Annotated in this window: 41 protein-coding genes and 1 pseudogene (1 of these 42 running past the window's edge); 19 read left to right on the top strand and 23 right to left on the bottom strand. The window is 67.3% G+C overall.

The features are described from left to right. Nucleotides 1-535, bottom strand: partial view of a TetR/AcrR family transcriptional regulator gene (locus tag FB157_RS25995; protein ID WP_145883066.1) — the 5' portion only. Its footprint begins 122 nt before the window's first position; only the first 535 of its 657 coding nucleotides appear in the window; the start codon lies at nucleotides 533-535; its stop codon lies beyond the left edge, outside the window. A gap of 94 nt (nucleotides 536-629) precedes the next feature. Then, nucleotides 630-1568: a diiron oxygenase gene (locus FB157_RS25990; protein WP_145883065.1), complete on the bottom strand. Its 939-nt coding sequence runs from the start codon at nucleotides 1566-1568 to the stop codon at nucleotides 630-632. Nucleotides 1569-1690: 122 nt separating this feature from the next. On the opposite strand from FB157_RS25990, the gene FB157_RS25985 reads away from it, so the two are divergent. Both FB157_RS25985 and FB157_RS25980 read left to right on the top strand, forming a co-directional pair. Continuing rightward, nucleotides 1691-2800 carry a ferritin-like domain-containing protein gene (locus FB157_RS25985; protein ID WP_145883064.1) on the top strand — a complete coding sequence of 370 codons (1110 nt, stop codon included), beginning with the start codon at nucleotides 1691-1693 and terminating at the stop codon, nucleotides 2798-2800. Nucleotides 2801-2836: 36 nt separating this feature from the next. After that, the gene (locus tag FB157_RS25980) at nucleotides 2837-3664 is read left to right on the top strand and encodes a hypothetical protein (RefSeq protein WP_315903843.1); all 828 of its coding nucleotides are present in this window, start codon (nucleotides 2837-2839) and stop codon (nucleotides 3662-3664) included. On the opposite strand, the gene FB157_RS25975 is transcribed toward FB157_RS25980, so the two are convergent. From FB157_RS25975 to FB157_RS25950, 6 genes are all read right to left on the bottom strand, one after another. Beyond that, complete coding sequence (locus FB157_RS25975; protein WP_145883062.1) at nucleotides 3648-4133, bottom strand: DUF3291 domain-containing protein; 486 nt, start codon at nucleotides 4131-4133, stop codon at nucleotides 3648-3650. The genes FB157_RS25980 and FB157_RS25975 overlap by 17 nt on opposite strands. Before the next feature lie 45 nt (nucleotides 4134-4178). Next, complete coding sequence (locus FB157_RS25970) at nucleotides 4179-5636, bottom strand: penicillin-binding protein 2 (protein WP_186581694.1); 1458 nt, start codon at nucleotides 5634-5636, stop codon at nucleotides 4179-4181. 23 nt (nucleotides 5637-5659) lie between these two features. Beyond that, nucleotides 5660-7021, bottom strand: coding sequence for an FtsW/RodA/SpoVE family cell cycle protein (locus tag FB157_RS25965; protein WP_145883060.1), 1362 nt, complete (start codon nucleotides 7019-7021; stop codon nucleotides 5660-5662). A gap of 106 nt (nucleotides 7022-7127) precedes the next feature. Then, entirely contained in the window at nucleotides 7128-8363 is a 1236-nt protein-coding gene (locus tag FB157_RS25960) for a HAMP domain-containing sensor histidine kinase (RefSeq protein WP_145883059.1), read from the bottom strand. Continuing rightward, complete coding sequence (locus FB157_RS25955; RefSeq protein WP_186581681.1) at nucleotides 8360-9094, bottom strand: hypothetical protein; 735 nt, start codon at nucleotides 9092-9094, stop codon at nucleotides 8360-8362. The genes FB157_RS25960 and FB157_RS25955 overlap by 4 nt, the downstream gene beginning before the upstream one ends. A 93-nt stretch (nucleotides 9095-9187) precedes the next feature. Beyond that, nucleotides 9188-9694, bottom strand: a complete 507-nt coding sequence (locus FB157_RS25950) for a dual specificity protein phosphatase family protein (RefSeq protein WP_186581680.1) — start codon at nucleotides 9692-9694, stop codon at nucleotides 9188-9190. 101 nt (nucleotides 9695-9795) lie between these two features. On the opposite strand from FB157_RS25950, the gene FB157_RS25945 reads away from it, so the two are divergent. Beyond that, nucleotides 9796-10599, top strand: coding sequence for a nuclease-related domain-containing protein (locus tag FB157_RS25945; RefSeq protein WP_145883057.1), 804 nt, complete (start codon nucleotides 9796-9798; stop codon nucleotides 10597-10599). A gap of 61 nt (nucleotides 10600-10660) precedes the next feature. Here FB157_RS25945 and ligD read toward each other — a convergent pair whose 3' ends face one another. Beyond that, nucleotides 10661-11542 carry a non-homologous end-joining DNA ligase gene (ligD, locus tag FB157_RS25940; RefSeq protein ID WP_145883056.1) on the bottom strand — a complete coding sequence of 294 codons (882 nt, stop codon included), beginning with the start codon at nucleotides 11540-11542 and terminating at the stop codon, nucleotides 10661-10663. Between the two features lie 62 nt (nucleotides 11543-11604). On the opposite strand from ligD, the gene FB157_RS25935 reads away from it, so the two are divergent. Together FB157_RS25935 and FB157_RS25930 are read left to right on the top strand one after the other, a co-directional pair. Then, a complete protein-coding gene (locus FB157_RS25935; RefSeq protein ID WP_186581679.1) occupies nucleotides 11605-12681 on the top strand; it encodes a Ku protein in 1077 nt (358 codons plus the stop codon). Between the two features lie 170 nt (nucleotides 12682-12851). Further along, the gene (locus FB157_RS25930) at nucleotides 12852-13919 is read left to right on the top strand and encodes a hypothetical protein (protein WP_261386557.1); all 1068 of its coding nucleotides are present in this window, start codon (nucleotides 12852-12854) and stop codon (nucleotides 13917-13919) included. 97 nt (nucleotides 13920-14016) lie between these two features. Here the strand turns inward: FB157_RS25930 and FB157_RS25925 are convergent, their stop codons facing one another. Together FB157_RS25925 and FB157_RS25920 are read right to left on the bottom strand one after the other, a co-directional pair. Then, nucleotides 14017-15999, bottom strand: a complete 1983-nt coding sequence (locus tag FB157_RS25925) for a serine/threonine-protein kinase (protein ID WP_261386533.1) — start codon at nucleotides 15997-15999, stop codon at nucleotides 14017-14019. Nucleotides 16000-16235: 236 nt separating this feature from the next. Then, the gene (locus FB157_RS25920) at nucleotides 16236-16664 is read right to left on the bottom strand and encodes a hypothetical protein (protein ID WP_145883052.1); all 429 of its coding nucleotides are present in this window, start codon (nucleotides 16662-16664) and stop codon (nucleotides 16236-16238) included. A gap of 478 nt (nucleotides 16665-17142) precedes the next feature. On the opposite strand from FB157_RS25920, the pseudogene FB157_RS25915 reads away from it, so the two are divergent. From FB157_RS25915 to FB157_RS25905, 3 genes and pseudogenes are all read left to right on the top strand, one after another. After that, nucleotides 17143-17331, top strand: a pseudogene (locus FB157_RS25915) (LysR family transcriptional regulator); the annotation flags it as partial. A 31-nt stretch (nucleotides 17332-17362) separates the two neighbouring features. Continuing rightward, complete coding sequence (locus tag FB157_RS25910; protein WP_145883051.1) at nucleotides 17363-17809, top strand: cupin domain-containing protein; 447 nt, start codon at nucleotides 17363-17365, stop codon at nucleotides 17807-17809. A gap of 413 nt (nucleotides 17810-18222) precedes the next feature. Further along, nucleotides 18223-19554 (top strand): cytochrome P450, encoded by a 1332-nt coding sequence (locus FB157_RS25905; RefSeq protein WP_145883050.1) that lies wholly within the window; start codon nucleotides 18223-18225, stop codon nucleotides 19552-19554. Between the two features lie 44 nt (nucleotides 19555-19598). Here FB157_RS25905 and FB157_RS25900 read toward each other — a convergent pair whose 3' ends face one another. Next, nucleotides 19599-20153, bottom strand: a complete 555-nt coding sequence (locus tag FB157_RS25900) for a GNAT family N-acetyltransferase (RefSeq protein ID WP_145883049.1) — start codon at nucleotides 20151-20153, stop codon at nucleotides 19599-19601. Between the two features lie 80 nt (nucleotides 20154-20233). After that, nucleotides 20234-20554 (bottom strand): GYD domain-containing protein, encoded by a 321-nt coding sequence (locus tag FB157_RS25895; RefSeq protein WP_145883197.1) that lies wholly within the window; start codon nucleotides 20552-20554, stop codon nucleotides 20234-20236. Between the two features lie 346 nt (nucleotides 20555-20900). Here FB157_RS25895 and FB157_RS25890 point away from each other — a divergent pair, with 346 nt between their 5' ends. Then, a complete protein-coding gene (locus FB157_RS25890) occupies nucleotides 20901-21821 on the top strand; it encodes an MBL fold metallo-hydrolase (RefSeq protein ID WP_222440960.1) in 921 nt (306 codons plus the stop codon). Nucleotides 21822-21903: 82 nt separating this feature from the next. On the opposite strand, the gene FB157_RS25885 is transcribed toward FB157_RS25890, so the two are convergent. The 4 genes from FB157_RS25885 to FB157_RS25875 all read right to left on the bottom strand — a co-directional run bounded on the left by FB157_RS25885 (nucleotide 21904) and on the right by FB157_RS25875 (nucleotide 24652). Then, complete coding sequence (locus tag FB157_RS25885; protein WP_145883048.1) at nucleotides 21904-22665, bottom strand: DUF3592 domain-containing protein; 762 nt, start codon at nucleotides 22663-22665, stop codon at nucleotides 21904-21906. 253 nt (nucleotides 22666-22918) lie between these two features. Beyond that, nucleotides 22919-23092, bottom strand: coding sequence for a hypothetical protein (locus FB157_RS47450; protein WP_186581678.1), 174 nt, complete (start codon nucleotides 23090-23092; stop codon nucleotides 22919-22921). A 431-nt stretch (nucleotides 23093-23523) separates the two neighbouring features. Continuing rightward, nucleotides 23524-24063: a hypothetical protein gene (locus tag FB157_RS25880; RefSeq protein ID WP_145883047.1), complete on the bottom strand. Its 540-nt coding sequence runs from the start codon at nucleotides 24061-24063 to the stop codon at nucleotides 23524-23526. Between the two features lie 31 nt (nucleotides 24064-24094). Continuing rightward, nucleotides 24095-24652, bottom strand: coding sequence for a hypothetical protein (locus FB157_RS25875; protein WP_145883046.1), 558 nt, complete (start codon nucleotides 24650-24652; stop codon nucleotides 24095-24097). Between the two features lie 267 nt (nucleotides 24653-24919). Between FB157_RS25875 and FB157_RS25870 the strand changes: the two genes are divergently transcribed. From FB157_RS25870 to FB157_RS25835, 9 genes are all read left to right on the top strand, one after another. Next, on the top strand, nucleotides 24920-26653 hold the full coding sequence (locus FB157_RS25870) for a SpoIIE family protein phosphatase (RefSeq protein ID WP_145883045.1): 1734 nt from the start codon (nucleotides 24920-24922) through the stop codon (nucleotides 26651-26653). Between the two features lie 176 nt (nucleotides 26654-26829). Further along, on the top strand, nucleotides 26830-27240 hold the full coding sequence (locus FB157_RS49470) for a hypothetical protein (protein WP_315903840.1): 411 nt from the start codon (nucleotides 26830-26832) through the stop codon (nucleotides 27238-27240). Nucleotides 27241-27475: 235 nt separating this feature from the next. After that, on the top strand, nucleotides 27476-27754 hold the full coding sequence (locus FB157_RS49465) for a hypothetical protein (protein WP_315903839.1): 279 nt from the start codon (nucleotides 27476-27478) through the stop codon (nucleotides 27752-27754). A 344-nt stretch (nucleotides 27755-28098) separates the two neighbouring features. Continuing rightward, entirely contained in the window at nucleotides 28099-29205 is a 1107-nt protein-coding gene (locus tag FB157_RS25860) for an HIRAN domain-containing protein (RefSeq protein WP_145883044.1), read from the top strand. A gap of 1662 nt (nucleotides 29206-30867) precedes the next feature. Then, the gene (locus tag FB157_RS25855; RefSeq protein WP_145883195.1) at nucleotides 30868-35580 is read left to right on the top strand and encodes a DEAD/DEAH box helicase; all 4713 of its coding nucleotides are present in this window, start codon (nucleotides 30868-30870) and stop codon (nucleotides 35578-35580) included. Beyond that, nucleotides 35577-37094: a nuclease-related domain-containing DEAD/DEAH box helicase gene (locus FB157_RS25850; RefSeq protein WP_145883043.1), complete on the top strand. Its 1518-nt coding sequence runs from the start codon at nucleotides 35577-35579 to the stop codon at nucleotides 37092-37094. Before FB157_RS25855 ends, FB157_RS25850 begins: the two co-directional genes overlap by 4 nt. Then, nucleotides 37091-40270, top strand: coding sequence for a helicase-related protein (locus FB157_RS25845; RefSeq protein ID WP_145883042.1), 3180 nt, complete (start codon nucleotides 37091-37093; stop codon nucleotides 40268-40270). Before FB157_RS25850 ends, FB157_RS25845 begins: the two co-directional genes overlap by 4 nt. After that, nucleotides 40251-42053 carry a DUF1998 domain-containing protein gene (gene drmB, locus FB157_RS25840; RefSeq protein ID WP_145883041.1) on the top strand — a complete coding sequence of 601 codons (1803 nt, stop codon included), beginning with the start codon at nucleotides 40251-40253 and terminating at the stop codon, nucleotides 42051-42053. Before FB157_RS25845 ends, drmB begins: the two co-directional genes overlap by 20 nt. 505 nt (nucleotides 42054-42558) lie before the next feature. After that, entirely contained in the window at nucleotides 42559-43986 is a 1428-nt protein-coding gene (locus tag FB157_RS25835) for a CBS domain-containing protein (RefSeq protein ID WP_315903838.1), read from the top strand. Between the two features lie 83 nt (nucleotides 43987-44069). Here the strand turns inward: FB157_RS25835 and FB157_RS25830 are convergent, their stop codons facing one another. Next, nucleotides 44070-45053 carry an HNH endonuclease signature motif containing protein gene (locus FB157_RS25830; RefSeq protein ID WP_145883039.1) on the bottom strand — a complete coding sequence of 328 codons (984 nt, stop codon included), beginning with the start codon at nucleotides 45051-45053 and terminating at the stop codon, nucleotides 44070-44072. A 651-nt stretch (nucleotides 45054-45704) separates the two neighbouring features. On the opposite strand from FB157_RS25830, the gene FB157_RS25825 reads away from it, so the two are divergent. After that, nucleotides 45705-47024 (top strand): ATP-binding protein, encoded by a 1320-nt coding sequence (locus FB157_RS25825; protein WP_145883038.1) that lies wholly within the window; start codon nucleotides 45705-45707, stop codon nucleotides 47022-47024. A gap of 14 nt (nucleotides 47025-47038) precedes the next feature. On the opposite strand, the gene dcm is transcribed toward FB157_RS25825, so the two are convergent. From dcm to FB157_RS25800, 5 genes are all read right to left on the bottom strand, one after another. Next, entirely contained in the window at nucleotides 47039-49012 is a 1974-nt protein-coding gene (gene dcm, locus FB157_RS25820) for a DNA cytosine methyltransferase (RefSeq protein ID WP_145883037.1), read from the bottom strand. A 617-nt stretch (nucleotides 49013-49629) separates the two neighbouring features. Continuing rightward, complete coding sequence (locus tag FB157_RS25815) at nucleotides 49630-51630, bottom strand: AIPR family protein (RefSeq protein WP_145883036.1); 2001 nt, start codon at nucleotides 51628-51630, stop codon at nucleotides 49630-49632. Continuing rightward, nucleotides 51623-52681 carry a PD-(D/E)XK motif protein gene (locus FB157_RS25810; protein ID WP_145883035.1) on the bottom strand — a complete coding sequence of 353 codons (1059 nt, stop codon included), beginning with the start codon at nucleotides 52679-52681 and terminating at the stop codon, nucleotides 51623-51625. Before FB157_RS25810 ends, FB157_RS25815 begins: the two co-directional genes overlap by 8 nt. Next, on the bottom strand, nucleotides 52624-55410 hold the full coding sequence (locus tag FB157_RS25805; RefSeq protein WP_261386532.1) for a Z1 domain-containing protein: 2787 nt from the start codon (nucleotides 55408-55410) through the stop codon (nucleotides 52624-52626). Before FB157_RS25805 ends, FB157_RS25810 begins: the two co-directional genes overlap by 58 nt. Before the next feature lie 68 nt (nucleotides 55411-55478). Next, complete coding sequence (locus FB157_RS25800) at nucleotides 55479-56951, bottom strand: ATP-binding protein (protein WP_145883034.1); 1473 nt, start codon at nucleotides 56949-56951, stop codon at nucleotides 55479-55481. Between the last annotated feature and the right edge of the window lie 720 nt (nucleotides 56952-57671).

The raw sequence follows: 57671 nt of genomic DNA, 5'->3' as shown, positions 1-57671 counted from the left end.
GGGGCTGCTTGCCCTCGTCCAGCCAGATCAGGGAGGCCGCCTCCACCGCCGTGATCCACATCCGCACGGTCATGCGCAGCCGCGGGCCCGGTGCGGAGACGCCGAGGTGGCGGAAGATGTGCCCCGCGGCGGCCCGGCGCACCCCGTCCACCGTGGCGGTCGTCCGGGACGTCTCCACCACGCTGCCGCCCTGGAGCAGTGCGCTGAAGCCGGTGTCGTGCTCGTCCACGAAGGTCAGATAGCGGTCGAGGGCCCGGGACAGCCGGGGCAGCAGGGCGCCGTGCAGCGGCTCGTCGAAGCAGAGCTGCAGCTCCTCGGCCGCCGATCTGAGCGCGGCCTCGTACAACTGCTGCTTCCCTCCGGGGAAGTACCGGTACACGAGCGGACGGGAGACCCCGGCCGCCTCCGCCACGTCGTCGAGCGAGACGTCCTCCGGGGCGCGGTGCGCGAAGAGCGAGAGGGCGGCGGCGAGGAGCTGGCTGCGCCGCTCCTCGACGCTGAGGCGGCGATAGGCGGGGGAGGCGGCCGGGGTCATGGTCAGCAGCCTAATCGCCGCGGGGTCCGGGGCGTGGGCCGCTGCGGGCCCGCGGGGAACTGCGCGAGCGACCCACGACCACCCGCGGCCCGCGTCAGGCCAGCAACCCCGACGACCTCCACAGACGCCGCCCGACCCCCTGCAGCACCCCGATGTCGTCCAGGAAGTCCGTCAGCCGCTTCGCACCCGTCTGCATGACCTCCCGCCGATGCCCGCTCGCCTTCACCTGGGCCATCGCCTCCCGCCTGTCCAGGCCGACGTTCGTGTAGACCTCGGGATTGATGAAGGCGATCGAGAAGACCCGCGCGAACTCGCCGGACGTGACCCGGGTGAACTCCTGGGACCACCTGGGAGCCGTCAGCATCTGGCGGCGCAGCTCCTCGCGGGCGTAGCGGACGTGCCGGGCCTCCTCGACCACGTGGATCCGCGTGACCCCCCGGATCAGCGGCTGCACCCGCTCGTCCGGGAACGTCAGCCGCTGCATCCAGTCCAGCACCTCCTCGCCGAGCAGCGTGGCCGTGAAGGAACCGGGGGTCGTGGAGATGGTCTTGAACACGCGGCCGAGGTTCTGGTGCGCCCGGCTCACCGGGTACCAGGGGGCGTCGCCCCGCGCGATCAGCCGCGCGAACATCTTCGAGTGCCGGCACTCGTCCTCGATCTCGGTGAGGGCGTACCGGACGTGTGCGCTCGTCGCCGCCTTGTCGTAGATGTGCCGGACGAGCAGCTGCATGAGGATCAGCTCGAACCAGATGCCGAGCGAGGCCAGCGCCGCCGCCTCGTGCTGGGACAGCAGGATCCGCTGCTCCTCGCTCATCCGCTGCCACATCGGCGTGCCGTACAACGAGACCAGCTCCGGCGGCCAGAACCACTTGCCCTCCTCGAAGGGCGCGTCCCAGTCCAGCTCCTTGTCCGGGTCGAAGGAGTGCTTGGCGGAAGAGACGAGCAGCCGTTCGGCCACCTGTTCGCGGTCCTTCAGCAGCCCGAGCGCGTCGCGCAGCCCGTCGAGCGCGTCCGCTTCCGTCAGGGTCGTCATGACTCTTTCACCTCGTTACCCGGGGTACGTCGTCCGCCTCTTATGAGACTGCTTGTCAGCAAGGCCGTCAATCCCCTGCACATGACTTGTTGACTCGACGTCTACGTGTGAGCCTGCGAGGTATGCCGACGCATGACCTGTACACGAACGACCCCGGAGACCCCATCTGGCAGGTACCCGCCAGTGGCGCGGCCCGGTTCAGCTGGGAGTACGACGAGGGCCGGGACCGGCTGCTCGCCCTGTACCAGAAGGGCAAGGACAAGCAGTGGGACGGAAGCACGCGCATCGACTGGGACCTGGAGGTCGATCCGTTCGACCCGCTCGGCACCCCCGAGGAGTCGATGTCGCTGTACGGCACCCCGTACTGGGCCAAGCTCTCCGACCGGGACAAGGGTGAGCTGCGGCAGCACTACGCGTCCTGGCAGTTCAGCCAGTTCCTGCACGGCGAGCAGGGCGCGATGATCTGCGCGGCGCGGATCGTGGAGTCGGTGCCGGACATGGACGCCAAGTTCTACTCGGCGACCCAGACGATGGACGAGGCCCGGCACGCCGAGATCTACGCCCGTTTCCTGCACGAGAAGATCGGGATGGTCTACCCGATCAACGACAACCTCCAGTCGCTGCTCGGCGACACCCTGCGCGACAGCCGCTGGGACATGCCCTACCTCGGGATGCAGGTCCTCATCGAGGGGCTCGCCCTCGCCGCCTTCGGCATGATCCGGGACACGACCGACAAGCCCCTGCCCAAGCAGATCCTCGCCTACATCATGCAGGACGAGGCCCGGCACGTGGCCTTCGGACGCATGGCCCTGCGCGACTACTACAAGCAGCTCACGGACGCCGAGCTGCGCGAGCGCGAGGAGTTCGTCATCGAGGGCTGCTATCTGATGCGCGACCGGCTGCGCGGCGTCGAGGTGCTGGAGAACTTCGGCATCTCCAGGGCCGAGGCCGAGCGGATCAGCGCGGACTCCGAGTTCCTGCAGCTCTTCCGGCGCCTGCTGTTCAGCCGCATCGTGCCCTGCGTCAAGGACATCGGCCTGTGGGGCAAGCGACTCCAGCAGGCCTATGCCGACATGGGGGTGTTCGAGATGGGCGACTCCAACCTGGACCTGCTGATGGCCCAGGACGAGGAGATCGCCGAGCAGTTGGACGCGGAACGCTTCGCCGCGGAGGAGCGGGAGCGGGTCGCCGAGGTGCGGGACGCGATCGAGTCGGGGGCGGGCGAGGCCTGACCCGCTCGCCGGGTGCAGTAGCGTTCTGGCGTGTCCATGCCTCCGCCGCAGCAGCCCCAGTACCCGTACCAGCCCCAGCAGCCGCAGTACCCGTACGGGCAGCAGCCGCCGCAGGCCCCGCCGCCTCCGGGGCCGTACGGCTCCCCGTACCCCCAGCAACAGCCGTACCCTCCGCAGCCCTACCCGGCGCAGCCGTACCCCGCCTGGGGCGCGCCGCCCATGGGGCCGCCGCCGAAGAAGCGCGGGGTCGGCCTGGCGCTCGGGATCGTGGGCGGGGTCATCGGCGTGTCCGTGCTCGGTGCCGCCGGCGGGTTCGGGGCGCTGCTCGGCACCGACTTCCCCGCGGCCGAGAACAAGCTCACCCTGCCCCACGAGCTGGTGGACGGGAAGTACGTACTCGCCGACGACCTCTCCGACAGCGAGGGGCGGAAGGTCGAGGACGGGGCCGACGGCGCCTGGGACGCCAAGGACGTCCACGCCCTGGTCGGCCGCTACAGCCCGGGCGGCGACGACTCCAAGGGCATGCTGCTGGTGTCGAGCATGTACGGACGGTTCAAGAACGAGGACGACGTCCGCAGCAACATGCTCGAGGGGGCCACCGAGGCCGGCGGCGTGACGGTGGTCCAACCCGAGAAGGACGTCACCCCGTCCGGCTCCGACGTCTCCGTCAGCTGTGAGGTGCTCACCCAGAAACAGGCGCTGGTGACCATCACCTACCCGGTCTGCGCCTGGGCGGACGGCAACACGGCGGCCGTGATCGGCGAGGTCGACCTGCAGCGCAAGAACTCCGCCGACGTGGATCTCGACGCCGCCGCCCGGAACACCCTCAAGGTCCGCGACGAGATGATCAAGCCGATCGGCTGACCGCCTCCGCCTCCTGCGCGGGGAACGACGTCCGCAGGGTGAAGGCGTACGGCGTCGGGCCGTGCTCCCTCAGGTGCACCAGCCGTTCCTCCGCCTCGGCCACGGTCGGGCGGTGGCCGGCGGGTACCCACCACAGGGTGGCCATCGCCTCGGAGACACGCTCGAACCATTCGCGGCGCCGGGCCAGCAACTCCCGGTGCTGCCCCTGGTACATGAACGCGGTCAGCGTGTCGGTGTCCCGCCACACCGACATGTTGACGATCAGCCACTCGTCGCCGAAGACAGCGATGTCGGTGGCGTTGCCGGAGTCGCTCTCCAGCCGCCAGACGAACCCGTTCGCGGCGTCCGCCGTGGCGTTCACCGGGTCGAGCGCGTCGACGAAGTCCTTCAACTCGGGGGAGTCCAGCGGGAACCTGAGGCGGGCGATGTTGACCTGGGCGAGTTCGTGGGAGACCGGCTCATACGTCATGACCGAACGGTAGGTCGGGTGCCGTGGGCCGCGGTACCCCCCGTCTCACAGGCCGAGAACCGCCCGCATCACCTCCCGGGCGATCGGCGCCGCGTCCCCGCCGCCGCTGATCTCGCCCCGGTCCGCCGAGGCGTCCTCGACCACCACCGCGACCGCGACCCTCGGCTCCAGGTCGTCGTCGGCCTGCGCCCAGGAGACGAACCAGGCGTACGGCACACCGGAGTTGCCGACACCGTGCTGGGCGGTACCGGTCTTGCCGCCGACCACGGCTCCGCGGATGGCCGCGTTGGTGCCGGTGCCGTCCGTGACCACGTCGGTCATCAGCTCCCGCAGCTGGAGGGCCGTGGACGCGCGCATCACCTGCCGGTCGGGTCCCATGCCGCCGCCGGTGAGCGTCTCACCTCCGTGGCGCGTGGTGCGCTCCACCAGGTACGGGGTCCGCAGCCGGCCGCCGTTGGCGACCGTCGCCGCGACCATCGCCATCTGCAGCGGAGTCGCCCGGGTGTTGTACTGCCCGATCGAGGACAGCGCGAGCTGCGCCTTGTCCACATGGGTGTCGAAGGTGCTGGGGGCGGCCTCGAACGGGACCCGCAGCCGGGTGTCGTTGAAGCCGAACGCCTGGGCCGTGGCCGACATGTCCGCCGCCCCGACGTCCACGGCCAGCTTGGCGAACACCGTGTTGCACGACCACTCGAAGGCTTCCCGCAGCGAGGCGTCCGCACAGCCGTCGCCCTCGTTGGTCAGCCGGGTCCTGGTCCCGGGCAGCCGGTAGGGGTCGGGGGAGTCGGTGGACGCGTCCAGGTCCGTGACCACACCCGCGTCCAGTGCCGCCGCGGCGGTGACCACCTTGAACGTCGATCCCGGCGGATAGGTCTGCCGCACCGCCCGGTTGAGCATCGGCTTCTCCGGGTCGTGGTTGAGCCGCGCCCAGGCCGCGGCCGTCGCCTCGCTGTTGCCGGACAGCTCGGCGGGGTCGTACGACGGGGTCGACACCAGCGCCAGCACGCGGCCCGTGGCCGGCTCGATCGCGGCCACCGCGCCCCGCCGCCCGTGCAGCCCCTGGTACGCCGCCCGCTGCGCGTTCCGGTCGATGGTGGTGACGACGTCCCCGCCCGGACCGGACCCGCGCGTCAGGTCGTTCCACAGCGGGAACGGCGACAGCAGCGGATCCGTGCCGGAGAGCACCCCGTCCTCCGTGTCCTCCAGGAACGTGCTGCCGTACATCTGCGAGGCGAAGCCGGTGACCGGCGCGTACAACGGGCCGTCCCGGTAGGCGCGTTCGTAGCGCAGCTGCTCACCGGTGTCGTTGGAGCCGGTGACCGGCTCGCCGCCGACCAGGATGTCCCCGCGCGGCTGCTGGTAACGGGCGATCGTGGCACGGCGGTTGGCCGGATTGGCGTCGTAGGAGCCCGCCTGGACCACCTGCACCCGGGCGGCGTTGACGAGCAGGGCCGCCAGCAGCAGGGCGCAGAACGCCCAGGCGTGCCGGATGTAGCGGGCCATCGGCCGGCCGCCGCCGTACTCGGTCACGGGGCCTCCCGCCCGTCGTACTGGCTGCGGGCCGAGTCGCTCACCCGGATCAGCAGGGCCACGATCGCCCAGTTGGTGACGACCGAGGAGCCGCCCTGGGCGAGGAACGGCATCGCCATGCCGGTCAGCGGGATCAGACCGGTGACGCCGCCCGCGATCACGAACACCTGGAGCGCGACGATCGAGGCGAGGCCGACCGCGAGGAGCCGGCCGAACGGCTCGCGCAGGGCGAGTCCCGCCCGGTAGCCGCGCTCCACGAGCAGGGCGTAGAGCAGGAAGATCGCCGCGAGGCCCGTGAGGCCCAGTTCCTCGCCCGCCGTCGCCAGGATGAAGTCCGACTTGGTGGCGAAGCCGATGAGGATGGAGTGGCCGAACCCGAGCCCGGTGCCGAGGACCCCGCCCGCCGCGAAGGCGAACAGGGACTGCGCCAGCTGGTTGGGTCCCTGCCCGGCGTCGATGGTGGCGAACGGGTGCAGCCAGTCCTCGATCCGGCCGTTCACGTGCGGCTCGAAGTGGCCGACGGCGAAGGCGCCGAGAACGGCGAGCACCAGGCCGACCGCGATCCAGCCGGTGCGGCCGGTGGCGGTGTACAGCAGGACCACGAACAGCCCGAAGAACAGCAGCGAGGTCCCGAGGTCGCGCTCCAGCACCAGCACTCCGACGCTCAGCAGCCAGATCGTCACGATCGGCCCGAGCACCCGCCCGGTCGGGAACTGCAGCCGCCACAGCCGGCGGCCCGTGTAGGCGAGCGCGTTGCGGTTGGCGGCCAGGTAGGCGGCGAAGAACACCGCGAGCAGCACCTTCGCGAACTCGCCCGGCTGGATGGAGAATCCGGCGATCCGGATCCAGATGCGGGCGCCGTTGACGGCCGGGAAGAGGATCGGCAGCAGGAGGAGCGCCAGGGCCGCGACCACGCAGACGTAGGAGTAGCGCTGGAGCACCCGGTGGTCGCGCAGCACCAGGACGACCACGATGAACAGGCCCACCCCGAGCGTGGACCACACCAGTTGGGTGGGGGCGGCGCGGTCGCCCGGCGTCTCCAGGTCGAGCCGGTAGATCAGCACCAGACCGAGGCCGTTGAGCAGCACCCCGATGGGCAGCAGGAGGGGGTCGGCGTACGGCGCCCGGATCCGGACCGCGAGATGTGCGAACAGGGCCAGCACACCGAGTCCGGCGCCGTAACCGGCGGCGCCCGGCGGGACGGTGCCGGCCCGGGCCAGGCCCACGGCGCAGTAGCCGTACACGGACAGCAGGACGGCCAGCACGATCAGGGCCAGTTCGATGCCACGGCGACGGGGGAGGCGTACGGCGGGGGAGGGCGTCCTGGGCGCCGCCACGGCTGTTCCGGCCTTGGTCATGTCCGGAACCTATCCAAACGGGGCGTGTTGTGCGTGGTTTGCCCGGGTTGTCGGCATCAGCGTGGCGCGGACCGGGAGGGTGAACCGTCCGAGCTCCCGTCCGGCGCTACTGGAGGTACAGCGTGGCCACGGCGCCCCCGCCCAGCGCGTTGCCGAAGAACAGCCGCGCCCCCAGGACCTCCGCCTGCCCCACCGCGATGGTCAGCCCGAGCCCGTGCCCCTTGGCCCCGCCCTCCGTGCGGAACCGCTGCGGCCCATGGGCCACCAGGTACTCCGGATACCCGCCCCCGTGATCCCGCACGGTCACCACGGGCCCGTCCACGGTCAGAACCACCGGAGCCGCCCCGTGCTTGTGCGCGTTCGCCACCAGATTCCCCAGCACCCGCTCCAGCCGCCGCCGGTCGGTCTCCACCCGGGCGTCCCGCACGATCCGCACCTCGGTGTCCGTCCCGGAGGCCCGCACCACCCGCGCGGCGAGCGCGCCCAGCTCCTCGGTGTCCACCTCCAGCCTCTCCCGCCCGGTGTCCAGCCGGGAGATCTCCAGCAGGTCCTCGGTGAGCGTGCGCAGCGCCGCCACCCGGTCCCGGACCAGCTCGGTCGGCCGGCCCGGCGGCAGCAGCTCGGCCGCCGCGTGCAGCCCGGTCAGCGGGGTGCGCAGCTCATGGGCCACGTCCGCGGTGAACCGCTGCTCGCTCAGCAGCTTGCTCTGCAGCGAGGAGGCCATGGAGTCCAGCGCGGCCGCCACCGCGGCCACCTCGTCCTGGGGGCGCGTCGCGTCCTTCGTCCGGGGGTCGTTCACACGGGCGTCCAGATCGCCCGCGCTGATCCGCCGGGCCACCTGCGCTGTGCCGTGCAGCCGCCGCGTCACCCGGGTCACCGCGAACGCGCCCACCAGCAGCGTCGCCCCGATCGCCAGCGCCGACGACCACAGGATGGACCGGTCGAGCCCGGCGATCGTACGGGCCTGCTGCGAGTAGTCGACCTCCACCGCGAGCGCCCGGTGGCCGTTCGCCGGCCCCGCCGCCCACATGATCGGCCGTCCCTGGTGCGAGGAGACCATCGTGCCGCGCTCCCCGGCCAGGGCGAGCACCCGCAGTCGTCCCGGCAGCCCCTCGGGGTCCACCCCGGCACCCGGCAGCAGCGCGTCCCCGGCCTCGTACGCCTCGGTGGCGTCCTGCAGCCGGGACAGCGCGAGGTCGCGGGCCTGGCCGACGGTCTGGTCGGTCACCGACACATGCACCAGGACGCCGAGCAGCGCGGCCAGCGCGCAGCACATCACCGCGATGAACGCGGCCGACTTCACCGCGAGCGTCCCGGCCCACCGGGGCAGCGCGGGCCTCATCCCGTGCTCACCGGCGGGGTGGTGCCGGCCGACGGGGAGGGGGCGTGGCTGTGCCGGCCCTTGCCGGTGCGCAGGAACTCGTCCCGGGAGAACACCATGGCCCGCTGCTCCGGGTCCCAGGCCCAGGTGGTGCGGTACTCGTACCCGGAGATCCCGGCCGGGGAGCGGACGATCACCGCCCGGCCGGCCAGCTCGACGCCGAGGATCGCGTCGTTGTCGGCCAGCACCTGCACCAGCTTGTGCTTCTCCACCGTGTAGACCCGCACCGCCGTCTGGTTCGTCGGATACAGCCGGAAGCCCAGCGTCAGATCGGCCCGCCCGTCCCCGGTGAGATCCCGGTAGTACGCCTTGAGCAACGGGCACCGCGCCCGGTCCCCGCCCGCGCCGCACTCCTTCATCCGCTCGACGGTCGCGTGGTACGCCCCCTTCGACCCGTAGTCGTCCGGATGCGCGGCCATCTCGGCCCGTACGACGTGCACCGGATCGACCTTGCGGATGTCGTCGCCCGGTACCTGGACGCCCTTGACGGTCTCGGTGCTCCCCTCGTCGTAGGGGTAGGCCGGGCTGGAAGCCGGCCGGAGGTCCGGCCAGAGCTTCGCCGGGCTCACCGCGGTCGGGGTCGCCCCCGCGCCCTCCAGGTCGCCCCGGTCGCCACAGGCCGCCGCCGTCGCCGACAGCAGGGCGACGACGGCCGCGGTGAGGGCGGTGCGCGCGATGCGACGGGCTGACACGGGGCTCCTGAGGATTCGGGGGCGGGAGTGGCCCCGTACACCTTATTCGTAGGGAAGTCCTTTTTGTGCACTCGGGGCGGTGCTGGGGAGAGGCTACTCGGCCAGTTCTTCCAGCAGCCGGGCGGTGGCCAGTCCCGCGCGCAGGTACTCCACGAACAGGTCGTTGTGCAGCGCCCACGGGGAGCGCCGGGCGCGGATCAGCTCGATCGCCTCCTCGGTGCTGCGGCCCCGCCGGACCAGGGTGTGCGCCACGACCAGGCCCGAGCGGTTGTAGCCGTGGTAGCAGCGGACGAGCACCGAGTGGCCGGTGTCCAGCGCCTCGTGCGCCGCGCGCGCGAGCCGTATCACCCCGGCGAGCTGTGTACCGTCCAGCGGTCCGTCCGGTATCGGCCACACGTGATGCTCGGTCCCGGGGCCGGGGCCGTACCCCGGCAGCCTCAGGAGCGACTGCACCACGTCGAACTGATCGCGCACGACGGCGGACTCCAGCCGACCGGAACGGCCCCGGAACTCGTGCCCGCCCATCCACAGGCGGGGCTCTATCTCGTCCCAGGGGCTCTCCGGAGCCGGTACGCCGGGCTGCTTTCCGTGGGTCCGCAACGGCGCCTCCCCAACTCCCCCTCGCAGGGCCGCTCTCCAAGGTAACCGGGTTCTTGCGTGGGAGCACCCCGCCTGTTCCCATGGTCGAGGGGTGATGGCGCATGAGCGGACTGCGCGTGGTGCCGACCTGGCGGCACGGTCACGAACGCCTGTACGTCTGCGGCCCGGACGGAGGGAACATCGCCTGGTACGACCGTGAGACCGGCCGGGTGAACCTGATCGCCGAGGACCGCGAGGCCGATGTCCTGGAGGCCCTCGAGCCCTTCCTGACCGGCCCGGTGACCGTGGGACCGCCCCCGGTGCCGACACCCGCGGAACTGGCCCGGCTGACCCTGCACCCGGACGACGACCTCGCGCCCAACCGCCCCGGCGAGGCCCTGCTCGTCGCCCTCGAACGGGACCCCGCCCCCGCCCACCGCCTCCGCCCGGACCCGCGCAGGCGCGCCCTGACCGCCGAGCAGGCCGCCGGCGACGCCCTGGACCGGCTGGAAGGGGCGGGCTGGCACACCCTGCACTCCATCCCGCTCCCGGGCGGCGACCGCATCCACCACCTCCTCATAGGCCCCGGCGGCCTCTGCGTCGTGCACGCCCTGTACGCCCGTAAACAGCGGGTCCGGGTGACCGACCCGACGGTCACCCTGGGCCGCCACGACCCGGAGCCCCTGCTCCGCCGCCTCCGCGCCACCACCGACCGCGCCTCCTACGCCCTCACCGCCGAGGTCCACCCCGTCCTGGCCCTGGTCGACCCCGCCGACCTGCGCGTCACGGCCCCGCCCCGGGGCGTCCGCATCCTCCGGCACACCGACCTGCCGACCCTGGCCCGCCTGGGCGCAGTGCTGAAGCCGGCGGACGTGGAGGCGCTGCACGCGATGGCACGGGACCGCGGGACGTGGGGGAAGCTGTGAGGCGGCCCGTACCGGTCGGCCCGTCCTGCGTTCGAGGACACGGCCCGTCCGGCACCGCTCCTCAGGGCAGCGCCACCGCCCGCCCGGAGTCCAGCAGCGGCGCCAGCAGATCCCCGTGGTCCTGCAGGCGCGGCGCCATGTCCCCGGCCACGAACTCCAGCTGCCCCGGCACCCGGCACCCCGCGACCTCCTCCCACGTCACCGGCGCCGACACCAGCGGAACCCGCCGCGCCCGCAGCGTGTAGGGCGCCGCCGTGGTCTTGCGCCCCGCGTTCTGACTCCAGTCCACGAACACCTTCCCCGGCCGCAGACTCCGCGTCATCCGGTGCACCACCAGCCGCGGCATGGCCCGCTCCGCCTCCACCGCCAGCGCCTTCGCGTACTCGCTCGCCCGCTCGGAAGAGCCCCCGCGCACCCCCGCCAGCACATGCAGCCCCTTCGACCCCGCCGTCTTGGCGTACGCCTCGATGCCGTCCGCCGCCAGCCGCTCCCGCAGCCACAGCGCGACCTCGCAGCAGTGCACGATCGTCGCGGGCGCCCCGGGATCCAGGTCGAACACCAGCCGGTCGGCCTCGTCCGGTGACTGGACCAGCCACTGGTGCGTGTGGAACTCGGCGACCAGGTTCGCCGCCCACACCAGACTCGCCAGGTCCTGTACGACCACCATCCGGGCCGGCCCCTCCGACCGCGGTACCTCGGCGGTCGTGACCCACCCGGGCGTACCCGGCGGCACGTTCTTGGTGAAGAACACCTGCCCGTCCGGCCCGTCCGGATAGCGCAGGAAGGACACCGCGCGGTCGCGCAGATGCGGCAGCAGCACCTCGGCGCCGGTCGCGTAGTAGTGCACCAGCTCCCCCTTGGTGAAGCCGGTCTCCGGATACAGCACCTTCTCCAGGTTGCTGAGCGCGACCCGTCGCCCCTCCACGTCCGTGATAGGCGTCATAGGATGACCATTCCAGGCATACAGTCACACAACACCAGAAAACGGAAGGAACGGTGCTGCACGTGCGATCCATTTGGAACGGCGCCATCTCCTTCGGTCTCGTCAGCATCCCGATCAAGCTGGTGAACGCCACCGAGAGCCACTCGATCTCCTTCCGCCAGATCCACACCGAGGACAACGGCCGCATCCGCTACCGCAAGGTGTGCGAGCTGGAGGACCGCGAGGTCAGCCAGGCCGAGATCGGCAAGGGGTACGAGGACGCGGACGGATCGATCATCCCGATCAGCGACGAGGACCTCTCCCACCTCCCGATCCCGACCGCCCGCACGATCGAGATCGTCGCCTTCGTGCCGGCCGACCGGATCGACCCGCTCCAGATGGACGCGGCCTACTACCTCGCCGCCGGCGGAGCCCCCGCCGCCAAGCCGTACACCCTCCTGCGCGAGGCCCTCAAACGCAGCAACAAGGTCGCCATCACCAAGTACGCGCTGCGCGGCCGCGAACGCCTGGGCATGCTGCGCGTGGTCGGCGACGCCATCGCCATGCACGGCCTCCTCTGGCCGGACGAGGTACGCGCCCCCGAAGGGGTCGCCCCGGACGCGGACGTCACCGTCCGCGACAAGGAGCTGGACCTCGCGGACGCCCTGATGGACACTCTCGGCGAGGTCGAGCTCGAGGACCTGCACGACGAGTACCGCGAGGCGCTGGAGGAGGTCATCGCGGCGAAGGCGGCCGGCGAGAGTCCGCCCGAGGCTCCCGAGCCCGCCGGCGGCGGAAAGGTGCTCGACCTGATGGCTGCCCTGGAGAAGAGCGTGCGCGCGGCCCGGGAGTCCCGGGGCGAGGCACCGGCAGCTGAGGGCGAGGTCAGGTCCCTCGCGCGCGGCCGTGCCACCCCGAAGGAGACGGGCGGCAAGAAGTCGACGGCCACGGCGGCGAAGAAGACGGCCACGAAGAAGACGACGCCGGCCAGGAAGTCGACGGCCAGGACGACAGCCGCGAAGACCACCGCCGCCAAGTCGAACGCGGCGAAGACGACGTCCAAGTCCACGGCGAAGACCGCGAAGACGGCGTCCACCGCCAGGACGACCGCGAAGAAGACCCCGGCCAAGAAGACGGCGTCCCGCAAGCGCTCGGCCTGACCGGGCCGCCCCGCGCAACCTGACGGGCCACCCGCACTCCCGCGGAACCGGGGCGCCCGGCCGTCCCGAAGGTCACCGGCCGGGACAGCGGCACGGCCGACGGCCGAAGATGACCCCTGATTCCCTCCCCCCAGGTGGGACGACTCGGGCACGATGAGGGGGTGACATACATGGTGACCGTGGCCATGGCCCCTCCCAAGGGCGCTGCGGAACTCGACGCGCTCCAGCGAGAGGGCGTCGTCTTCCTGCTGAGGAAGGGGTTCGACTCGCTCGAGGCGGTCGAAGGGCCCGACGGCATGGAGATAGAGCTGATGGACGACGTCATCGCCGCCCATCCCGGAGGCGTCCTGCTGAAGCTCTTCGTCGACGCACCGGCGCTGGAGTTCGCGGAGGACGCCGCCCGCGAGGTCGTGGCAGAACTCCTGGAACGCACCGAACCGCTCGCCGACTGGCAGATCACCCGGTGCGCGGTCGAGCTGAACTCCGAACTCCTCCAGGAGAGCCTCGACGCGGCCGACGGCCCCGACGCCCCGCCGTCCGACCCGGCGGAACGAGCCCGACGCCACCGGGCCACCGAGCCCGCCCCGGCCCAGGGCCGCATCGACCCGGCCGAGGTCGAGGCCATGCGCTCCAGACTCCGCGCCCTGGCGCCCCTGCTCGCGGCCTGCCCCCTCGACCGTTTCGGCTACTTCGACGATCCCGGGGAGCGCACCGTCGGCCGGGAGGCCGCGGAGGTCGCGGCCGGCGCCCTCGTGTTCGCCATCGACCTCCTGGTGGACGAACTCTTCACCGACCTCGCGAGCCTGGAGGAGGACGGTCCGACCGTGGCCGAGAGCGATGCCACCTTCATGCTCCTGGACGACCTGCCCCCGCAGTTCGCCGACGAGTACACCGTCCTGTTCGCCCGCCGTCTCACCGTCACGGCGGTGACCATGACCGCCCGCCTCACCCAGCCGCACCCCGCCCGTCCGACCTGCATCGCGGAAGAACTGCTGCTGAGATTCCTGCTCACCCGGGCCGAGGTGACGGCCGACCTCTACGACCTCCTCACCGACGAGGTCAGCGCGGCCCTGGAGACCTTCGCCGACAGCTTCGAAGGGGACCTCACCGAGGACGACCTGGACATCGACCCCAGCGGAGCGGGCGACTGGTTCACCCCCTACGACGCCGAGGGTTTCGTCCACCCGTACGCCGCGAACGACGACGAGGAGTCACTGCAGGGCCCCGGCGCACGGTAGCCGCGGTCCGGAAGGGATCGGTTCCGCCGCGGCACCCGATCCCCGTGAACCGCGGCACCCGATCCCCGTGAACCGCTGCACGCGGCCGAGGGCACACCTAGGCCGCGTTACGCCACACCTTCACGTCCAGATCGGCGTACGCCGTCCCGGACGAGCCCCGGAACGTCACCAGCCCGACGTGCCCCGTCCCGCTGATCACGCACATCTGCTGGCCGACGGTCAGGTCCTTGATCCAGATGTAGCTCTTGTAACCGGTCGCCGCCCTGCACACGTCCAGGCCCCCCTGACGGCCCACGGGCAGCAGCGCCAGAGAGCTGCCGGAAGTGGTGCCGGGGGCGAGGAGCGCGCCCGAGGAGTAGACCGCGTAGGTCAGATCCTCGTCGGACGTACCGGTGTCCGCCTTGGCCCGCACCGGGTTGTCCGCCAGGTACAGGTCGTGGCTCTTGGTCATCCGGATCCCGGCGTACGTCACCGGGACGGGCGCCTTCGGAGCCGCGGGCTTGCTCGCCGCGGTGCTCGGCGGCGCCGAGGACACGGTCCGCGTGGGCGTCGGGGGCCCCGAAGGGCTGGGCGGCACTGCGGACTTGGTGGACTTCGCCTTCTTCGACACCTTGGCGGAGGGGGAGCCGGACGACGACGGCGACGGCTCGGTGGTCGTGGCCGAGTGCGACGCGGACACTTCCCGAGCCTGCGTACCGCCCTTGTCGCCGTCCCCCGGAACGAACAGCAAGGTGACGGCGGCCCCACAGGCGACGAGTGCGACGGCGGCCGCGGACAGCAGCCACACTCGTCCCTTGCGTCCCTTGTGCTCCTTGCCGCCCGCGGTCACCGGCGCGGTCTGCGCGTCGGCCGGCACCTGCGACTGCGGCCCACCGACCGGAGCGTACGCACCCGGCACGCCCCCCGGCGCCATGACGAAGGGCCCGGGCAGCGCGGTGTGGGACGGCGGGGTGGGGGCGTAGGCGGCCGGCGGCCCGAAGGCGCCGGAAGCGGCGGGACCGGTAGGACCGGCGGAGGGGAAAGCGCCAGGAGCGCCCGGCGCATAGGGAGCACCGGCACCGCCGGGAACGTGGGGACCGCCGGGAGCATGCGCGTCACCGGGACCGCCGGCTTCCCCGAACGCCCCGAAAGCGCCGGCGGGGGGAGTGGCCCGAGCCGTCGTACCACCCGTGTCCACCACCCGTCCCCGGGCCTGATCGGCGTCCGCGGCCCGAGCCTCGATCCCCGCGGCCAACTCGCCCGGCAGCCACGCCCCGGACGTGAACCGCGCCTCGTCACCGCGGTACGCCTGGATCTCCTGGACGGAGCGGATGACCTCCTCGACGGTGGGCCGCTCGGCGGCGGGCTTGCGCAGACACCGGGCCACCAGATCCTGAATCCCGGCCGGCACCCGGCTGAGATCGGGCTCCGCGTGCACCACCCGGTACAGCACCGCGTGCGGATCCCCGTCGCCGAACGCGGCGCCGCCCGTCGCCGCGAACACGGCGGTCTGCCCGAGCGCGAACACATCGGCGGCGGGGGCGGCCTCCGCGCCGAGCACCTGCTCCGGTGCCATGTAGGCGACCGTGCCCAGGGCCGTACCGCTCTGGGTCAGTGATGTGGCGTCAGCCGCGCGCGCCACACCGAAGTCGATGACGCGTGGGCCGTCGGAGGCGAGCAGCACGTTCGACGGCTTGAGGTCCCGGTGCACGATGCCTTCGCGGTGCACGGCCTGAAGCGCCTCCGCGACACCGGCGATCAGCCGCAGCACGGTGTCCACGGGCAGCGGCCCGTGCTCGCGAACGGCCTCGGAGAGCGAGGGCCCCGGCACGTAGGCGGTCGCGCACCACGGCACGGCCCCCTCGGTGTCGCTGTCCACGACCGGAGCGGTGTAGATCCCGTGGACCCGGCCGGCCGCGGCCACCTCGGCCTGGAACCGCTTGCGGAACTCGGCGTTCTCGGCCAGTTCGGGCCGGATCACCTTGACCGCGACGGCCCGTCCGCCCGGCGTGTGCGAGAGATAGACCCGCCCCATGCCGCCGGCCCCGAGCCGGGCCACCAGCCGGTAGCCGCCCATGGTCCGCGGATCGCCGTCCTCCAACGGCTCGAAACTCCCCGTATCGGGCCCACCGTTACTCAACACGCCCCACCCCACACCGAGATCTGCTCCGTCGGGCCCCATTGCATCACGGGCCCCATGCGGCCCGTCCCGGCACCGTGGTGACGCGGCGACGGCGGCGCTGCGGCAGTGCAGAAGCCCCAGGAGGCGGCCGGGGCGGGCGTACTTCGCTGCCACTCCCGAGCAGTCTCCGACACGGCGCACGGCGCACGGCGGCCTCAATCGGACAGCCGCACACCTGGGACACGGCGAACGTCCTCTCCTCCCGCCGGCGTCCCCTCCACGGCGGCGGGCTGCCCAAGCCCCTGCGCAGCCGGGACAGGAGGCGAGAGCGGCGCCGCCGCCCCCGTCCAGATGCGGTAAAGATGCCGGATCGCCGCGACATCGGCGTGATCCTTCGGCCTGGCAGCCGCGATCTTCCACCGCAGAACGTCTCCGAGCCGCATGAAGGGAACGCCGTCGATGACATCGGCGTCGTCGATCAGCCGGTCGGTCGACCAGCCCGGGGTCCAGCGGTCCATGATTTCGATCGAAGCCGTGGGGTGGACAACCCTCAGGCCGTATCCCGAGACCGTCGCCTCCGGAGCGCCCAGCGCGAGGGCCCGCTCCCAGGCCTCGCCCCGGGCGAGAACGTCCAGGTCACCCATGCGCGCACGCAGACCCCGGACGTACAGGGCGGCAGACCCGCACACCACGTACTCGCCACGCGGCAGTTTCAGGGCGGCCAAGGCGGCGAAGAGGCCATCCGCATCGCTCAGGAGCACACGTTCTCCCAGGAGTTGAGGGCACGCTGTACCGCTGACGCGGCGACAGCAGGTGACGCCAGCATGTTGTACGCCAAGGCACTGTCCGTTGTCATACGCGCGAGCCGGGCTTTCGAGCCTCGCAGACACGTTCGTCCGAGCGCGGGGGAGTGGGGCGCCGCGCATTGCGCCGGCTCCCCGCCGGAGTGGCGTCGCACCGGGTCCCCGCCGGAGTCACAAGGAGCCGCAGCCCGCGTGCGCCGCGCACCGCACCGTCGCAGTCTGGACGTATGACCTGTCGGCGCGGAACGAAAGGTGACCAGTGAAGTTCGCAGTCGTCGGCGCTACCAGCCTGATCGGGGCGAAGGTCGTGAAGAAGCTGAACGTCGCCGGGCCCGAGGTCTTCCCCCTCGACGAACTCGGCCCGATCACGCTGAACGCCCGCTCCGACAGCCGCACAGTCGTCACCGACGACACCGCCGGCATGTTCTCCGCCCTCCCGGGCGACGCCCTCATCGCCAAGGGTGACACCCGCATCGCCCCCACCCACTACAGGGACTGGCTTTCCTGAACCGCCCAGCCCACCCACCGGAGGCCTCGCCATGTCGAACAACGATCCGGCGGCTGGCAGCGGTGAGAGCCGACCGCGCTCGGAAGCATGGAAGACGGCGCTCACCGTGCTGCAGTCGGCGAAACCGCCGTCCATTCCCGCGGGGGCAGAGGCGATGACGGTCCTCGTCGAGTTTCCTCCCGGCGACCCCGGCACCCCTCCGCACAGGCACTCGGGGCCCGCTTTCGGCTACATGCTGGAAGGGGAGATGCTCTTCGAGCTGGAAGGCGAGCCGGAGCGGGTGATCAAGGCCGGAGAGACGTTCTGGGAGCCGGGCGGCGATGTCATCCACTACCAGGACGGGAACAACCGGACCGACTCCTGGAGCCGCTTCCTCGTCACCATGATGTGTGCGCCGGGTCAGCCCATGCTCACCCTGGTCGACGACGAGGAGCTGGCCCGGCGTCAACATCTGCGCGCTCCCCGCCCAGCCGCATGATCCGCCGCCGATGGCAGATCTGGGTGCCGGACACCTCGGACCATGATCGAAGCGGTTCGATCAAGGCTGCGAGCTGCGGTTCGGCTGTCGGTGGCCGTCAGCGCCGGACACCCGGGGAGTGCGGCCGCCGCCGCAGAAGTGCCCCGTATCACATATATGACATATGTGGCAATATGGCCTGTGCGGCATGTGACGCTGAAGACGGGCGAGAGGAGTGCACCATGATCGCCAAGCTGCTTGGCAAGCTGTCCTTCACCCGCCACTACGGCGCGTACGGGGCCCACGAGTGGGATGCCTACGCCGGCGACCAGGACTGACCACACTGCCGGCGCGCGCCCACGGGCGCACGCCGGCTCCCGGCCGCGCTGCCGACGACATCGGCCCGGACGGGTACGAGAGTCAGGGACGGTCTCATGGGCCGGACGAATGAGCCGCCGCGGCTGCCCGAGGGCGGCTTCGCCGCATGGAACCGCGACCGGCTGGGAGTGGCGCGACGCGGCGCCGACGAGTGCGGGGACGTCTGGCAGCTGGAGCCAGGTGTCTACGTAGCAGCCACTGCCGAGCCGTGCGAAGCGGTCCTGCGCCGGGCGCACGACTTCCCCAAGGCACCCTCGCCTCTCTTCCCGCCGTCGAAGCGGTCGGGCGGAGCACCGACACCCGAGGAGCGTGCACACGCTCACGCCGCCCGCATGCGTGGACTGCGCGCCCAGGCGGTCGCGGCCCGGATCGGTGAGATCGCGCCCGGGACCGCTCGATTCGTGGACCGGTGGCCCACGGACCAGGACGTCGAAGTTCTGCCCCCGGTCCGGCACGCCCTGGCAGAGATCGGCGTGCGCTACCTCTACTCCGAAGACGCTCCCACCCTGCTGCCCCATGCCTTCCAGCTCTTCCTGGCCCGGGAGGTGCTCGCCCGCCCCTCGCGCTGGGAATGGCCGCGCTGGATCCCCACACCGGCACGGCGGTTCCGTACCCGCCAACAAGTCGCCTTCACCGACGCGTTGCGGCCCATCGTCCGCCGGCGCCGTTCATCGGGCCGACTCGGTGACGACACGCTGGGACAGATGCTGCGGCCCTCCCCCCGCTACGGCCTGCTGCCGGAAGAGGCCGTCCTCGACACCCTCCCCGGAATCACCGTCGCCACCTTCGAGACACCTTCCCGCGCGGCCGGATGGATCCTGCTCCACCTGGCCCGGTACCCCCAGGCAGCGAGCCGCGTAGCGGCCGAAGCCGCACTGCTTCCCGCAGACCCCGCCGCGACGACCAGCACCCACCTCGACAACCTGCACTACACCCAGGCACTGGTACGCGAGGTGCTCCGACTGCACCCCCCGAGCTGGCTGCTGACCCGCCGCACAGCGCGGGAGACCCAGCTCGCCGGCTACACCATCGATGCCGGCTCCACCGTTCTCGTCTGCCCCTACACCGCCCACCGCGACGCACGGGAACACCCCGACCCGGACCGGTTCCAGCCCGAGCGCTGGCTCGATGACGAGGGCCCGCCGGCCGGACCCGGCGTCTTCCTCTCCTTCGGCACCGGGCCGCACGGCTGCGAGGGAACCGCCCTGGCCATGGCGATGCTGACGCTCCTGACCGCGCAGACCGCCCGTCGCTACCGGTTGAGCGAGCCGCCCGGACCGGAACCCAGCCACCAGGTCGCCACCTACGAAGGTCTCGCAACTGTCGGCCTGCGTCTGCGTGCCACTTCGCGCAGTCGAGGTCAGTCCTGGGCGCCGAGCGAAAGTTGATCAAGTGCGAGTGCTGTTCCGCACACCCTCGGACGACCAGCTCATCATTCGCTCACCGTGTGCCGCTGGTCGAACTCGTCGGCGAGCATGCCCATCATGACGAGGTCGTGGTGCCGGCCGGCGAAGAAGACGTGTTCCCGCAAGCGCCCCTCCTCGGTGAAGCCGAGCCGACGCATGAGCGCCAGCGATGCCTCGTTGTGGGCGAAGACCGCAGCCAGGCACTTGTGATAGCGCCGCTCGGCAAACATGAAGCGCATCAACAGCATGACGGCTTCTGCCGCGTAGCCCTTGCGCCGGTGGTCGGCGCCGATCGTGACATCGAACTCGAACCAGCCCGAACGACGGCCGGTGCGATGTGAGCCGACTGTGCCGACCAGTTCTCCCGAGACCGTCGCTTCGACCGCCAACCGGAAGCGGTCGTCATCGCACTCGGCAACGGCTTGCTCCTTCGCCCAGGCACGGTAGCTCTCGGCGGACCTCGGAAGCTCCAGCCGGCTCCCTCGCCGCCCGTCGCCGTCGGCCAAGCGCATGAACGCCGTCCAGTCGTCGGGCTCGACAGCGCGCAGGCGTACCCGATCACCGGTCCAGGACGATGCCATGCCCCATTTGATCACGCTGCTGCGAGCGCGGGGCCGGGAGGCACGCCGAGGTGGACCGGCCCCCTGGGTTCGATCTCGGCTTACGCGCCGGGAGGGCGGAAGTCGACCTGGCGGCGGGCAGCCTCGTCGATCTCGTCGAGGGTGAGGAGGGGAGTGGCCCGGGTGCGGATCGCGCCGCTGGCCTTGACGCTGAGACTGGCGGCGGCCATGGAGACCGGGTCGGGGAAGTCGAGAATGCACACCAGGTCGTCCTCCCCGAAGGAGAAGTACATGGCCTCGACGGTCCCGCCCAGGCCGGCGACGACGTGGTCGACGGCGGCGCGGCGGCCACTTGCACCTTCCTTGAGCAAGCCCTTCGCACCCGCGGGCGTGTAGGTGGCCTGGATGAGGAACTTCGGCATAGGGGCGCTCCCTGCCCGTGACGTGTCCGGCGTGCCGTGCAGAATGACCTTCCCGCTGTCACGCCGGCTGCCAATCAAGGCACGGCTGGATTCACCCGTAAGACACATCGGCCATGCACTCAACGCTGCCATGGGGGCGTCGAGCGCGACGCCCAACTCACGCATCAGAGCGACCTCTTCCTCCATTCTCAGGCTGACGCCGAGGTATCGGTCGGGCTCGTCGGCGTCACAGAAGTCGTCGAAGAGCGTGTGAAAAACGTGGTCCAGGTTGCGGAATGGGCCGTTGTGAGAGACCACACGAGGTCTTGAGCTGGCACCCCTGCCACCAAGCCTCGAGGATGCTCGTATGAAGGTGCCGATCGGTCGCCCGAGCCTGCGGCCCTACCTGCCCTACCAGCAGCGCGCTGCAACGCACCGCGAGGGGCTGACCGCTCACTTCCTCGGCACCAGTTCAGTGCTGCTGACGGACGGACGGACCTCGTTGCTCAGCGACGGTTTCATCACCCGCCCAGGGATGCTGCGAGTGGGAATGGGCAAGATCGCCCCGGACCGTGCGCTGGTCCGTGCCGCCGCCGAGCGGCTGCGCGTGGACACCCTCGCCGCCGTGGTCTGTGCGCATTCCCACTACGACCACGCCCTCGACGCACCGGTGTGGGCTCTGGAGACCGGCGCCGAACTGGTCGGGTCGGAGTCCACCGCCAACATCGGGCGGGGCCTTGAGGTCCCCGAGTCGTCCCTGCGGGTGGTCGGCCACGGCGACACCGTCACCTACGGCAGCTTCACGCTGACCTTTCTGGACTCCGTGCACAGCCCGGGCGACCACTACCCAGGCACCGTCGACGAGCCCTTGGTCCCGCCGGCCCGCGCCGGTGCCTGGAAGACCGGCACCGCCTACTCCGTGCTCATCACCCACCCCCACGGCCGCGTACTGCTGCAAGCCAGCGCCAACTACCGGCCGGGCGCGCTGCGCGGTCACCACGCCGACGTCATCTACCTGGGCGTAGGCATGCTGGGCGGACAGCCCGCCGAGTTCCTCCACACCTACTGGGACGAGGTCGTGGTCGCGACCGGGGCCAGGCGGGTCATCCTGGTGCACTGGGACGACTTCTTCCTCGGCCTGGACCGGCCACTGCGCCCGATGCCCTACCTGCTGGACGACCTCGGCACCACAATGAGCCGACTGCTGCCCCTGGCCCGCCGTGACGGCGTCGACGTGGTCCTGCCGGTTTCCTGGCAACCCAGCGCCCCTCTCGCCGGTATCGCGTGAACTCGGCCAGAAAACCCCTGGAGTTGGGTAGCAAGCGGTAACTCGGGGCGTTGAGGCGTGATCACGAGTTGCGTCGGGTCGTTCAGGTCCTGGGGTGGTGGCCGCCCGGCGTCCTGCCCGATTCCGCTTGTCCCTTCGTACGGAGCACTTCCCTGGCAGTGCCCACCAGAAAAGCCGCCGCGAGCAGCCCGATCACGATCGCCCCTTGCCGAATTCCGTCGGCGTCGCGTCCGTCGAGGTAGGCGACGTGGCGGACCTCGGTAGGGCGCACCGGGTTGTATGCGACGGGTATGCGCGCTCCCGGCCTCGCATCGTTTCCTGAGCTGGGCGTGACGTCGACATCCGCACTCACGGGACCGGCCGGCGTGTCGAAGCGCACGGTCACGGAGGTCGCCCGGCCTTCCTCCGACCGGCCGGTGATCTCGACGACGGTCGCGTCGGTCCTGTGGCCCTGGTCCCGGAGGTTCGCCAGCACCTGGTACTCCTGACCGGCTTCCCACCCCATGACTCCGGCGATGGTGGCGAACACCAGAAAGCCGCCGGCGGCCAGTCGGGCTCTGCCCCAGCGGGGGGCCACCAGCCACGATTCCGGCCCGAGCCGCAGCAGCCCGGCCACGAGGCGGCCCGGCGAAGGAACGGCCCAGCCCTGGCGGCGTACCAGCCTGGAGACACCGTCCATTGCGGCCAGTGCCACCGCCCAGCCGAGAACATAGAGCCACAGGGGCCCCAGCGGCCCGAACGCCAGCCACACCACGACGCCCACGACGACCGCGAGCGCCCTCCACCCGAGGGGAGAGCCGTACTGGTCCCGGCCATCGCCCGGCACGGACTCGCGCTCGTCCATGTGCGCCTCCCCACCCCGTCACGAGATGAGACTCACCGGCTGCCGCGCTGGTTGTACGGGCCGCCCCATGCCAGAGGCCTCGCCCGTTTCCGGGCTTCACCCGTGCTGATGCCCCAGGATCCCGTCCACAGCGCTTGTCCGTGTCAGAGGGGGCCGGCGGCACAGACCGTGTCGGAGGTGTGCCGGGCGCCCACCGCACGAGGACGCGAACCGCCTCTGTTGCGCTGCCCTGGGCAGGGTCACCAGGACGCTGTCAGTGCTTGAACGAATCCTTGGCCCTCTCCTTCGTGCCCCGCATCCTGCCCCGTGCTTCGAGGGCGGCACCCTTTGCCGCGAGGGTTTCCTTGTGCACGGCGTGGGCCACCTTTCGCACAGTTTTTCCTACCACCTGCTCGGCCTTTGCCTTGGCTTTCTCTCCGGTACTCATCTCGATACCTCCGCGCTCACTGGCCGGGTGCCCTTGAGACCCGGGTGCCCTTGAGACGGGGAAAAAACCCTGAGCAGGCGGTGTCCTCCTGGCTCACCGTCTCTTCCTGGGATGACCAGTGGCGGCAGCGGCACCGGTGATGATGTGAGGTCGGCGGTGGGGACCATCAGCCGGGGATATCCGGTGTCCCCCGTGCCTGCATGTTCGCGGTCGAGCACGCGGGGACAGCGCTCGTGGTCATCGGCAGCCCGGCCCTGAGAGTCCGGAGCCCTCGGCAGGCATCGCCCTCGTGATCCTCTGCCTGCCGTGCGCGACTCGTAGCGGTCGTGAACCGGAGCATCCGCCAGGGCGAGGGGCGCTCGCGATCAACCGTGAGGTGGGCCCGGACCGACGGCTGCCCTTTGTGGTCCGGGCTGCTCATGCACAGGGGCTTACGCACTGAGTAGACGGTTGAAGAAGGAGCGGTAGCGACGTAGAGCCCTGCGCAGTTCCTCTGTCTCTACCTGCTCTCCCTGGCCCCACTGTTCCTCCAGCTCCTTCTTGTGCTGGGCGAAGGTGGTGGCCAGCGTCTGCATCACGTCTGCGACGAGGGCGTCCGCATCGTGTACGGCCTCCCGGGGATCGTCCACGAACCTGTTCTGGATCTTCTGCCAGCGGCCGCGGAAGGCCTGGTCCTCGTCGTCCGTCAGGAGCTGCGGAGCCTCATCGTCCGAGGCGTCCGAGGCGTCCGAGGTATCCGGGGTCCGCGGACTGCCCGCCGCACCGGCTCGGGCGCCGTCCCCAGCAGGGGACCCGCCGGCCTCGTCGGTCGGGTTCTGTGCAGTCGGGGTGGCTTCACCGGGGTAGATCGCCGCCCTCGATGATGCTTCCTCTGTTTCTTCCGGCGTCTGCGTTGTGGCGCCGGAGGGCTGTGCGAGGTCCTCGGTGGTCAGACCGCCTGCGGTGCGGTCCCTCTCCTCGTTGTCACGCATGGGGTTCCTCCAATCCGAGTCGGAGTCGGCGTCAGGGACGGGCCGCATGGGCCTGGCCGCCATCGGAGAGCAACTCGTTGAACAGGGCGCGGTAGTGCACCATTGCACCCCTCAGTTGCTCGGTCGTCGCCTGGCTGCGGCCGCTGAGGGCCTCCACGTCGTGCGCGGCACGGTAGTGCTCAAGGGTGCGCCCGTGCTCCACCGAGAGGTCCTTCATCTGCTGGTCAAACCCTTCGGTCGGGTAGCCGCGGTCGTGCATCAACGAGGTCACGAGCCGGTCCGCGTCGTGCACCGCCTCCTCCGGCCGGTCCACGAATTCCTCCTGCACGCTGCTCCACTCCTGTGCGTAGCGGTTTCGCGACACCGACGGAAGCGGTTTGATGTCGAGTGAATCGTGTCGTTTCTCGCGCTCCCTGAGCTCGCGCTCAGCGGCAAGCCGGCCGTCGGATCCCTCGACGGTGCGTTCGTACTCCGGGCCGAAGCGCTCACGGAGGTGACGCCTTCGCATCACGAGTGAGACCGCTACGGCGGCCAGAGCGAGCAGCACCACGACCGGAATGATGATCGCCAGAAGTGTTCCTGTTGACATGCGAACACGCTCCTCGGGGACGTAGGGTTTCCCCCCTTGCGGGTCCCCACATCACCGCCTTTTATCCCTTTGCATGACAATCGGCCGATGGGTGATCGACAGCTGACGTGGGCGATGAGACCGGACGACGTCCACCTCAGGGTGCTGCGCAGGGGAAGCTGGAAACAGATCTGGTTATCCCGGCGGTGGGCATATAAGTAGAGACGCGGTGACCTCGCGCAACGGCCGCGCGAGCGGACGGAAGCCCGATCTCCAGGAGGCGCGGAAATGAAGGAGCCGGAAGCCACCGAGACCGATTTCAGGAAGTCGAGTGGTGTACCTGATGTCCGGCTCACGGATGCACTGGAGGCCATCGGTGCTGCCACCTACGTCGTTGATGAGCAGGGCCGCATAGTCGCCGTCAACAGCCTTGCCGAGCGTCTGCTGGGTCGTTCCGCCGAAGAGCTCGTCGGACAGGATGCCCACGAGCTGCTGCACCGCGGGCCACAGGGCCAGTCGCTCCCTACCAGCCAGTGCAGGATGCGGCAGGCGTTCCATGCCCGGCGCCCGGCCCAGGCCGATAAGGACTACTTCGCGCGTGCCGACGGCACCCTCCTGCCCATTTCGTGGCTCATTGCGCCCTGGGGCACCGGCGGCCGGGATGCCGGAACACTCGTGATCTTCCACGCGTCAGAGCAAGCCCACGACGCTGGTGCGCGCCCGGAACAGGCCGACGATCGGCTCAGCGAATTCGAACGGCTGGCCTTGCTGGCTGAAACCACCAGCCAGCTGACGTCCACATTTGTTGTGAAAGAAGCCCTGGACCGATTGGTTTCCCTGGTTCTGCCCCGACTGGCGGACTGGGTCGTCATCGACCTGATCACCGAACGCGACGAGGTGTGGCGAACCGCCGTGTTCCAGGCTGACGGGAACACCCTGGTGCAGCACGAGGACTTGCAGGGGCCTATGCCGCCGGTCCCGGCAGAGTCCCCGATGCCCCTGTCCCGGGCTCTGCGCGGCGTCGCCTCTGCCCTGGCCGGACCCGAGACCTACCAGGGTGCTCCGGATTCCGGGATCGCAGCGGAGCAGCGCCGGCTGTTTGAGGCCACTGGCATGCACTCCGCGGCAATCGTGTCCCTGCGCGGCACCCGCGATGTCCTTGGGGCCCTCACCTTGGGCCGCGCCAGGAAGCCGGGGAACTTCACCGGGGCCGACCTCACCCTGCTGGAGGAAATCGCTCGCCGAGCCGGCATTGCCCTGGACAACGCTCGGCTCTACCAGCGCCAGCGTAAGGTCGCCGAGACCATGCAAAATCATCTGCTGCCGCAGATGCCACGCGTTCCTGGCCTGGAGATGACTGTCCGCTACCTGGCCGCCCCCGACGCCTCGCAGGTCGGCGGCGACTGGTACGACGCCTTCACTCTTGCGGACGGCGCCACCGCCTTGGCGGTCGGCGACGTCGTCGGGCACGACCTGGAGGCCGCGGCCGGTATGGCCCAGCTGCGCAACATGCTCCGCGCGTACGGCTGGTCCCAGCAAGAACCCCCCAGCCGGGTCGTCGAGCGGCTCGATGAGGCGATGATGCCCATCACCGACGTCACCATGGCCACCCTCGTCTTTGCCCGGGTGACCGAAACAGACGACGGGGACTGGCAGATGTCCTGGACCAACGCAGGCCACCCCCCGCCCCTGCTCATCACCCGCGACGGCCTGGCCCACTACCTCACCGCTGGTCACGGCCTGCTGCTGGGAACCGGAGTCTGCACTTCCCGCTCCGATGCCACCGTCGTGCTGCCGCCCGGGTCCACTCTGCTGCTGTATACCGACGGCCTCATCGAGGCGCCCGGTCATACCCTCGATGACGGCCTCAACCGGCTCCGGCAACACGCCGCTGCCCTCGCGCACCGGCCGGTGGCCTCCTTCACCGACCAACTCCTTCGCCGCGTCCAGCCACCCGGCAGTGACGATGTCGCCCTCCTCGTCGTTCGAATACCTGGCAAGACTCACGAGGGAACCGATTGAAGCAGTGGCGCGGCATCGACAGAGCCCGAGCCTCGGGCCCGGAGCCGGCCCGCAGTGCGGGCCGGTGGGGTGCGATCCTGCGTAGCGGCGGCCGGAAAGCCGTTGGGCCGGCGTGACCGGATACCGAAGGTAAGAGCCCGTGCCCGTGGACCTGCGACCGACCGACCGGCCGGCCGTTGGGCGACCTTGCCGATGCCGAGCTGTTCGAGGATGTGGTGTACCGCCTCAGCTACAAGCTGGACGGCACCCCAGCCGCGGGCGACACGTACAAACGGCGCCGCCGTGCCCTGAACACAGCCCTGGAACACGCCGTGGTCGCGGGAGAGCTTCCGGAGAACCCGCTTACGCGCGTGCGTCGGATGCACGTCGGCTCGAATGACGTGGTGGACCGGCGCGTTCTCGTGAACGCCGTGCAGGGCCAGCAGTTGCTAACCGCCGTCTCCTACGTCGGATCATGGGACCGCTGCCGTGGGCGGCGCCTGGTGGCCTTTACGCCGTCCTGTATTTCGCAGGGCTCCGACCTGCTCAGGCGGTCGGTCTACGGCTGTCGGACTGCCACCTACCTGAGACGGGGTGGGGCACGCTGACGCTGCGGGAGACACGCCCTGTCTCCGGCAAGCAGTGGACGGACTCGGGGGGAGCGGCACGACCGCAGGGGGCTGAAGGCGCGGGAAGCGTCCACCGACCGACCGGTCCCCATCCCGCCCGTACTGGTCGCCATCTTGCAGGCGCACCTGGAGGAGTTCGGGACGGCGAGGGAGGGCCGCGTGTTCGGCAACGAGCGTGGGGGGGAGTGGTCGGCTCATCCACCTACTGGCGGGTGTGGGAGGAAGCGCGCCGTACGCGCTACCCCCGGCGCGCGTCGACTCGCCGTTGGCCGGCCGCCCGTACGACCTGCGCCACGCCTGCATAACCCGCTGGCTGAACGCCGGGGTGCCTATCGCCGAAGTGGCCCGCAGGGTCGGCAACTCCCCCGAAGTGATCCACCGCCGGTATCACGGCTGCATCGACGGCCACGAGGAAGCCGCCAACGCGCAGATCACAAAGGTGCTGGAGGAAGAGGGAGATTCAGCCGGGAACCTGTCCGGACGCTCCCTGTAGCGCTCGTCGTCAAGCCGGGTGGCCGTACGCACGTGAGCCCTTACGAGGCGGGCCGCCCGTCTGTCGTGTCTGCCTCGCAAGCTTAGGGGCCGCTCAGGCCGAAGGGAGGCCATCCCTAGTTCGACCAAGTGGAGAGGGATGGGGTGCCTCGGTGTCCTGGCGCCCAGCAAGCAAAGCGTCTCGCAACAGCGTTGGTGGACAAGTATCCTGCCGCAAACGCGGCGGATCTCTGCTGGCGACTGCGTCGTCAGCGTCCATCTCATGCACAGGCCTTGATAACACCGGGAGGGGCAAGCGTGGAGGGGGACGGAATCAATGTGCACTGCGATGGAATATGTGTACGAGTGCAGCCGACCAACTTCTTTGCTGGAGCGACGCTTGGCGCGAGTGATCTTGTCGTTCCTGTCTCTGGCATCGCCTCGATACGGTTGAAGAATGCCGGACTCGTGATGAGGGGTCGCCTTGAGATCTGGACTCGCGGTGGTCAAAGGTATCAACTGCACTTCACTCGCGAGCAACAACCAGGGTTCGAAGCGCTGCACGCCGAACTGCAGGCGAATATCTCCCATGAGTCGTTGCGACCACACAATGTGGGCATGGTGGAGGGGCCTGTCACGCCTGGAACTGGACAAGGAAGTCGTTCGCACGCCCACCCCATGCCCCAGGGGCCGCTGGTGCTTCGCGGCTCGGGAAGCGCGTATTTTCCGCAAGAGGTTGTCGGTGAATCTTTCTACGGCGCGCATCTGAGCAGGGTGGCTGGCCGTGAAGGAGAAGGTGAGCGTGAGGTGTTCGCCGAGTTGCGCCGGGAGCCGTCTAATCGGCACGACAGCAATGCTGTCCAAGTCCTCATCGACGAAGGGGTTGTTGGCCATCTGCCCCGGGAGGATGCGCCGCTTTACCAGCCCGAGCTGAAGGCTGTGGAGAGTTGGGGACGGCCCGCGATGTGTCGTGCCCGGCTGTGGTGGCGGCGCGAGAGCCGCCGCGAAGTGTTTGCGAGCGTGTCACTAGATCTGGCCAGGTCTGGCGAACTCCTTCCAATCGTCTCACCTGACACCTCCGTCCCCCACGTAATCGTTCCCGTGGGACGCTCATATCAGGTCAAGATAGATCACCCAGAAGTGCTCGCTGGGCTGCTAGCCAAGGCTTATCTTCCCGGCAAGGCACTCGCATACGCGAGTCTGCACTTGGTGGAGCGTGCGGGGCCTCGCTCCACGACACAGATTGTGGTCGCGCGAATCGGTGATGTGGAAATTGGTGGGCTGTCCAAACAGACATCGGCTAAATTTGCAGCTCTTCTGGCTCCTCTGAGGGATGCGCAGGTTACGTGTTATGCGGAGGCGTCGCTCACGGGCAATGCCATCGCCGCAGAGGTGCGGGTGCACCTTACGATGCCCGAGAACCTGCCCCCAGAGTTCGTTCGGCATGTCCAGGTCATCACTAGCCAGGCCTGAGAAGGTCTTGAACCCACTGCGCGAGGCAACGCATCCTGCACAGGAGCGGTTCCGAGGGCGATAGCAGCACCTTTGCAAGCGCCCCACATGGCACCTCAAGCTGCAGCGAAAGCACCAAGCCACCCAAATGCCCCGGCGATCAAGGCCGTGAACCCCTCACCCATCGCGTCACTCTCATCACGATTGGCACGGCATCCTGCAGCACTGACGGCGTCGCGACCACCGAGAGACAACGAGAGAGGGCGGGAGTCAGTGAGACTGACTCCCGCCCTCTTCTGTCGGCATCCGCCCTGTTCAGCGCTTGATTTCTGCTGTTCCTAGGCGAGTGCCCCCGGCAGGATTCGAACCTGCGCACACGGCTCCGGAGGGCGTTGAGAACCACTACGTCTGCGCAGGTCAGGCCCCTTTACGGGCTCGCCGAGGCGAAGTTCGTCCACAGCCTGTCCACAGCAAACGTTCGCCGGTGCGGCCCGTTCGTCTTCTCGCTGCCCCCACCCCGACATGAGCGGCCCGTCCCGCCTTGGCGGCCTTAGGCCGTCTGTGCCCCCGTCGCCCGGTGGCCCGCGACCAGCCGCTGACGGCTTTGAGTCCCGAGTCCTGGCACGGCGAGCGCGCCGCCCGCTACGAGACCCAGGTCGACCGGGAGACTGCCCCCGTGCCGCAGCGAGCGCGATGCTCTTCGCTATGCCGCATGCCGTGAGTCGTTCCGTGATCCGGTGGGTGGGAACGGGGGGCGCACAAGGGGCGCACTGCCTTGGTGGTGTGCCCCACTGGTCTGAGCCGATTCGGCAAAACTGCTTCCGCTTCCTGAGCGGTTCCTGAAAGCTTGAACAGCGCACAAACGCGTGGATTTGTGAAGATCGATTCATGCGCCACCGAGGTGTGGCGCTGGGAAGCGGTCGCTGTTGAGGCGGCCGGTTGGGTCGGTCGAGGCGGCTCCGGGTGTGAGGCATTTTGCCTGGCAGGCAAACTTCCTGATGGCGTGACATCTCTGTCGTAGCGCACCGCATGTCGCACGTAGATTGCGAATCGGTAACAGGGGTTCCCTGTCGTGACGTTTTGTTGAACGCTTAAGCTCCATGAATAAGGGGGACTTGTGAGGGTTGTTGAGCATGCCTGGCGGGGGGCCAGGCGGGGGGCTCGGGCGCTTCATTGATCCCGCAGTCACACACGAGGAGACCCGGCTGCACCCCGCTGGGGCTGGCAGGGCCACTCCCGCAGCGCGGTGCACCCAGGGTCGATGTCGAAGGCTTCCGCTTTCAGGGCAGTCGGCCGTGCCTCAGCGGCTTCAGATCTGGGTCCAACCTGAACATCGGTGCGTTGGGGCAGGGATACGCCCGGCTGATCCCGCCAACGAATGTGCGATGCCAGCCTGCAGCCCCGATCGCTGGCATCGGGATGCGCTGGTTGCAGAGAAAGTTAGGGCCCTAACTCCGCCGATCCGCCGCAAGTTGGGCGTTCGAACGCCGGATGACCACGGCTCGTCCGCCAAGGCCACAACAACCGACCTGATCGGGTGGCTGTTCTTACTGTCCGCAGCAGGTCCGGCAGTGTGCGATTTACGCATGAGTGAAAAACAGGGCGATCGTAGTTCAGGAGCCACGTAGATGCAGGGCTGTCAGCCTGCGTCGTGGTGACAGCAGTTGAGGCGGTGTAGTCGTGATGAACAAACGTGCCGATTGGGTCCCCGACGCCGGGTTGGTTCGCGAGGTTGATGACCTCTTCGGGCGGGCGATTGATTCGTATCGTGCGAATCCGAACCTGATCACGGAGCACGCCAACCAGGAGGAGTCCATCCGGGTCGGGGGCTACTCGAACCGCACGCTTCTGGAACTCGTGCAGAACGCGGCTGACGCCATGTCGGGGGCCGCCGAACACGAGGAAGGAGCGGGGCGGGTCGAGATCGTCCTCGACCTTGACCGCCAGACACTGTACTGCGCGAACGCTGGCCGTCCGTTCTCCCGAAGCGGCCTCACCACGCTCGCCCATGCGCATCTCAGTGGTAAACGAGGCGACGAGATCGGGCGGTTCGGGCTCGGTTTCAAGTCGGTGCTCGCGGTCACCGACACTCCACAGGTGTTCAGCCGATCGGTCGCCTTCGAGTTCAACTCGTCGAAGGCGAAGGCGGCGATCGCGACGATCGCGCCCGCCTCCAAGAGACTCCCGGTTCTGAGGACCCTGACCCGGATCGACGCGGAGGCCGAGTTCGTCAAGGACGCGATCCTGGCCGAGCTGGCGGAGTGGGCGGTGACGATAGTCAGATTGCCGCATGCGACGAGGCTGGAAAATCTCAAGAAGGAGATCGAGGAATTCCGATCCGAGTTCCTCCTCTTCGTCAACTCGGTGCGTGAGATCCGGCTCCGGGTAATCGGAGCCGACGCGAACTTCGTCACGAGTCATGTGTCGCGGGAGCTGGGCGACGGCAGGTTTCGGATCGAGCGTCCAGACGGTGACCACGAAGAGTGGTACGTCGACAACCGAATGCATGCACCCAGTCCCGAGGCTCGGATCGAAGTCGGCGAAGCGGTGTCTCGTGACCGAATGAAGGTCACGGTCGCGATGCCGGCACGCTTCGCACATCTGAGGACGGGCGAGTTCTGGTCGTATTTCCCGCTCCAGGACAGGACTTCGGCATCCGCCCTTTTCAACGCCCCCTGGAGCGTCAACGACGACCGCACCACCCTGCTTTCGAACACGTATAACCGAGAGATCCTCGTGACTCTCTCGGGGATGTTCCTGGACATGCTGCCGAAGGTCTCGTCCGTCGACGATCCGGCAGCACACCTGGACTACATGCCGGCGCGTGGCCGTGAGACCCATTCCTTCGGCGACGAAATTCTCTGCGCCCATGTTCCGCAGCTCGGCTGTGAGAAGGCTCTGATCCCCGACGCGACCGGCGTGCTACGCACGCCGCTAGAGCTCCGTCCCCTCGACTTCGGCGTCAGTGAGGCGTCCGAACGTGACCACGAAGAGTGGATCAAATCGCCCCACACCGACGACGCCGTGCCGCACTGGCGTTGTTACGCCAACGGTCAGCAGCGTGTGACTCGCTTGAGGGCGCTCTACGTGTGCAGCGTCTCGACCGGCTTCGCCGACTCACGCCCCAGAGATGATTTGAAGGCGTTGGAGAAGATCTCCAAGAGAGGTGTCCTGTCTTGGCTGCGTGAGTGGGCGGAGGGGCCGGATGTGGCCTCTGCAGCGAAGGCGCTCGATTTCGTGCTGCGCAATCCCAACGGCTTCGGTCCCGCGAAGGTCATACCGACGACCGGCGGCATGTTGTCCATCAAGGACCGTGACCGGGTCTTCCTCCATCGTGCCGAGGATGTCGACATCGAAGGAGCGTGCTTCGTCGATCCGGACTTCCTGGCTGTTCCCGGCGTCGAAAAGAAGCTCGGGGACAGAGGCTTCCGGGACCTCGATCCTCTCTCGATGTTCGAGGCCAGGATGGCCAGGCTGTCGCCCGAGGCCGAGGACGACGAACTCCCGAAGTTCTGGGACGCTGCCACCGATGTGCCCATGGCACAGGCACAGAAGGTCGTGGCGGGCAACAAGGCAGGTGCTCTCAAGGTACCGACACGCGACGGTGGTTGGGCTCCACCCACGTACGTGCTGGACATCGACGGTCTTGGCGACAGCGCACCCGATCGAGTTCTGGACCGGACGAAGTGTGTTCCCCAGCTCGCACACGCCGCAGGCGTCATCACCGAGCCGGTCGGCTCGTACTCGCTCGAGGACGAGGTCCACTTCGATGACTACTGCCAGTACGTGCTGGACGAGGTGAATCGGAGGCTCGGGCCCGGAGAACGCCCCGTCGAGCAGGTGGAGTTCGACAGGGGGGACGGTCCCGGTCCATTCTCGGTACTCCTGATGTTGGAGGACGCGGGCGCGTCCGAACTCGTACGCGAGCGGTGGACGGAAGGACTGCTCAGACTCGACCAGGCAGGTCACTGGCTCTGCACGGACATCGACACGGGGCTCAGCCACCGGGTTCTTTCCCCTGTTCGATGGGCGGCTGGCCGAGCCGGCCTGCTCAAGTCGGCTCGCGGTTACCGGACTCCCGACCGTGTAGTCTCCGCGTCGCTCGTCGAGTATGAGGCCCTACTGCCTCTCTTCCGAGGACTGCGCCACGTTGAGGACGCTCTGTCGCTGCCCAAGGATTTGAGTGAGGTTCCTTCGGAGGTACTGCGTGAAGCCCTCCAGACGGAGGTCACCTCACCCATCAGCAATCCGGCGCTGACGGGATTCGTCCTCACCGCAAGTAGGTTGGCTTACCCGGGCGGGCATCCGGTACTGATCCCTGCCCGGGTGGGACGCATCATCGAGACGAGGCGGCCCGATGCGGTGTATTTGGCGACGACCGAGGAGGAACGCGTGTTCCTCACTTCCAAGCAAAAGCCGTACCTCAAAGTTGATCAGGATGAGGCAGAGCAGTTCGTCGAAATAGTCGGATGCCGTCGATTCGAGGACAGTTTCACCTTCTCGCTGCTGGTCGACGGTCGGCAGGTCGAGGAGCGCGTCCTCGACCTGTACACCGGACTGCGTTCGACGTTCGTCGAGGACAAGGTCATGAACGCGACCGTGGCGAAGGCCGTCCAGATCACGAAGCGCGCGACCACGGAAGATGGTGTCGAGGACCAGTCGCTCGAATGGCACCTCCAAGGACTGACCCTCGTGGTTCAAGCGGACCTGGACGAACAGCGTGTCCTACAGATCGTCAACGAGGCATTCGACCTGCGCCTGTCGAACGCCGAGCTGAGCGACATCCTCCAGGCACGGGTCGACCAACATCTCGAAACGCAACGGCAGGACGCCCGGGCCGCGTCGAGTGACGCGGAACGGCTGGCGATCTACTTCGGTGACGACACGCTGAAGGAGAACCTGCCGAAGGGACTCTGGCAGGCACTCAAGGGCCAGGGCCTGGTGAACGGCTCCACGTCCGTCGCCGAGCTGTTCCTGACCGTCTATGGCAGCGACTCGATCAAGCTTCTCGCGGAGGAGTTCAGCGCCGAGGGGTACACGGACGTCCCCACGACATGGGCGGGGGGAGCATCGACCGTCGCCTGGCTTCGGAAGATGGGGTTCGGTGCCAAGTACGCCGGGCGTCGCACCCGACACCAGGACGATGAGTTCGTCGTGCCCGGTGCCGTGAAGCTCAAGCCCCTGCATGACTTTCAGGAGAAGATCAGGGAGGAATTGCAGGAGGTCCTGACGTCCCGGGGACGGGACGGTCGTGCGCTCAAGGGCATGGTGGAACTTCCGACGGGAGCCGGGAAGACCCGGGTGGCCACCGAAACCGTGCTGCGGCTGTTCGTCGACGGCGAGATGAGCGGAACCGTGCTCTGGATCGCGCAGTCGGAGGAGCTCTGCGAGCAGGCTGTGCAGACGTTCGGCACCGTCTGGCGTTGGCTCGGGGACGAGCGTCCGTTGACGATCGGCCGGCTCTGGAACACCAACGTCGTCCACGAACCCGACACCGAGTTCAGTGTGGTCGTGGCCACCGACGCCAAGCTCGACCGAGTGGCCGACACTCCTGAGTACGACTGGCTGAGCAGGGCCTCCGCGGTGTTCATCGACGAGGCGCACCGGGCCGGCGGGTCGAAGATGTACACGAAGATCCTCAGGTGGCTCGGAGTCGACGGTCGTAGCTGGGAACGGCCTCTGGTGGGCATCTCGGCGACGCCGTTCAAGGGCAGCGGCGACGTCACCGAGCCGACGAAGGAACTGGCGGCCCGCTTCGGTCACCACAAGATGAGCGCCTTCGACGGCAACGCCTACCCGGAGCTGTCGAAGAGAGGTGTTCTCGCCAGGGTCCGACACGAAGTGCTGGACGGCGTGAAGGTCCCGCTGGCGCCGGACGAGCTCGCACAGGTACGGTCCCTGCGCAAACTCGAACCCCAGGTCCTCGACCGCATCGGCCGGAACCACGCCCGCATGAAGATCCTCGTGGACGACATCCTGAAGCGGGATCCGGAATGGCCGATCCTCGTGTTCACGCCGAACGTCCTGTCCGCCCAGGTCCTCGCCGCGACACTGCGTTACCGGAAGGTCGCGGCCGAGGCGGTCAGCGGCCAGACCGGACGGCAGACGCGCCGTGACGTCATCGAGAGATTCAAGAGGAACGAGATCAGGGTTCTGGCCAACTGCGACCTGCTGATCCAGGGATTCGACGCGCCCGGCGTCCGGGCGCTGTACATCGCGAGGCCCACGTTCAGTCCCAGCGCCTACATCCAGATGGCCGGCCGCGGTCTACGTGGTCCTGAGAACGGCGGCAAGGAGGAGTGCCTCATCGTGGACGTCGCCGACAACTTCGGTGCGGTCAACGACTTCCTCGGATTCCGTGCCTACGAGGGCCTCTGGCGAAAGCAGGGATCATGATCCTCATACCGGATTTCGCCGACATCGAGGCGACCACCACCAGCAACGCCGAACGGCGGGTGGCCCGACTGCTGCGAGCGATCGACGGTCCCCCCGACGCCGTCGCCTTCCACTCCGTGAAGCTGCGGAGCCACGCGGTCAAGCAGCAGGGGGAAGCGGACTTCGTCGTGCTCTGGAACGGCGTAGTCATCATCGTCGAGGTCAAGGGCGGGGGCGTCAGGAAGTACGACGGCGTCTGGTACTCCATCGACCGCCACGGTGACTGGAAGAAGTTGCGCGAGTCGCCGATGGACCAGGCGCAGTCGGCGATGTACGCGCTGCGCGACATCCTCCAGGAGGAAGGCGTCGGTTGGTTCGCGACCGAGGCCGTTGCCCTCACCCCCGACATCGACGCGCCTCCGGCAGCCGTCGAATGGAAGGGGAGCCATTGGTGGGCCAAGGAGCAGATGAGCATTGCCGCACTGACCGAAGCCTTCGAGAAGGTCGCCGCCGAAGCGAGGACCGCTCCCCACGGAATCAGAGTCGCCCGGTCCGAGACGCTCCGGGCGCGCCTCTTCGGTGAGTTCACCAGGATGCCCGTCATCGACGCGCAGCGGGGCGCCGTGCTGGAGGAGCAGAATCGAGCGACCGAGGGCCAGGCCAGGGTCTTGGCCGCGCTCTCCCGGAACCCGAGGATGCTCGTCTTCGGTGGCGCGGGCACCGGGAAATCCCTGGTGCTGGCGGAGGGCGCGAAGCAGGAGGCGGGCGAAGGGAAGTCGGTGCTCATCACCTTTCACTCGCCCGCCCTGGTCGACTTCTTCGGCCCGCGGATCGAGGGCAGAGAGATCGATCTCCTTCCGTTCGCGGACCTGTCCGGTGACAAGCAGTACGACGTCGTCTTCGTCGACGAGGCACAGGACCTCATGAACGCCGGAGGCATGGATGCCTTGGACGCCGTGATCCGCGGGGGTCGAGAAGGCGGCCGGTGGAGGATGTTCCTCGACCCCAACAACCAGGCACGCGTCGACGGCGAGTTCGACCCGGAGGTCTGCGAGTTGGTCCAGCAGGAGGCGCTCCAGTACGACCTGGACCGGAACGTGCGCAACACCCGTGCGATCGTCCACGTCGTGCAGGAGTACCTCGGCGCCGACGTCGGGGACCCGGGCATCGTCCATGGCGACCGAGTGGAATGGCGGTGGTCCGACGGGACGGCCGGCGTCTCCGCGGCCGAGACCGTGGCTCGCGACCTCGTCGCGAACGGGGCCCGCCGACAGGACGTCTGGATCATCAGTGTGTCCGAGGATGCCGAGCCGCGCAGGAGCGAGGCCGGATTCCTTGTGACCAACCCCCGCTACGCCAAGGGGCTGGAGGCAGAGCACGTCATCGTCTGCGACCTGCCCCAGGAGTACAACGACCGGGGACTCGCCGCTTTCTACGTGGCCGTCACACGGGCGCGGGTCACGCTCCACGTGGTCGCGTCCAAGCACGACAAGAAGCGGCTCCAGGATCTTCTTCGAAAGCAGGTTGGGAAGTGAACCTCACAGCAGCCCAGAAGGAGGCCCTTCACCACCTCCGAGCCTCCTACGTGGGGCCCGAGGCCGGAGACGAGGAGGTCACGGCGAACCTGCCTCACCGGCAGTACGCCGTCGGCATGCTGTTCCCTGTCGAAGCCGAGGCACGAGGCTCTCACGGCGACGAGAACACGGACGAAGAGGTATCGGCGGATATCCCCGATGGTGATGTCGAGGAGAGCGGGGCCGGTGTCCCTCTGGCCGAGGACTGGAAGCCCTCATCCGTCGCGCTCTCCTTCGTCACCGACGGCGACTCCGTCGACGTCGACTTCTCGTGCGGTACGTACGCCGCTGTCGAGGGAGACGGGCCGCCCAGGTGGCGGCGTACCCCGTTCTCCGTCGACGGCCTCGACCTCCGGCGGGACAAGGGGCCCGAGCGCCTTTCCGTGGGTGGAGTCTCGGTCGAGATCGGGTCGCGGTGGCGCGACTTCCAGGGCGACTCGTTGGTCACCGTCCACGTACGGGTCCTGACCGAATCAACAGGCGACGACCGACACGACATCCCTCGGACGGTGTTCCAGGTCCACCTGGCCGCCGCTCCCTCCGCCGGGGCGGAGATCCGGGAGTACGACACGACGCGCTCGATCGACACCGACCCGGAAGCCGCCGAGCTGCGCCTGCGCTATCGAAACCGGAAGGTTTACGCGGTCGGGCACGGAATGGCCGCGGACTGGGAGTTCGCGGAGGGCCGTTGTGCCAAGGTCTTCCTCGAGCCCGTGCCGGCCTTCGTGGTGCCCGCCGTCGAGACCACGGGGTTCGACGAAGGGACGGCCGAGGCCGAGGCCTTGGAGCTGGGGCACCTCCAGCAGATCGACAAGGATCCCGATGCGGTCCTTCGGTCGTTGGACGCCTTCCTCGAGGCGTTCGCCGGCTGGGCCTCCCGCCAGATGGAACGGGCGGAGGCTTTCAGCGACGACAGGGCCGTGGCCGTCCGCATCGCCGAGCGTTCGCAGGACGCCGTCGACAGGATGAGGGAAGGCATAGACCTCCTCCGGGCGCCGGGACAACAGGACCTTCGAACGGCCTTCTCACTCGGCATGACCGCCATGCGTCTTCAGATGCGGCAGGCGTCCATCAACCGCGGGAAACCGGAGGAGCAGGTGCCGGAGCCGCGGTGGCGACCCTTCCAGCTCGGCTTCCTACTCGTGTCGCTGGCCTCCACCATCGATGAGGGGCACAAGGATCGGGACCTCGTCGACCTCATCTGGTTCCCGACCGGTGGCGGCAAGACCGAGGCATACCTGGGTCTCGCCGCGATCGAGGTGTTCCGCCGACGGCTCGCACACGGCACGGCCGGCGGGGGAACCGCCGTCATCACCCGCTACACCCTGCGTCTCCTGACCTCTCAACAGTTCCAACGGGCCGCGGCACTGGTCTGCGCGATGGAGCGGCTGCGGGCCACGGACGACCGGGCAAAGGGGATGGCGCCGTTCTTGATCGGTCTGTGGGTGGGCAACGAAGTCACCCCCGGCACGCGAGTAGAGGCGCGTGAAGCACTCAAACGGCTTCAGAAGGCCGCGCGCCCGGAAGAGGCGAACGAATTCCAGGTCGAGAGCTGCCCATGGTGTCTGACGCCCTTGGTGCCGAAGCTCAGGAGCGACAAGCCAGAGGACTACGGCATGCGTCTGGAGGGCGTGGACGTCGTGCTCCACTGTGTCGACCCGTCGTGCGACTTCGCAGGCGAGCTTCCGCTCGCGGTCGTCGACGAGGTGCTGTACAAGGAACCGCCCACGATCCTCCTGGCCACCGTCGACAAGTTCGCGCGTCTGCAGTTCAAGCCGGAAGCGGGCAGGCTGCTCGGTCTCGGGACCACCTTCAGGCAACCATCCATGATCATCCAGGACGAGCTGCACCTGCTCTCGGGGCCGCTCGGAACCACCGTCGCCGTCTTCGACGCGGTGATCCAGCTCCTGCTGAGCCGGTCGGGCTCCAGTCCCAAGGTCGTGGCCTCGACAGCCACCATCCGCGCGTCCGAGGAACAGGTGGAGGGACTGTACGGGCGTGAGGTCGCCCTGTATCCGCCATCGGGACTCGACGACGACCGGACCTTCTTCTCCCGCCCGGTGGAGAGCGGAGAAGGACGTCTTTACGTCGGCCTGATGCCGCAGTCGGTCTCGCAGCCGTCGGCCGTCATCGCAGCTGTCACCCCCATGGTGGAGATGCCGGAGGCGCTGGCCGCCCGCGCCCCGTCCGCCGCGTCACGGGACGCGTACTGGACGCTGGTCATGTACCACAACAGTCTTCGTGAGCTCGGGCGTACAGGGACGCTGGTCGTCGATGACGTCAACGGTCGTCTGGAGCCCCGAGCCGAGAGGCTCGGCTTCCCGTTGCGGCCCGTCAGGGCGGGGAAGGTCCTGGAACTGACGAGCCGTCGCGGAGCCGAGGAACTGCCGAACGATCTTCGCGCGCTCAGGGTCAGGGCCGACGAGTCGCCGGAGGCCGTCGACGTGGTCCTCTCGTCGAACATGCTCTCCGTGGGCATCGACATCCCGCGGCTCGCGCTGATGCTCATGGTGGGACAGCCGAAGACCACGGCCGAGTACATCCAGGCCACGAGCCGTGTCGGACGTGGAGACACGAAGGGCGTCGTCGTCACGCTGTTCCGGTCGGGAAGGGCCCGTGATCGGTCGCACTTCGAGACCTTCCGTGGCTACCACGAGGCCCTCTACCGGAGCGTGGAGCCCACGAGCGTCACGCCGTGGTCGTTGGCCTCGCGCGAGCGATCGCTCGCCGGCGCGCTCGTGGCACTGCTGCGGCAGTCGTTCACCGCTCTCGCCCCAAACGAAGCGGCGGGTCGGTTCGACCTCGGGGACGACAGGATCCGCGAAGCGGTTGATCGACTCGTGGAACGGTTCCTCGGCTACGTGACGCGCGCCGACGGCCTCGAAGCCCCGGAAACACGCTCCGCCGTATGGAGCCTCCTGAGGGACTGGGACCGACGGGCAAGCCAGGCGCGGGAGTCGGGCGAGCCTCTGTACTACCAGCGGACGAAGAAAGACCAGGCAGCTTTGTTGAAGAAGTTCGGCCAGCCCGGCGAAGGGTGGCTCGTCGCAGACTCGATGAGGTCCGTGGAGCCCAACGTGGCGGTCGAGGTCCAAGAACCGCAGGAGGAGGTGCACCATGGAGAAGATCAGGCATGACCTGCGCCTCTCCGAGACGATCTCACCGTTCGGTGTGGGAGCGATCGTCGACGTGCGAGGCGAGTCGCTCATGGCGCCGGACACGTCCTGGTGGGACAAGAAGTTCGCCCATGAGATCAGCTGTGAGCGTCTGATGGCCCGCCTCGGTGCCGGTGTCTTGAGACAACCGCCGGCGCACGCGGGCCGGGCCGCAAAGGAAACCCCTGCGCTGCCGTACTGGCGCTTTCCCGCTTGGCGGTTCTGCGAACGCTGCGACAAGCTCTCGAAGCTGACCGGTAGGAAAAAGGGCAAGTGGAGCAACACCTGCGACTGCGGCGGCGCGCTCGTACCGATGCGATATGTTGCCGTCTGCGAAAAAGGCAGCCACATACAGGACATCAACTGGTTCCAGTGGGCACATCGTGGGCGCGCGGCGAGCCTGAATGAAGCGGTCCGCTTCTGCCGTGACTACAAGGCGCTCAGGTTCCGCAAGCTGGCCACTCGTGGCGAAGGCCTCGCGGCCCTGGTGGTGAAGTGCCACGGGTGCGGGAATGAGCGCAGTCTCGCTGAACTTGTGACGAAGGGGGCCCTGCACCGCGACGGGATTCGTTGCGCGGGACGGCAGCCCTGGGAGCCGGAGGCCTCCGTCAAGAATCCTTGCCCGTACGAGCTGGTTGCGGTGCAGCGTGGTGCCACGGGCAACTACATCGTCGAGAGAATCTCGGCTCTCGACATCCCGGAGGAACGCCCGCAGTCCGCGGAGACGGCCGACAAGATCCGTGGTCACATGCTCTTCGGGAAAGTCGTGACTGACAACGGCGGGCCCCAGTCGGAAGTGTTGGCGCAGCTGATCGCCGACGATATCGGAGTGACGGCGGAAACCGTTCTCGGTGTCGCGGCGGGGGAGGAAAACCCCGCGAGTGAGCTGCTGCTGGACCTGAAGGACGGTGAGTGGGCGGCGTTCCTGAAGAAACTCGACGAAGGGCGCGACCGCACGGGAAGCGACTTCGTCGTCGACGGGAGAAGCCTCGAAGGGCTCGCGGGACCGCAGAGCCTGCTCGCCAAGATCAGCGGCATCGGACAGGTACGCCGGGTACGGGAGGTCCGTGCCCTGCGGGGGTTCCGACGCCATGACGCGGAAGCGGCACTGATCAACGCCGATCTGGGGGCTGACAAGTCTTATCGGCCCACCTACCCGGCGATCGAACTGTTCGGGGAAGGAATCTTCCTGCGGTTCGACGAGGCGAAGCTCGCCGCATGGGAGGCACAGCCGGAGGTGCAGGCACGCGCCGGCATCCTCAAGACGCGGAGGGCCGACTCTCCTTGGGCCGGCCGCCTCGATGTGCCGGAACCCAGGTACATCGCCCTGCACACGCTGGCCCACCTGCTCATCCGGCGACTGGCGTTCGCCAGCGGCTACGCGTCTGCCTCGCTGCAGGAAAGGATCTACGCGAACTCCGACCGCACGGACAAGACCGCCGGGATCCTGATCTATACCGCGGCAGGAGACGCCCAGGGCACTCTCGGAGGTCTCGTTAGGCTCGGGGATCCCAAGAAGCTGATCCCACTCCTGGTGGCAGCTCTGGACGACGCGGACTTCTGCTCCAACGACCCGGTCTGCATCGAAAGCGACCGTCAGGGAGCCTCACAGCTGAACCTCTCGGCCTGCCACGGGTGCTCCTTGGTGAGTGAGACTTCCTGCGAGACCGGAAACCGGCTGCTGGATCGACAGTTGGTCCTGGGCGGAAGCGACGTGAGAGGACTGCTGGACGACGTTCTGACGGAGGTCCGACGGCCCAGGTGACTATCCTGCGGCCCCGTAGCGCATGCTGTGGGGCCGCAAAACAGCGATCTTCGGTCACCGTCAGGCGGGATCTGTCCCCGCCGCTCCGGACCTCGAGGTGCTGATCAGCCTGTCCACGGCAGACACGCGGTTTCGCCGGCCGACGGGTTCGATCTACTGCCCTGCACTGCTGCGACAGTTCCGGAGAGGGCTTCCGTCTCAGACGCGAGCGCGGGTCACAGTGTTCTTAACTCGCTGCTAGCGGCGCGCTTGTCCACGAATAGTCCACAGATCCGGCCAGCGTCGTGTGTGCTTGCTGTACCCCACCGCTCCTGAGAGGAGCACCGCCGCGCGCGAGGGATGCGACTCGCAACCGTACGCCAAAGTAGCTGCACCGATTCTGCCCCCGGGGCTCTGCGTCGGGCTGGCTGAGTCAACAGGAACGACTCGGCACACCTTCAGTCACAAAGTACTCACAAGCCCTACGTTCGGCATACATGGACCCTAGTCTGATGCCGAGACCGCAGTGTCTCACCATCCAGCTACGAGAAGAGGCAAAGTGACCGAGTCGGCCCCTACTCGCACCACCTATCAGCTCGATGGCCGGCGGGTTACTGTCGCTGACCTCCTGCATGCGGGACTGCTTCGGGAAGGAGAGCCACTAACTTTTGAGCGGCCGCGAATCGGCAAGTCCTACAGCGGGCTAGTTACCAATCGCGGTTGGATTAAGCTACTGGACGGCCGAGAGTTCCGGTCGCCCTCACGCGCCGCATCTGCTGCTGTGAGCACGGGCTCCTTCGACGGATGGCATGCCTGGGCACTCTCCGATGGGCAAACGCTGGATCAGCTGCGGCAGCGTTTTCTCGATGCAGCCGCGGAAGGCTCCTCTCAGGAGCCGCAAGATGATGATGCGAAGACCATGGTGAGGACGCGTCACCAGCGCCTCAAGGACGCAAGGGAACAAGCTGAGGCGGGAAATCCGGAATCCTTGACTGTAAGTGATCTGCTGGGTTGGTGGGGCGCACAGCGGCGCGGGAGCTGGATTACTCAGCAGATCCGCGCCGAGTTGGATAATCACAGCCTGCTCACCTCGCCCGCCTTCGACAAGGTGCCCATTGACGCTACCATTCATCTCATCGTCCCGCCGAACAATGACGTGCCCACGGTCGACGAGTCGGATACCGTCGCCTCGGTCGTGGATACCGCTGGGTCAGAGGATGAGCGTCCCGAAGTCGGACTCCCTGTCGGTAGTCTTCCCTCTGCCCTCGCTGGCGTCAGTTCGTTGCCTCCGTCAGCCACCTTCGAGCAGGCAATCACAATGATGGCCATCGACGACTTCTCGCAAATCCCGATCCTGGAAGGTCCTCGCAAACTCCGAGGTGCTGTCACTTGGAAGTCGATCGCCAAGACGCGGCATGTCAGCCCCGACGCGAAGCTTGCCGATGCGGTCGTTGATGCACCTGTTGTGTCCTACTCCCTCGACCTGATTGACATTCTTCCCCTCCTGGAGGAGTCCGAGTTCGTGCTCGTCAAGGACGAGACGAACAAGATCGCGGGCATCGTCACGGCAAGTGACGTAGCCGGGGCCTACGGCAGCATGGCTACACCCTTCTTCCTCGTGGGCGAGCTCGATCAGCGTCTCCGTCAGGTCATTGCAGACAGCTTCGAGTTGGAGCGCGTCATCGAGTGGTGCGATGCCGATAACTCACGCGGTATCGGTTGCGTCGACGATCTGTCCTTCGGTGACTACCTGTGGGTACTGAGGAACCCTAAGGCGTGGGATTTGCTCGGTTGGCCGTTGGACCGAAAGATCTTTACTGATCGCCTTGACGAGATCCGAGAGATACGCAATGACCTCATGCACTTCAACCCGGACCCCCTTCCCGACCACGCGGTGCAGAAGATCCGCTACGCAATTAACCTAGTCCGAGAATGCGTAGATTCTGCGCGTTGACATTTAATGGGCCACCGGTTCCGCATCACCAGTATGCAGGCCCCACTTGATTCGCTAGCCGACAATGGGTTCCTGTCGGCTAGCTACCACGTTTCCGTCGTCGCTGTATAGTGCTCCTCTATGACGCGACGATTTAGTGGCGCGTCTTTTGGTATACGCAACGGGGTACCATGCAGCGCACGGTACCCCGTGTACCCCAGAAGGCTAGGGGCTATAGAGACGAGCAGATTGGGCCCAATGGCCAATAGCCCAGAATCAAACAAACGGTGAATATCTGCACGCAACAACAGCCCTTCCTCGACGTGGTGTTGCTCAGTGACAGCGAACGGTCGAAGGTGGGCCGCCTCGAGCGCTTCAGCTGGCGTCGGTCCTGTCACGGCACAAAACATGCCGTATTCGCGTACAAGGGCCTTGCGGAAGGCATCCTGACCTCGCCGTGCCGCCGCGATCGTACGCCGTCGCCCTCCCATCAGCACGGAGGGGCGTTGGAACCTCGAGCGACTTGCTACGCCTTCGTGAGGCATGCGGATGCCACGAGCCGCAACTGCGGCAAGTGTGCGGGCTAGGTCCATCGCCTTAATGGATTGTTGGTCCGATTTGCTTAGCGTGATCTCGGCGAGATCCGCCTTGCTGAGACACCCTTCGAGCGGTTGCCAGGTGCCGCCGTAATGAGCCCGATACGCTATGACCGAAATCACCTCCAGTATCGGTGCCGGAAAGGCCTTCTGGCAAGGGCTGCACCAGTACCGCACTTCCTGGGTGGTGCGTTCCTTGAAATTGGTGCTCCGACAATACGGACAGCGACGCCGTTCCTTTTTCTGGCCCGTCAATACGTCCAACTGCTCTATGTAGCCGACACCCAAGGCCTCACTACGACTGCGCACCACGACCAAGTCGCCAGCCCGCACTCGGCGATGGTTACCGACGGTCGAGTCATAGCTGTATGACTCCTCCGCCACGTCCTCATAGCCGGCGTTTCCCCGGAACTGACGCTCAGTGACGTCCGTAAGTAGGAACGACCAGGCCCGGGCGCTGACGTCTGCTGGCGTGATCTCTGAGCGGTCCACACTTGGAGGATACGAGTGCGTGCGGCACTTGAGTCAGCGTTAACAGAGATGCGCGTCTGGAGGCCTGTGTTGCCCGAGTCCGCGTCGCCACCGCACAGCGTCAAGGCCCGTGCGGCTGCGGCGTGGACAGACAAGAACGTAAGATCGTGCTCCAGGTTCATACACCTACGTACGGGAACACGACCGAGGCTTATAGGCTATCGGCCTGGCTTGCAGGCGGCGCCTCGTGAGGCCCTGGATAGGGAGCCCGTCGTCCGCCCCCCGGGTTTGGCATGTATGCGCTGCACGCCGCTCTTGCCGCGGCTCGTCAGCAAGGAGGGCTGGTATCTGGCGGCCAAGGTGCAGTGGGCTGAGCGACCTTGTGGATAAGTGGAACCACCAGTTGCAGACGATGGCTCCTGCACAGGTGGACCTGAGGTCCACGCGATGTTTGGCGTCCAGTGTGGTGCACCTGAAGTGGAAGGCGAACATGCTCGCCTTCGCCGCGGCCAAGGGAATCCTTCCTCCGGCAGCTGGCAGCCAGCAGCCGGCAGCGGTGTCCGCTGCTGGCACAACTGGGGCAAGGCCCTCGTAACCTACGTCCACGGCACGCCTGATGGTGGTGTGTGGGATCCTGGAGAGCCGCGTCGACGTCTCGGAGGCACCTGATCTATGACTCCACCGAAGTTTGAGAGCATCACCCCCTCTGCCGCTCGCCTCACCGAGTCGTTGAGGGACATTGGGTACGACTTTCCTGCAGCCGTTGCAGACCTCGTCGACAACAGTGTTTCCGCAGGTGCTGAGCATGTGGACGTCTTCATAGAGTTCGATGGCCCGGAGTCATACGTTCTGATTGCTGACGACGGCGCTGGCATGAGTGAAAGTGCTTTGACGGAAGCACTCCGGTTTGGCAGTAGGCGGGACTACGAACAAGGGGAACTTGGGCGCTACGGGCTGGGATTGAAAACGGCTTCACTGTCACAGTGTCGCGCTGTCACTGTTGCCACACGAAGGTCGGTCAAGCTGCCCCGTCTGTACGTCCGCACCCTCGATCTTGACGTGGTCGCGGAGGCCGATCAGTGGCTGGTGCTGAAGCCTGGGCGCGAAGGCCTCCCTCAGCGTGCCCTTACGTATCTCACCGAGGGAACTGGCACTGTCGTTATCTGGGATAAGCTCGACCGGGTTCTACCGGAAAGTCGGCCCGAGGGCGGTTGGGCGCGTCGCAGGCTGGACATGCTGGCCAAGCGTACGGCTGCTCATCTCGGTATGGTATTCCACCGATTCCTTGAGGGTACAACCGGCGGGCGTCGACTCGTCATCACCATGAATGGTGAGAAGATTGCGCCGTGGAATCCTTTTGCTCCTCACGAGCCGTCACGGAAGGAGCTTCCCAGCCAGCGGTTCGAAATAACCGTTGGGAATATCAGTGGGGCTGTGCGGATGAATCGGTACGTTCTGCCCGCCAAGGAGCAATTCAGCTCGCTGGAGCAATTTGAGCTGCTGTCGGGTCCGTTGAAGTGGAACCGCCAACAGGGTTTGTATATCTATCGGGCGGATCGCCTTGTGCAATGGGGAGGGTGGAACGGGATTCGCGGTATTGACGAACACACCAAGCTGGCCCGTGCCTCATTGGACTTCGACACCGACCTGGACGGTGTCTTCAATATCAATGTCGCCAAGGTTCGCGTGACAGTCCCAGTTCACCTGCGCCAGATGCTGGAGCGGCCGATTAACGAGTTGTGCAGCCGAGCGGATGAGGCATACCGCAAGACGGCTCGAGGCGCGGACTTGGGAACGCCAGGTTTCCGTGTGCCTCGTCAGGCGATATGGCGTGGTCCCGAATCGCCGGAAGCGGCCGCGATGAAGGATGCGGGGCTAGCGCTGCGGGCCGCTTCGATGCAAGCAGGAGAGTACGCGGCTTTGCTGCGCATCGTGGCTGTTCTTGAGGCAGAGGCCCCTGCGGTGGCCCAAGGCTTGGGGCTGATTACCTGAGCCACCTGTCGCTCTTAGTAGAGCAGTTGCTGCCTCTGCTCGTCGGCCTTGGAGCTAACGCACAGATTCTGTAGCGGACATTCGGTGCACAAGGGTTCGACGGGCCGGCACAGGCTGGCGGCGAGCTCGAGCAGCCCCAGATGCGCGCTGCGAGCATTTGCTCCGTAACCAATCAGACGTGCCACTGCCAGACGTCCATCGGTGAGCTGATTGCGCCGGTGGACGTCCTCGCCGGACACCCGCGCAGCAACACGAAGGACCCCCTGACGGGCGAGAACTGGCTCTTCCGACGCGGAATCGTCCGCTTCACCCACCTGGTCGCCGTCATCGCTCACTGGGACGGTGAGAATAGCCAAGTCGGCCACGACCTGACTGATGCCGGCGATACTGGACAACAACTCGTCATCGGAGAGCACATGAGGAGCTCCGACGAGCTCGGTGGCCACGGCGAGAAGTTGTTCACCACGACGCTCGCGACTGATCCACTTGGAAATCTCACGAAGTTCGGTCTCCGCGGCAAGCGTGTCAGCAGGTGTGGACCAGCGCTTCAACAGCGGCCACAAGGAGCGAGATTGCTGGGGCGGCATCCTGTCCAGCAGGATCTCGGCAGAGACGACCTGCCAACGTGACGATGCTGTCAGCCATGGCAGATTGCGATGCGCCAGGCTTGTAAACCAGTTCGCCAAAGTCTCTGCGATTTTCTGCGTCGTAGGAGCGGCAGGTCGCGCATCGTCCAAGGCGGCCATGACCGCACTGCCGAGGTGCTCGCCTAGAAACGGGGGAACCGCGTTGCCGACCTGCCGGAATGCAGCCGAGGGGGGTCCTGCAAAGCGGAATTTATCCGGAAACGTCTGCAAGCGGGCCGCTTCTCGCACTGTCAGTGTTCGGTTCTGCCGAGGATGGATGTACCAGTAGCCGTCCTTGGCGATATGCGCGGTGATAGTCCGCGACAGGCCGTTCTCGTCGAGGCGTTTGTACTTGTCCCGGAAGATGTCGTCCCGATATCGCTTCATCTCGTCGGGGAGGTCCGAGTATCGCGTGCTTGTTGACATGGACTCGAAAGCGAGCTCGTCGTCCTTTCGAACCGGTCGTGTGATGTGGTCGAAGACTTTGCCCGTGTCCGTGCTCGGCACTTGTTCGCGCATCTTCTTCTGGAAGCGCGTGAGGGGTTCCTCGTACTCCTTCCATCCCTCGGCTCCGCCCTCTGGGCGCCAACCGCCCTCGACCTCAGGCAGATCGCCGATGGCGTTCCACACCGTGACCTTGTCCGGGGTCTCATCAGGCCACGTGAAGTGATGTCCTTCGCGAAGGGCTACTAGTATCAGTCGCTGCCGGAACTGCGGTACCCCATAGCGCCAAGTATCAACAACACGTTCCTCCACGGCGTACCCGAGGGACTCCAATTCGTGGACCATCGTCCGCAGAATGAACATCTCACGGTCGAGTGCCATATCCGGCACGTTCTCCATGACGACAGCAGGCGGTAGCGCGAGACGGATAACCTCCAAGAACGAGCGCCACAGGTCACGGCGCTCGTCGTAAGGGTCACGCTGCCCTTCTCGAACACGATGCCGGATCTTGTAGCGTCCCGCCTTTGAGAACGGCTGGCATGGCGGCCCCCCGGCGAGCAAGGTGACGCCGGCCTGAGCCACTAGCTCGGCAACACGCTTGACCCGCTCCGGATCGCCGAGATCCCAGTCCAAGGTCAATCCACCGAAGTGGTGCCGGTGCGTCTCCAAGGCCTCACGGTCATGATCGGCAGACAGAACGACGCGGAACCCGGCGGACTCCAGGCCGTAACTCAGACCGCCAGCTCCGCAGAACAGGTCCGCTGCCAGCCGCTTTCCCTCCGAACGTAGCCGCTCGGCGTAGGCCAGGAAGGCCTCCTCATCCCCACACTCCTCCGGGTGCGGTTCCAGACGGACGAACGGGCCCCGTACCAGCTTCACCTTGTATGGGCTGCGCGGCGATTCCGCGATCTCCGTCATGACGCCTCCTGAGAAAACACCAGCACAGGTTACCTTTGCTACTTCGGACGGGGCGGCGGGACCGCGCTGTCCGCACCCGACGCCATCCTCGGACCCGCTAGAGGAAGGGTCGCTGCATCCCGCCGTACGGGGTCGGCTCCAGCCATGGGGCCCTGGGAGAGATAGCGAGCAGAACTGAGGCCGACACCGAGCGCCTGCCTGCGGATTTCCAGGGTCGGCCCTAGTTGCGGAGACCTGATCTCGTCTTCGAGGGTCAGCCCGCGGCGATCGTCACCACAAGCTGCTGCTCGGAGAGCTCCAAGGCACGTGCCTGTTGGGCCCACTTCCAGGGAGCTTCTCACGATGCGGCGTCGCCTTCCTCCGCGTCGGCGCTGGCAAGGGCTCGTTGCTTCGTACGGCCGCTCTTCGGCGTGATTGCACCGCGTACTGCAAAGTCAGCCAGCCCGGCCGCGCGAGGTGCCCGCTGGGCGAGCACTGCGTCGGCAAGCCCTGGCGGACGATCTGTACAGCCAGGCCGCCATCGAGGAGGACGACGGCAGGTCACGTCCCGATCAAGGTTGGCGAGGGCCTGCTCCTAAAGCGCTCTTCGTCCCGTAAGCGAGCCCTCACGCACCGTCCTATGGCGCGAACGCGGTGAAGCCCTCTTCGATCGCGTTGTCGTACACCTCGAGTGCCTTCCTGACCTGGGCCGGGGTGATGGTGCTGTCGGTCGCCAGCTTGGCGGCGATCGTAGTGGCGATTTGCTGCTCGGCCAGCTCCAGGGCGCGTGTCTCCCGCGCCCAGTCGGCCAGCATCTCCCACTCCCTCAGCTGGATCTGCTTGAGCCGGGAGAGCTGCTCCTCCTCTTCCTCCCGAGTGTCCACCGCGAACTCTACGGGCCGCGCCAGCAGCTCCTCGGCCAGTTCGTCCGGAACGGTCCAAGGGATGCCAGAAACCTCTTCCCAGCACTTGCTGCTCTTCGCCCACTCGGTGACAAGCTTGCCCTCCTGGATAACCATGTCCATGATCAGAAGACAAAGATCGTCGGCGGCCTGGACGACCGCATCACTCACCTTCTGCTCTCGCCAGATGCGGTCGAGGTCGATGCGCCGCTCGGTCTCCACGCAGAGGCGGGCCATCGTGTAGGCCGTGATCAGAGCCTTGTGGCTTCCTGCGTCGTGGACCTTGGCTACCTTGTCGACCGCCTTGAAGAGGATGCCCATGGCGACCGTTCGGCGACAGTAGTCCGCATCGATGACTGGGGGCTGCTTCTTGGTTTCAGCCTGGAAGGCGGCGAAGTTCTTCTGCGCTCCACGGCTTACCAGGTGCGGCAACCCGTTCCACGCGTTGACGAACTTGGCCAGGTCAGACTTGGCGAATCGTTGGGAGGCCGGGTTCTCGGCCTTGAACTTGCGCCGTGCTGCGGGTGCTGTGTGCTTCGCCTCTTCCACGGCGTACGAGCCACGGGCCCGCTCGTAGAACCAGCGTGTCTGCGGACCGCCGGGGGTGGTTGGTGGCGCCCACAGGGTGCGGCTGACCCGTTCGAATTCGACCTGGAACTTGTCGTTGGCCGAGAGATCGACCAGAGTGACCTTGTTCTGGGTATTCGAGTACTGCGAGATGCTCGGGACAATTTCCATCAGGTCGTCCGAACCCATCAGCGTCAGCTTCATCTGGACGCTGACACCGTCCAGATCCCTCTTGTCCCGCTTGAAGACGTGGTGGAGGGTGGCGGTGGTCTGCCCGCCGTTCACGATCTGGAGACCAGTGAGACTGCGGATGCCGACGCGCCTGCCTTCGGCGTCCTCGACGAACGTCGCGTCGGTCGCCGTCGCCGTGATTCCGTTGTTGTAGGCCAGGAACCGCCCCGGTTCATTGAGCAGGGTGAGGCGGATACCCCGGTTGACCGCAGTACGGGCCTGCAGGAACGCGCGCACGTTGAGTTCGAGAAGACGCGTGCGGTGCTCCTCGTACAGCTCGGCGAGATGGCGTCCGGGAACGACGGCGAGGGTGACCGAAAGATTGGGCTCGATGCTCTGCACCGACAGGCAGTTGATCGGCGGGTCGAACTCCACAACGATCGGCTCGCTGGCGGCACCGGACGTCTGCTGACGGTAGATCCGGGCCAGGTCCCAGAGGTGATGCTCGACGGGGAGGCCCTGGAAGTCAGTGGGCTCCGGCTGCGTGCGGGCCGCCGACTCGCAGTTGCTGAACAGGAAGAGGCGCACCTTGGAGGCGTTGGAAAGCAGCTTCTCGACGCCCTCGCACAGTTGGTGCACCTCGGTGGGCTGATCGAAGTTGCCCCGGATGCTGCCGGCCTTCTGCAGGAAGGCGAGCAGCCTGCGGTAGTGCTTTGTCACGTCCGCCTTGGTCAGCCTGTCGACCATGGGTTCGAGGCTGAAGACTGTGGTGTAGAGGTCGAGGACCGAGCGGTCGTCGCTGTACCCGAAGCCGTACACCATGACACCGTGCCCGCTGTGGTAGGCGACGGTCATGTTGGAGACGAAGCCGGACTCCTCCAACTGCTCCAGAACCCAACGGGTGAACGTCTTCGGGATGGAGCCGTCCTCCGCTTCTGCCAAGGTCTGTATGTCGCCCGTGAGCGTACGGGCGTAGTCGGCAAGGGGCAGCTCAGCCATCAGTACCTCTGATTACTTCGGTGACCTCTTCGGTCGTGGTGCGGTGCTTCTCAAGCGCGGTGACGCTGATGTCGTAGGCGCAGTTGCCGACCCCGTCGGGCAGGTCGGCCTCCACGATGCGCGGGAATCCCTTGCCGACGGTCCACAGGTCGGCGTGACGCAGTGTGTAACGCGGTTCATCGTAGAGGTCCCGCTGGTGCGGCAAATAGCCGGACTGGAGCAGACGGTGCTCGAACAGGGCGGATGCCGATGTGCCGCTGGCGGCGATACGGATGTCGTCCACGACTGAGTTGAGGCTCTCGCCGAGCCCACCTCGGCGCTCGTCGAGAGCCAGGTGTACGAGCACCAGGCGGCCGATACCACGATCGTCGAGTTGCCGTTCGTTGGCGATCCGGACGGTGCTCGGGTTCTTCTTGGCGGTCGTTTTGACCTCGATCGCGACGGACGGGAGCTGGAAGTCCTGGTTGCTACCCTCTGGCCCGGTCCACGCCTCCACCGCCGCACGCGTCGGGATGGTAGTGAGCAGGTGGGTACGAAGGTAGCGCAGCTCCCCGTAGAGCCCCAGCCGGGCCTCTCTGCCCAGGCCCTGGGATCCGACACTGCGCATGAGCTGCTGCCAGTGCGTGAACCGTCGGACCGCCCGCTCGAGGACGGTTTCCGACGACGCGTCCTTCGAGGTACGCGCGATGTCTTCCGCGAGAGGGGTGAAAACCTCCCGCAGTTCGCCGGCGGTCAGGGATATCTGGAGCTCGAACTCACGGCTGCTCACCGAACTGCAGGACAGGCTCAGGCCGTGAGTCTCCCGCAGGCCGACAAAGAGGGGGCGCGCACGGTCGACCGCTCGTGAACCACCTCTCAGCAGCAGCATGCGTTGCCCTCCCGGGTGGGACACGCCCACATGGATGTCGTGCCCGCTCTCGGGGAACAACCGCCGGGTGGAGCGCCCTCGGTCCGGCTGTGGTGCCTCCAGCTCCTGCCACAGTGATTCGTCGATCACGCGTCCTCGGCCCCGTCCTCGTCGCTGAGATCGTCCGAGTCGTCCTTCCACCATGGAGCATTCACGACGTACTCGGTCGCAGTGTGGGCCTTGGAGAAAGGGAAGCTGGCGGCGAACCCGATCAAGGGGATGTCGGGGTTCGCCTGCGGCGGCTCCATCATGTAGATGAGCAGGTGAGCCTGGTCGGGGCGACGCTGCCAGCGAAGAGGCTCACCCGTGGGCAGGGTAGGTGCGAGCGGTTCTCCGTTGCGGTTCTTGCGCCCCTCGGCGGCTTTTTTCGTCGCCTCCCAAGCGGCCTTGTACTGCTCCGGGTCGAGGTCGAGCGACTCGTCCTTGGGGTTCAGGATGCGCTTGATGGTGTGCTTCGTGGGGTCCGGGCGCGCGGTCTTGGAGGCCGCTCGTGTGACCGCGCCCAGAGTGTGTCCCGCGAGGTCGACGGGCATGTCCGCTCCCCGGCGGGAGACGATCCGGACGGTCCACCGGCCGAGCTCCCCAGCTTTGGCGCACTGCTGGATGTAGGCAGAGATGGCGTCCGGACGGATCCGGTTCGCCTCCGGCGCGGACTTGTAGGGGTCGAAGAAGCCGGACGCGACCACCTCTGCCGGGACCTCTGACCACACGAGACTGCCAGTCTTGGGGTCGACCTCCGGGGGGGTCTGCGCCAGGAGGGTGCCGACGAATGTCTGCAGGCTGTCGAAGTTGTGCTTCGGCTCCCCGTTGGTGACAGGGAAGATGGTCGTCTCTGCGAGTTCGCCGGAGAAGCTGAGCCGCACCCGCGTGCCCTGACGCATCTTGTTGGCGGCTGTGATGCTCAGACCCAGGGAGGAAGTGCGCACCTTGAGACCGAACTCACGAGGAGTGAGGCCAATCGCCGCCATCTCCTCGATGTCCCGGCGGAGTTCGTCGGTCGCGGCTGTGATCTCCTCGTAGGCCGCCACCAACTGCGTGGTCGTGTGAAGCCGGCAGAGGTCCTCGTAGCCGGGTCGGTATCCGAACCAGCGGCCCATCTGCAGCAGGGTGTCGTAGGTCTTGGCGAAACGCAGGTAGTAGCTCACCGATAGACCCTCGAGGGTGAGGCCACGCGACAGCTTCTGCCCGCCGACAGCGATGACGTACATGCCTGTGTGCCGGTTCGAGTAGTAGTCGAGTACGTCCTTGGCCACCCCGTTGATGGCCTTCACCTCGAGCTTCTGGATCGCGGGCAGAATTTCGGCGGCGGTCTGCTCCCAGGACAGCCGTTCGGCTTCGTCCGCGGTGAAGAAGGCGGTAGTGGGCTCGAAGTCCTCCTCCCACAAGCGCCGCAGTTCGTTCATGTGCGCACGAGACGCCTCTCCGTAGCGGTCCCTCAGGCCGCTCCGGAGCAGCCTCACGTAGTCGTCGATCTGATCTCGGACCTGCCCCTGGACCTTGGTGAAGCGTGTGACGTGCACCAGCATCGAGTTGTGGACGTCCACCTGCCCCCGCGCACGGCGGGCGGCGCAGGTCAGCACGAAGGAGTGGACGGCGCGTCGCAACGAATCCGGCAACTCGGCGGTCACCGTGAAGCCGGACTTGTGTTTTTCGGGGACCCACTTGTCGGTGTCGTCGACATGACGCACCAGCGGCAGTGGGTCGATGTCCTCTTCTTCCGCGTAGGCGCGCAGACCGAACAGGCGCTCCGGGCCGAGGTAGTTGGACGGCGCTCGCAGCGTTCGGATGAAGCTCTCGGGGAACAGGTCGCCGCCGAGGCTGTCGTGGTCAGCATCCGGGTCTATGTAGATGTTCGCGTAGGGGGTCGCGGTGTAGCCCACGTAGGACGACTTGTCGAAACTGGTCAGCAGCTTGCGTATGGCGGCGTTGATACTGGTGGGGTCAGCGCCGTCACCGGCCGTGTTCACGGACGCGTTGTCGGCCTCGTCGTCGATGACGAAGAGCGGAATGTCCTGCACTATCTTGCGACCCGTCTTGGGGTCCTCGACGCCGTGGACCTCCGTGACCCAGGTACGCAGGTAGTCGATGATCTTCGGATGCTTCTTGATCACGAGAACGACCGGGAAGTTGCCGATCGGCAGGTTCGCCTTGGAGGCGGTCTTCCGGTCGAAGTCACCCTTCTCGGTGCTGTTGGTCAGCGAAGCGACGTGAAGGCGAGGCTCACCAGCCATGGCGCCGACGCCGATGTAACGGTCGGCACCCTCTTGGTCGGACCGGAGCTGGTACTGGGTGTCGAAGCCCAGCAAGCCCTCGTCGATGCGGAGCTGGGTCTGGGCACGAAGATCGTTGAGGACACCGGCGAAGACGACGATCAGTCGGTATCCGGCGTCGGCAGCCTTCGCCGCCAGACCGATGAACTGGCCAGTCTTCCCGGACTGCACCTGGCCGATCACCAGCCCCATCCGACGCCAAGAACCGGGTCGGTGCGGATCCTCCAGCTCCCCGAGGACCTCGTCCGTCGTCCGGTCGATGCTGTTCACTACCTGGAGCGGCATGCCTCGCGAATGCTTCAGGAAGCGTTCGTACCGGGTCCAGAAGGGCCACGAACGGTCGTTCTTGGCATCGGGCAGCCACCGGACGTGGTTCTCACTGTCACTCAGCCCTGCTGAGCTCTCCTGAAAGATGGTGGTGCGGGACTCTACGAGCTTGCGTAGATCGGCTGCCTCCACCGTCACGCCGTTGAGGCCGGCGACCATCCTGGCCGTCTCAACAGCCTTGGTCACCTCGTCCGAAGTAGCCTGCCGGTCTTCCGGCAGAAACTGGATGGCCACCTTCAGCGCATAGGACAGATCCTTGATGACCGCCGGATCCACGAGTTCCTCCCCCTGGAGATCTGTAACTTGACGGACGGGAACAGCAGAGTGCGCCCTACCCCGGGCGGTCACTTGTTCCAGAATCCATCCAGCTGGTCGAATGGTTGCGTTGTGCGGATGACCTGTCGTGCCTCATGCGGAGAGCGGCCTTGGGCGACAAGTACATCGAACATGCGCTGGGCCACCTTGATCGCCTCCTCGGTGGCCCTCCCCGGACCACCGAAGGGTTCAGGGTCATCTGCTGTGTCGGTCTCGTGCAGCACACGCAGCGCCGGCACGGGTACCGTCTCCTCCAGCAACCGCAGCAGCGCCCGGATGTTCCCCGGATCGCCGCCCCCCTCACGTAGTACCGCCTCCACCAAGGGGTGCTTTCGGTTGATTCGGCAGTGGACCATGTTCTCGTCCCGCCGTACGTTCCACGCGAATGAGAGATTCTCGGCGCGCTGCCGTGCCGCTATCTGACCCCGGTTGCGGACGGTCTCGGCTGCGGCGGACCGAACCGTGCGCGCTATACGCTGAAGATGCTGGCGAAGTACGACCGGCGGCACCACTGTCGCCTTCCGGACATCAACCTGCCACTGGGCGTCGGTCTCCGCGGGGATGTCGACGGCGATGCGGGCCAGGTTGTACTTCTCCTCGCGCCGAAGCCCGCGTATGCCCAACCAACTCCCGGCCAGAATCAGACGGTTCCGGCGGTACACGTAGAAACCCTGCTGCCGAAGCCACCCCTTGGGTCCTCCGGCACGTTCCGACTCGGCAGGGGTCAGCCGCTGCAGTCCCGGGAGTATGTACGGCTCGACCCTGACCTTGTGCCCCTCGAGTGGCAGCTTCTCCACCGGGTGATGCAGCACCGACGGGTGGTTGGACAGAAACGGGTCCCACGGCTCGACGGCCAAGCCCGTGACACGCAACGTCAACGCGGCCGAGCCGGAGAGGAACCGGGCGAAGACGAGACCGAGGTGGCCGCGGACCTTCTCGGTCTCGTCGTAGAACTGCCGTTGAGTCTTGCGATCGGCGGCGGTGATCTCTCCGTACCCGGCGAGCCGGTGCCACAGCACTATCGTGCCGACGGACCGCCCGGCGGTGAGTTGCTCCATGGCCTTCTCGGCCTCGGCCGGCGGCTGTCGGAGCAACCGCCACTGACCGGTCTGTTCAACCACGTCCAGGTCCCATGTTCGCGAGCGCCAAGGGCCGTCGGCCTCCGCGGTGCAGACCGTCAGCAGGCGGCACTGGGAGAAAGAAGCCGACTTCAGCCCCATTCCGTACCGGCCCAGATCCTTGGACGTGCGGTCCGTGGCTGACCAGCGGGCCGCGACGGTCATCGCGGTGACCAAGGCCTCCTCCGACATGCCATGACCGTCGTCGACCACGGCTATCCACGATGAGGGCCCGTTCCACGTGAACTCCACATCGATCGTCTCTGCCCTAGCCGAGACGCTGTTGTCCACCAAGTCCGCGATGGCGTCCGGCAGTGAGTAGCCCAGAGAACTAAGGGAAGCCACCATCCCAACGGGCTCAGGAGGCGCGAGGTCGTACGCCATGTGGTACTTGGTCCTGCCCTTCCAGTCCAAGACGGTTGGATGATGAAGATATCCCCTCGTCGCTGATTGTGGAGCTTCTGTGTGCAAGGTGAATCTGAGGCGAGGGGACGACTGTGGGCCACCCCTGCCTAGGTCACTCTGTGGAAGGGGTGACCAACCATCATGTCGAGAAGCTGCAGAGACGTCCATAGGTGTCCGCTGCAGGTTTCGGCGGCGGGTGAGGTCACCTGGCATGTGGGGCCGGCATGTCATGAGGGTCTCGAGCTTGGTGGGATCAGCTGGCCCAACGGCCCAACACCTTCGCCGGCTCAGCTGGTGGCGGGCACCTTCCGTATGACCGTCTGTACCTCAGCCGGCGACTGTCAGCCGCGACGGCGGGCGCACCGACCGACCATGCACGCGTGTGGCATGCCGCACCCCCACCAGCCTCAGCCACGCTGCCAGGCCGTCGACCGCAGCAAGTCGCGCTGGTAGAAGCGTGGCGGTGAGATCTTGGCTGACGACCCCTTCGTCCCGAAGCAACTTGGGCGGAGGTTCGACCTTGGGCCGGTGTGCCTCTCACCTGCTGTGATGGTTCGTAGGTGTGCGCAGGTGTCCGCCGCCGTCCGTCGGCGTTGTCACGCAGTTACAACGGCTAACACAATGAGCCCAGTTGTCGGTGGGTGATGAGGCAGCAGGCGAGTTTGAGGAAGGCTTCGTGGATGTCGGCTCGCCGTTCCC

Origin of the sequence: Streptomyces sp. BK340, assembly GCF_007827595.1 — a bacterium.
Lineage (GTDB): Bacteria > Actinomycetota > Actinomycetes > Streptomycetales > Streptomycetaceae > Streptomyces.
Note: the sequence above shows the minus strand (reverse complement) of the source record. Positions and strands in the feature narration are given on the sequence as shown.

Excerpts from the sequence above, each read along its gene's own strand:
- FB157_RS25990 (WP_145883065.1), bottom strand. The coding sequence starts at position 1,568 with ATGACGACCCTGACGGAAGCGGACGCGCTCGACGGGCTGCGCGACGCG.
- FB157_RS25985 (WP_145883064.1), top strand. The coding sequence starts at position 1,691 with ATGCCGACGCATGACCTGTACACGAACGACCCCGGAGACCCCATCTGG.
- FB157_RS25980 (WP_315903843.1), top strand. The coding sequence starts at position 2,837 with ATGCCTCCGCCGCAGCAGCCCCAGTACCCGTACCAGCCCCAGCAGCCG.
- FB157_RS25975 (WP_145883062.1), bottom strand. The coding sequence starts at position 4,133 with ATGACGTATGAGCCGGTCTCCCACGAACTCGCCCAGGTCAACATCGCC.
- FB157_RS25970 (WP_186581694.1), bottom strand. The coding sequence starts at position 5,636 with ATGGCCCGCTACATCCGGCACGCCTGGGCGTTCTGCGCCCTGCTGCTG.
- FB157_RS25965 (WP_145883060.1), bottom strand. The coding sequence starts at position 7,021 with ATGACCAAGGCCGGAACAGCCGTGGCGGCGCCCAGGACGCCCTCCCCC.
- FB157_RS25960 (WP_145883059.1), bottom strand. The coding sequence starts at position 8,363 with ATGAGGCCCGCGCTGCCCCGGTGGGCCGGGACGCTCGCGGTGAAGTCG.
- FB157_RS25945 (WP_145883057.1), top strand. The coding sequence starts at position 9,796 with ATGAGCGGACTGCGCGTGGTGCCGACCTGGCGGCACGGTCACGAACGC.
- ligD (WP_145883056.1), bottom strand. The coding sequence starts at position 11,542 with ATGACGCCTATCACGGACGTGGAGGGGCGACGGGTCGCGCTCAGCAAC.
- FB157_RS25930 (WP_261386557.1), top strand. The coding sequence starts at position 12,852 with ATGGTGACCGTGGCCATGGCCCCTCCCAAGGGCGCTGCGGAACTCGAC.
- FB157_RS25920 (WP_145883052.1), bottom strand. The coding sequence starts at position 16,664 with ATGGGTGACCTGGACGTTCTCGCCCGGGGCGAGGCCTGGGAGCGGGCC.
- FB157_RS25910 (WP_145883051.1), top strand. The coding sequence starts at position 17,363 with ATGTCGAACAACGATCCGGCGGCTGGCAGCGGTGAGAGCCGACCGCGC.
- FB157_RS25905 (WP_145883050.1), top strand. The coding sequence starts at position 18,223 with ATGGGCCGGACGAATGAGCCGCCGCGGCTGCCCGAGGGCGGCTTCGCC.
- FB157_RS25900 (WP_145883049.1), bottom strand. The coding sequence starts at position 20,153 with ATGGCATCGTCCTGGACCGGTGATCGGGTACGCCTGCGCGCTGTCGAG.
- FB157_RS25895 (WP_145883197.1), bottom strand. The coding sequence starts at position 20,554 with ATGCCGAAGTTCCTCATCCAGGCCACCTACACGCCCGCGGGTGCGAAG.
- FB157_RS25890 (WP_222440960.1), top strand. The coding sequence starts at position 20,901 with ATGAAGGTGCCGATCGGTCGCCCGAGCCTGCGGCCCTACCTGCCCTAC.
- FB157_RS25885 (WP_145883048.1), bottom strand. The coding sequence starts at position 22,665 with ATGGACGAGCGCGAGTCCGTGCCGGGCGATGGCCGGGACCAGTACGGC.
- FB157_RS47450 (WP_186581678.1), bottom strand. The coding sequence starts at position 23,092 with ATGAGTACCGGAGAGAAAGCCAAGGCAAAGGCCGAGCAGGTGGTAGGA.
- FB157_RS25880 (WP_145883047.1), bottom strand. The coding sequence starts at position 24,063 with ATGCGTGACAACGAGGAGAGGGACCGCACCGCAGGCGGTCTGACCACC.
- FB157_RS25875 (WP_145883046.1), bottom strand. The coding sequence starts at position 24,652 with ATGTCAACAGGAACACTTCTGGCGATCATCATTCCGGTCGTGGTGCTG.
- FB157_RS25870 (WP_145883045.1), top strand. The coding sequence starts at position 24,920 with ATGAAGGAGCCGGAAGCCACCGAGACCGATTTCAGGAAGTCGAGTGGT.
- FB157_RS25855 (WP_145883195.1), top strand. The coding sequence starts at position 30,868 with ATGAACAAACGTGCCGATTGGGTCCCCGACGCCGGGTTGGTTCGCGAG.
- FB157_RS25850 (WP_145883043.1), top strand. The coding sequence starts at position 35,577 with ATGATCCTCATACCGGATTTCGCCGACATCGAGGCGACCACCACCAGC.
- drmB (WP_145883041.1), top strand. The coding sequence starts at position 40,251 with ATGGAGAAGATCAGGCATGACCTGCGCCTCTCCGAGACGATCTCACCG.
- FB157_RS25825 (WP_145883038.1), top strand. The coding sequence starts at position 45,705 with ATGACTCCACCGAAGTTTGAGAGCATCACCCCCTCTGCCGCTCGCCTC.
- dcm (WP_145883037.1), bottom strand. The coding sequence starts at position 49,012 with ATGACGGAGATCGCGGAATCGCCGCGCAGCCCATACAAGGTGAAGCTG.
- FB157_RS25815 (WP_145883036.1), bottom strand. The coding sequence starts at position 51,630 with ATGGCTGAGCTGCCCCTTGCCGACTACGCCCGTACGCTCACGGGCGAC.
- FB157_RS25810 (WP_145883035.1), bottom strand. The coding sequence starts at position 52,681 with ATGGTGGAAGGACGACTCGGACGATCTCAGCGACGAGGACGGGGCCGA.
- FB157_RS25800 (WP_145883034.1), bottom strand. The coding sequence starts at position 56,951 with ATGGCGTACGACCTCGCGCCTCCTGAGCCCGTTGGGATGGTGGCTTCC.